Source organism: Methylomicrobium lacus LW14 (genome assembly GCF_000527095.1).
GTDB classification, from domain to species: Bacteria; Pseudomonadota; Gammaproteobacteria; order Methylococcales; family Methylomonadaceae; genus Methylomicrobium; species Methylomicrobium lacus.
The window spans coordinates 517,851-575,521 of the sequence record NZ_AZUN01000001.1 but is presented as its reverse complement, the minus strand read 5'-3'; the positions used below and the strand labels follow the sequence as shown (position 1 = coordinate 575,521).

Below are 57,671 nucleotides of genomic sequence, written 5' to 3'. Positions count from 1 at the left end.
GCCTGGGCAAGCCAGTTTGCGCCTGCCGCATGCGCCAGTCTTGTTAACAGGTTCAAGGAGTAGTCGCCGTGTTGGCTAACGCGCCTCTCCTAGCAACTTCTCCTCGAGTGCTGCTCCGGCCGGCGACCGCTAACCCCTCCGTCAAGGGGACGTCTTGCGGCAAGCCGCAATAAACACCTTATTAATAACGCTAAAAAGCTCCATGGCATACACACTTCACATTGAACGAAACCCACAGGGCATAACCCTTGATGAGTGGTTCGAGGTAGTCAGAAAGCAAGATGGCGTCAAGCTTGCTGATGGTGGCGTAGAAACCACGAACCCAAAAACGGGAGAAACCATCTCAATTCAAGGCAATCCTGGCGATGTCGCCGTTCTATTCCAGACGAAGGGCCGTAGGATGGGTAGAGGCATGGACGCCGAAACCCATCATACTGGGGTATGATGGGTTTCTCTGCGCTCTACCTACCTTACGGGACTTGACGCGTTATCGATCAAAAAAGAAGACGGAGTCGGTAAGTTCAGTAAGAAATCGAGGGAACAAATCTTTCGAATCCGCTATTACGCGCCACGGTATCGAGGCGACGGAATACCACGAATCCTCACTTGATAAGATTTTTCGGGTTAAAATAGGCCATTCCGTTTTAGCCTTCAATCCATCATCATGCCGATCACCCGCCCCGTCGTCCTCTGCTTTTCCGGCCATGACCCGAGCGGCGGGGCCGGCGTGCAGGCCGATATCGAAACCCTGGTCAGCCACCGCTGCCATGCCGCCAGCGTGATCACCGCGCTGACCGAGCAGGACACCCGCAATGTCAAAAAACTGCTGCCGCAGCGTCCCGAAGACATCATCAGCCAGGCGAACACGGTGCTGGCGGACCTGGACGTCAAGGCCTTCAAGATCGGCCTGATCGGCCATCATGAAACCGCCGCGGCGATTCATGCGATACTGCTGGAGCACCCGCAGATTCCGGTCGTGCTCGATCCGGTGCTCGCGGCCGGCGGCGGCGCGGCGATGTCGGACAGGCAATTGCTCGCTACGATCGTCGATCTCTTGCTGCCCCGCACGACCGTCTTGACGCCGAACAGCCAGGAAGCCCGCAAGCTGGCCGGGCTCGACGATCTGGACCGGTGCGGCCTGGCCCTGCTCGACAAGGGCTGCCGCTATGTGCTGATCACCGGCGCGCACGAAACCACGCCGACGGTCAGTAACCGGCTCTATCATGACCGGCGCTGTCTGGAAACCTACCACTGGGACCGTCTGCCCGCAAGCTACCACGGCTCCGGCTGCACGCTGGCGGCCAGCATCGCAGGCCTTCTGGCGCAGGGCCTGACGCCGGTGCAGGCGGTTGCCGAAGCGCAGGAATATACCTGGAACGCGCTGCATAATGGCTATCTGGCCGGCAAGGGCCAGCACAATCCGGACCGCCTGTTCTGGATGGAGGCCGGCGTATGAAATTCCCAACACGCGGACTGTACGCGATCACCCAAACCGATCATAAAGCGCCGGATACGGTGATCGCGGAAGTCGAAGCCGCGATCCGGGGCGGTGCCGCGGTCGTGCAATACCGCGACAAAAATCCCGCCGATGCGCTGGCTCTGGCCCGCGAACTGGTCAAGGTCTGCCACCGCCATCGAGTCCCGCTGCTGGTCAATGACGATCTCGACCTGTCCATAGAGGCCGGCGCCGACGGCGTGCATCTCGGCAAGGACGACGGCCATATCCGCGAGGCCAGAGAGAAGCTCGGCGCGGCCGCGATCATCGGCATCTCCTGCTACAACTCGCTCGAACGGGCCCAAGAAGCTCAGGCGCACGGCGCGACCTATGCGGCCTTCGGGCGTTTTTTCCCATCGAACTCGAAACCCTTGGCCGCCCCCGCCCAACTCGAGACGCTTCGGCAGGCCAAACAGACGCTTTCGATTCCGATCGTCGCGATTGGCGGCATATTGCCGGAAAACGGCGCCGAATTGCTCGCCGCCGGGGCTGATTTACTGGCCGTGATCGGCGGTATTTTCGACCGCGAACCGGAAGCCTCGGCCCGGGCCTATCAACGCCTGTTCGACCGCCGATGAAGCTTTTTTTGCCGGTTTTGCTTGGATTACTGGCCGCCTGCGCCGCGGCTACGGAAATCTCCGAAGCACGCATCAACGCCGGCAAAAAACTGGCTTTCGACCGCAACAAAGGCAACTGCCTGGCCTGCCATGCGATCGACGACGGCGAATCGCCCGGCAATATCGGCCCGCCTTTGGCCGCACTCAAGACCCGCTTCAAGGACAAGCCACAACTTCGCGAGCAGATCTTCGATGCAACCCGCTTCAATCCCGAAACCAGCATGCCGCCGTTCGGCAAGAACAACATCCTGAGCCCTGACGAAATCGACCAGGTTGTCGACTATTTATGGAGTCTGCCATGACCGAAACCCGCCGAGCCTTCATCAAGAAAACGCTGAGTGTCAGCGCCTATTCAATTGCTTCAACCCTGGGCTGGCTAATGCCGCTGAAGGCGATGGCCCAATGGCAGGCCGAAAACTTCACGCCGGGCAAACTGGATGACTCGATAACACGTTTGTACAAGGGGCAAAAAATCGCCGACAGCAAAGACATCGAGCTGAAGATACCGACGATCGCCGAAAACGGCGCGGTCGTGCCGCTGACGGTCAGCAGCCGGCTCGGCGATGTCCGCGCGATCTCGATCTTCGTCGCGAAAAATCCGGTGCCGCTGGCCGCGCGTTTCGAGCTTTCGCCCGAACTCGATGCTTTCGTTTCGGCGCGCATCAAAATGGCCGAAACCTCCGACGTGATCGTGGTCGCGGAAACCGGCAGCGGTTTGTACAGCGCCAGGCAACTGGTCAAAGTCACGATCGGCGGCTGCGGAGGCTAAGATGTCGAGCATCAAGATCCGCAGCAAGCGCGAAAACGGCAAGACCCAGATCAGAACCTTGATCAGCCATCCGATGGAAACCGGCCGCAACAAGGACCCGAAGACGAATCAGTTGATTCCGGCGCATCACATCCAGGAACTGACAATGAGCCGTAACGGAAAAGTGATCGTGAATTGCCAGATGGGCGCCAGCATTTCGAAAGACCCTTATTTTGCGTTCATGTTGAAAGGCGGCGAACCGGGCGATCGGATCAAAATCGAATGGGTCGACAATCTCGGCAACCGGGACAGCGAAGAGCATGTCCTCAATTAAAGTTTGCGTCTGGCATCTTGCACCTTTGTTGTTCATTGCCCACCCCGTGCAGGCAAACCCGCAGCAGGACCAACAACAATTCAGGGACCATTACCGCCAACTCTTCCCGCAGCTGCAATTGAGCGACTACGCGAACGGCGCCTATGCGATCGACCCGGTCGCACGCGAGTCCTGGCGCGCGATCGAAGAATTTCCGCCTTATGAAGCGGCGATAGAACAAGGCGAAAAGTTGTTCAACACGCCGTTTCCGCAAACCGGCCGCCATTATGCCGACTGTTTTCCGGACAAAGGCATCGGCATCGCGCATCGCTATCCCGCCTGGGATAAGTCCAAAGGCGAAGTCGTCATCCTCGCCACGGCTTTGAACGATTGCCGCGCAAGCAACGGTGAACCGGCGCTGGACGCCGAAAAAGGCGAGATCACCCAACTCTTAGCCTACATGGCCTACACCTCGCGCGGCAACACGATGGCCACCGTCATCCCCGAAGACGACCCGCGCGCCCTGGCCGCCTATCGGCAAGGCAAGGATTTTTATTACACACGGCGCGGCCAGCTGAATTTCGCCTGCGCGACCTGTCATGTGCAGAATGCCGGCAAACGCATCCGTTCGGAAATCCTCAGCGCCTCGCTCGGCCACACCACTAACTGGCCGACTTATCGGCTCAAATGGGGCGAGATGGGCACGCTGCACCGGCGTTTTCGCGAATGCCTGGCCCAAATCAAGGCCGAAGCGCCGCCCGCAGACAGCGAAGTCCTCCGCAATCTCGAATATTTTTTAAGCTACCTGAGCAACGGCATCCCGATCACAGGGCCCAGCACACGCAAATGATCACGACCCAACCGACTTGCCACGACATCGACGAACCCGGCCTGATTCCGCTCGACGAAGCGCTGGCCCGCATCCTTGCCGCCGTACCGGTCGCAGGCGGCTACGAGCGCCTTGCTATCGAAAAAGCGCGCGGCCGCACGCTGGCCGAAGCCGTCACCGCCGGTTTCAATGTGCCGGCGCAGACCAATTCGGCGGTGGACGGTTACGCCGTGCATTCAAGCGATTTGCCCGCAGAAGGCACGCGGACTTTAAAAATTGCCGGCAAGGCCTATGCCGGCGAAGTCTTCAACGGTGCAATCAAGCCAGGCCAATGCCTGCGTATCATGACCGGCGCGATGATGCCGGAAGGACTCGACACGGTGATCATGCAGGAACTGGTCGAAGCCCGCGGCGATGCGATCGTGATCGACAGCCGCCATAAATCCGGCCAGAACGTGCGCCAAGCCGGCGAAGACATCCGGCAAGGCCAGACGATCCTGCACCCCGGCAAATGGCTGACGCCGCCCGACATCGGCCTGCTCGCCTCGCTCGGCATCCCGGAGGTCAACGTAAGCCGCAGGCTCAGGATCGCGATCGCCTCGACCGGCGACGAGATTTACAGCATAGGAAGCCCTCCGGGCGCCGCGGGGCTCTATGACAGCAACCGCTACAGCCTGCTGGCCGCGCTCGATCGGCCCGACATCGAAGTAATCAACCTCGGCATCGTCGAAGACAAGCCCGAGGCGCTGCGGCAGGCGTTCGAACAAGCCGGCCGATTCGCCGACGTGATCATCTCGAGCGGCGGCGTCTCGGCCGGCGAAGCCGATTACACCAAGACCGCCTTGCAGGCCTCAGGGCAAATCGGCTTCTGGAAAGTCGCGATCAAACCCGGTCGCCCCCTGGCCTTCGGCCAAATCGGCAATGCGGTATTCTTCGGCCTGCCCGGCAATCCGGTCGCGGTGCTGGTCACCTTCTATTTCGTGGTCCTGCCTGCGCTCGAAAAAATGCTCGGCATGCAGGACAAACCGATCGCTCCGGTCTTTCCGGCCCGTACTCTGGAAGACCTACGCAAAAAACCGGGCCGCACCGAAGTGCAGCGCGGCATCATCGAGCAGGATCGAAACGGTGAATGGACCGTCCGCAGCACAGGCCAACAGGGCTCGGGGATGTTAAGTTCGATGAGCAGGGCGAATGCGTTCATCATCCTGGAGCATGAGCGGGGGAACGTAAAGGCCGGGGAATGGGTTTCGGTCAAGCCCTTCGCGGGGATGTTTTAAACCGGTCGGGGCAGGCTTTATTTTTGCAACAAGCGCCTTCGTTTTCGCTTCATACATCTAAATATTAGTATATACTGATTGGCATTCTATCGAAATTTCCGATAGCCGTCAGGCACTGCTTTCCTTTTCCGGAAAATAGTCTTTCCCTGCTTTTTAATCCCTCATGAGTTCCAAAATATTCTTCATGAAAATTTCCGCCGCATTGGCTTTTTTGACTTTGTTATCCGCTCTGAATTGCAAAGCCTGGGCAACGACTTATGACTTGCCGGCGAACGGCAACGATAGCGTCATTACCGAATTCGATGACAGTTTTTCGTTAACCCGCGCCGAACACAACGAAACCTTGCTCGACGTGGCCAGGCGCTTTAATTTGGGACAAACGGAAATCGTGCGCTTGAATCCCGATACCGATCGCTGGCATATCAAAAAGGACGAAGTCATTCGTTTGGCGAACCGGCGGATACTGCCGGATACGCCCCGCGACGGCATCACCCTGAATATCGCCGAATACCGCATGTATTACTATCCGCCGGCTGAGAAAGGCAAAGCGCCTCAGGTCATTTCTTATGCGCATGGCATCGGCCGGCAGGACTGGAAAACGCCGCTCGGCAAGACCCGCATCGTCAGAAAAGTCAAAGATCCCGCCTGGCACCCGCCGGAATCGATCCGCCGCGAACACGCGGCGAACGGCGATCCTTTGCCGGCGGTGGTGCCGCCCGGACCTCACAACCCGCTCGGGGCCTACATGATGCATCTCGACATTCCCGGCGGCTATCTGATCCACGGCACCGACATCGACAAAATCTACGGCATCGGCATGCAGATTACGCATGGTTGCGTTCGCATGTACCCGGAGGATATCGAGGCGTTATACCAATCGGTGCCGGTCGGAACGCCGGTTTATATCGTCAAGCAGCCGATCAAGGTCGGATGGCTTGACGATACGCTTTACATCGAAGCGCATCCCGACCTTGAAGGCGAAACGATGACGCAAGATCAGCGCTACGCCGCGGCGTTAACGCTTATTGAAAAGGCCAATGGCCAGATGCTGCCTGCATTTGACCGGCATGCACTGGAGGCGGCATTGACGAGGCTGAACGGCGAACCCACGCCTATTTTTAAAAGGCCTTATTTGAACGAAATAACGGCGTCACAAATAACTATCAATTGAATCCTCTGTGCAAGTACGCGCACCGAGAGAAGTCGCGCCTGTGTGAGCTTTGCTGTGCATGCATCAGCTCTGTTTGTCCTACGAATTGATCAACCGCCTATGACATTCGGTTGCTAAAATCGCGGCGTTATCGCTTCGTCGACATGATTGTGACGATATTGACTTAAAAAGCCATCGATCACGGCCCAGCTATTTCCGATATTCTCCGTTAAGATGCCGTGCTTAGCGGATTTTATCGGGTGCAACTCCTTGTGCGTAGTGCCGAGTTTATTAAAAACGATTTCGGCGCTTTGCGGCGACACCACCGGATCCTGATCCGCATACATCACCAGCGTCGGCGTTGCAATACTGGGCAACAGCGATTCCAATTGATGAATCAGGCGGCGCAGTTCGTATAAAGCCCTGACCGGCATATTCCAGTAGTTGATGTCGGGATGTTCGGGCGCATGCTCGATAAAAGGCTTGACGCCTTCGAACGAGGAAACCCAGCGCACCAATGCATTGGCGTTATACAGTAGCGGCACCAGCATGAAAGCTGGATTGACGAATTTTATCGACACCGATATACAGACCAGTCCGATCATTTCGGCAGGCTTTTCCGCTGCCAGTTTCAGCGCCAGTGCCCCGCCGGTCGAAAAGCCGATCACGAACAATTTGGAACAATAAACCTTTAGGATATTAAAGCCTTTTTGCACGCTTCCGAACCACTGTTCTAAGCTGGCATCCCGAAGGGCATAGGGCGAGGTGCCGTGGCCTTTAAGCCGGATGCCCAGCACCGTATAACCCTGGTCGGCCAGATAACGGCCGTATTCCCGCAATTCGGCGGGGCTGGCCAAGAGACCGTGGATCAATAAGATACCGAAGCCGTTGGGCTCACTCGGCTGGATAAAAAATGGCGACGGATCGGCAGTGGCCGTTTCCTGATGCTTCATGTTTCCGTTACTATGATCTGCATAAGTTTGCCGTTCATAAGCCAGGCTCAACTGTTCGTCTTCGAAATGCCAGGCGGCCAAACGGTAGGGATCAATACCGCGACTTTCTGCATCGGACGCTAGCAAGGCTTCGAGCACCGTGCGTAGCGGCGCGGCTTCGTTGTTGTAGACGGCGATCGGATTTTCCAGCCTTATCCTGTCGAAATCGTAATCCTCGCAGAGTTTGGGTAAAAAGTGATAGCAGCCATCCCGTTCGGCGATCAGTTCCGCTTGCTTCGCAAAACAAATAAATTGTTCGAAACGGGTGCTGACGCCGTGCGGCAAACCGCCATAGTCGTCCGGATTCAACAGGCTGCTGTGCAAATGGATATCGGTGTTTTTTTGCAGATGCTTGATCGCCACATAGAGCACCAGATAAAACCGACATTTATCAATTTGCCGCCGTTTGGCGCCAATCAAACTCATAATCAAAGTGGAGGCCAGATGGCTGATGTTGACCGTGAGGTTGGCATAAATTTCTTTCATGTATTGATCGCGCGCGCATTGCGCGTTTTTGATGAAATAATGCTCCAGCAGCCGCTCCTTCCAGTTTTTTGCATCCGTTTTTAATTTAAATACATGGTCTAATTTTTCAATGTCGGGCGCCACTTTATTCATGATGAAATGGGTGCGCCAGTCCCAGACACAGCAGGGGTTAACTGGTTTTCCCATCCGGATATCCATATCGGTGTCTTTGAGGAGGATGTTGCTTTCGATCAGCAATTCTTCCGATTGGCGTAAGCTCAAGCCGCCCGAGATCTGTTCGACGCTTTTGAACAACAGGTTTTCCGAAGCGCGGATCGGGTAGAACGTAATGTTGGCAGGCACAATCACCGTCGGCTTGTGTGCAGCTGCCAACAGCTCATTCAGATTGTCGAATTGCAGCTGCTCCTGCCAGTGCAGCAAACGCTCAAGCCGACCTTCATCAAAAGCATGGCGTATAGCCACTTTGATGGCTTCCACACCCTGCCCCAACACCGCGGCTCCGGTATGCAGTTTGCGCCGGTGTCCGGTCATGCGCGAATAAATGTTATATTCGCCTGTCTTATCGATGACACGGTGGTCTTTGATCATCCCGCCTTCCGGGAAAATAATGACTTTGCGTCCACGCAATATCTGTCCCGCCAGCATCGCGAATAAACGCGGATGGTCGTGCGGATAAACGCCGACATGTTGCAGATAGTTCGACAGCATATTCTTTTCCTTGAAGAACTCGCCCGAGGCGATCGCGCAACTGAAAGTTCCGGTGTTTTCGTAAATCAGAAACTGCGGGATAAAGGTTTCGAAGCGAGAGAAATGATTGAATAGAAAAATATCGCCTTGCAGCACTTTCGTGTCGGCATACAGTTCTAGTTTGACGCTGAGCAAGTTTTTGACGGCGCTGAAGAGTTTGATCGAACGTAGGTAGAGTGCCTTGTCCAGATCCGGCCAGTCTTCCGGATATATGGGAGAGTTCATATCTGTTCGACCTCCTAAGAAGGACAAATGCTATATATCGATAACAGACAACTAGAAATTGACGCGATTTCGAAAACCTGACCCGTCATCCGATCTTAACGTTAAGCGCAAAGCCCATAAGATGTATTTGTACGATAGGATAGGCGACACCTCCATTGGTTCCGCCGATCCTATCAACTAAGATCACGGTGTATCACAAAAACGCGGTTCGTTCAGGCATTTTTAGGCTCATCGCCTTTGCCGCGCGCATAGCGGTAGCACAAATACAAAATCACGACGCAGATTCCGATCGTGAACAAGTTTTTTTTGAGGTTGTCAAAAGATTCGTCGCCCTCGATGCCGACCGAAAAAGGAATGTGGGTATCGACTTTTTGGTCATTCTCGATCAGGGTAACATGGGCCTGATAATCGCCGGGGCCGAATTGGTTGAAATCGACGCTGCCTTCAACCGTGCCGGTCTTGGTTGTGCTCGGCGGCCGGTAATAAACCCGCGTTCCTTCCGGTTCCTTGGTCACTTCAAACTCGATGCTGACATGACGCAGTTGTTTGCCTTCATAGTCAAAAACCAGGTTGGTCATGCCCAGCTTAGGGATCGATTTACAATAGCTTTTACTTTCGGATAGTGTCGGCGTATAAGCCGCAAAATGTATCCATTCGTTACCGATCTTGATCCTGCACAGGTCGACATCATCCAGATCCCCGCGATGCGCAAAGACCGGCTGCTGCAAGACAAAGGCCAGCATCAGCGCATACAATAGGCACGCAAACAGCTTGGCTGATCGTAAAATTAAATTAGGTCCTCCGTTAAAAAAGCTTCCTGTTTTTTGTTCGTGTTGTTTTCTTCTTTTCATTATTAAACTCCACAAAATAGGACAATTTGACTAGGGCTTTAAAACGCAATCATTTCGACTTTAACAATTCGGCTTTTGTCCTCCATCGCTTCAGAAATTTAGCTAATGTGCTGATAATACACCCTTTCTTCATCTATCCAAAAGCCTATCATTCTCTTTCATGACGGGGTAAAAAGCATTTGCAGTCGTTCACCTACATATGGCCTAATGCGACTATGCAGGACGAATCGTCGACTATTTGCGGTATTGTTGATCCAGATCAATTTTCGATTTGGAAAAGGTGTAACAATGGCTTCACCCGTTAAGGGACCCAGTTTTCTTCCGACCGTCGATGACCCCGAGAAGAAGGCCGTATTCATCCATTCCAAAGAGAAAAGTTATGAAAACTGTAAGTCAATTGTTCTTGGTCGTTTTCGCCCTCGTCACCTTGGCTGCCTGTGGCGACATGGGTAAAGGTCCAAATAAACCGGCCGGCTCAAGTTCTGCGCCGGCAATGCAAAAATAAACGTTTACCGACGAAAAATCAGATATTACCGCATCAATGCCATTGAAGCGGTAATATCAATCCGGTACCGGAATTAGCACGGAGCGGCCGAACCGGTTTCAACGATCGATCTTAGTGCATTCAGATCATTGATCAGTACGCCTCGCCGCTTAACGGTGATGACGCCATGTTTGTTTAAATCCGTGAATTGCCGACTGACCGTTTCATTCGTCAGTCCGAGAAAATTTGCGATGTCGTGGCGGCGCATGCTCAGATTAAACTCCGTAGCGGAAAACCCAAGCGCATCGTAGCGTCCTGATAAGGTCAGCAAAAAGCCGGCGATTCTGCTCCGAGCGGAACGATGTCCCAGCGCCAGAATTTTATCGTGATCGGAGGCAATTTCCTTGCCCAGGACCCGCATCATCTGAAACGGCAGGCCGGGAATTTCAGAACATAGCGAGGTCAGGCGAGATAACGGCAACTCACAGACCGAACACGTTTCCAATGCGATTAAGGAACAGGTGAAGCGGCCGTATTGCAATGAATCCAGACCCAACAACTCCCCCGGCAAATAAAAGCCAATGGTTTGTTCGACGCCTTCCGAATTTACCATGAAACTCCGAAAAGAGCCTGATTTAACGGCAAACAGGCTTTCACATTCGCCGCCCTGAAAATACAGAAATTCATCGACATGCAAGGGCCGCCTGTTATTCACAATGTTGGCAAGCTGCCTTTTTTCGTTTTGTTGCAGTCCGTGCGGCAAACAAATATTGGTTAGTCTGCAATCATGGCATGAATTGCCGGGTAAGCTTGAGTCCATAGCAGCGTTCCTTTTTTTGGGGATATTTATAACACGTATGACGGGTTGATGTTACGCATTGTTCAACCGTTGCTTTCGGATAGCGGCCACAGTTGACCGGAAAATCCAAGCACATTCCCTTCTCTTTCAGGTAATTCAGCACCTGCGTCTTATGCGCCCCGTTGCAACGGCAAGCGCTTTTTCTCAAAAATGACGGCCTCTTGATAAACCAATGGACGAATACTTCCGTGCCTCGATAAATAAGAAACGAAAAATTCTATGGTAGATTGAACTCTGCCAACAGCGTTGGTGGCAAAGTAGAGATGAGATTTCAATTTTCAATAGTCACGATGTGAAAGATTTTTACGCGAATCTAGGCCTGCTTTTTTTGTTGATCCTGCTGAACGGCATTTTCTCGTTGTCGGAAATGTCTGTCGTCTCATCGACCAGGGCACGCTTGCAAAAATTAATCGCCGAAAAACGCCTGGGCGCCAAAGCCGCGCTCAAGCTACACGAAGAACCCACCCGTTTTTTGTCCACCGTACAGGTCGGCATCACGACGGTCGGGATTTTGAGTGGCGCATTCGGCGAGGAAGTGTTACGAGCGCCGCTGTATCAGGCGATTGCGCAAATCCCTTGGCTGGCACCTTATGCGGAAACGCTGGCTCTGGTCTTGACCGTGACCTTCATCACTTATTTCTCGGTCGTGCTCGGAGAACTGATCCCTAAACGCCTAGCCCTGCAAAATCCTGAACGCATCGCCGCCCGCATCGCAAAACCGATGCAAGGGCTGGCCTTGTTGGTCAGCCCTCTGGTTTGGTTGCTGTCTGCTTCGAGTCATCTGCTGCTCAGATTATTTAGATTAAACCGAGTCAAAGAAAACAGCGTATCCGACGAAGAAATTCGCCTCCTGATCGAAATGGGTTCCGAATCCGGCATATTCCACGCCAGCGAAAGCCAATTAGTCGACAATGTGATGAAACTGGACGAAGTCCGCGTCGGCGCGATCATGGTGCCTCGTCAAGACATCTTCGTCGTCGACAGCTTGGAGGCCGCCGATACACTGCGCCGTAAAATCGAAGATTGCCCTTATACGCAAATCGTCGTCTGCCGGGGCGGATTTGAACAGGTGCTTGGCATCCTGCATTGCGGGGATCTGTTAAAAAAAACGTTGGGCAAGCCTGAATTCAACATCGAACAAGGATTAAGACCGCCACTCTACGTGCAAGAATCGATGCTGCTGATCCATCTGCTGGAGCATTTCCGGGAAGCCGGTGCGGATTTGGCGCTGATCGTGAACGAATATGGCGATATCGAGGGACTGGTCACCTTGATGGATGTATTCACCGCGATTGTCGGTAAATTCCCGCGTCTTTCTTCGAAATCCGCTTTTGAAGTGGTGCAGCGCGCCGATGGTTCGTGGCTGGTCGACGGCGGCTTGCCCATCAGCCAGCTCAAATCGGCGATCGGAATGAGCGGACAATTTCCAGGCGAATCGGCCCATGCTTACAATACCGTGGCCGGGATGATTTTACATAACTTTGAAAGGCTGCCGCAATTGGCGGATAGTTGCGAAATAGAGGATTGGAAATTTGAAATTGTTGACCTGGACGGCTCGCGCATTGACAAAATTTTAGTTTCCTTGATCCCCAAATAGAAGCGCCAGTCGGGAGCGTGAATGCCAGCCGCCACACCAGCTGCAATGGAGGGATGGCGTTTCGGTTTTCAAGCGTCAATCAAGGCTGATTGACGAAAAATTCCAGGTATAATGTTCGTCGGTTAGCGCATACCGGCGCAGTAGCTATAACTTTTTACGCCGAATAATTCCAAGCGGCTGCAAGCCCTGATGGGCTGGCATTTTTACTTCTTGCATTGATGCATAAATGAATTCACTTCTCATTCTTCTGTTTTCTCTTCTGTTACCTGGTGTTGCTCTCGGCGGCGAAGAAGCGGCAGCCGCCAGCGCGGTCCCAAAGCTCGATTTAACAGGCCATTTCATCGGCTATCTTTCGGTGCTGGTTACGGTATGCGCTTATGTGGTCGCGATGGCCGAAGACGTGATCGAATTGCGCAAATCCAAGCCGATGGTCCTGGGCTCGGCGATCGTCTGGTTTGCGATCTGCATTTACTATGCCATGCATGGCGAAGCTAAGATCGCGGCGCTGGCGTTTGAAAGCAACCTGCTCGCCTATGTCGAATTGCTGTTGTTCATCCTGGTGTCGATGACCTACCTGAATGCGATGGAGGAACGCGGCGTCTTCGACGGCCTCAGGATTTGGCTGCTGAGCCGCCAATACAGTTACCGCAAACTGTTCTGGATTACCGGCGCTCTAGCATTCTGTCTTTCGACCGTGATCAGCGGTCTGGCGGTGGGCTTGATCATGGGCGCGGTAGCCGCCGCAGTCGGCAAAAACAAACCACAATTCGTCGGTTTGGCCTGCGTGAATGTCGTCGTGGCGGCCAACGCCGGCGGATCGTTCAGCCCCCTCGGCGGCATCTCGACGCTGTTTGTCTGGCAACATAAAATCCTGCATTTCACCGAGTTTTTTTCGATCGCTCTGCCTTGTCTGGTGAATTTTCTGGTGCCCGCATCGATCATGCACTTTTTTGTTCCTAAGGAAACGCCGGCTGCCTCAATGTGTCCGATCAATCTTCTGCGCGGCAGCTGGTGGGTTATGTCTCTTTTCGTGGTGACGCTGATCATTACGGTTTGGTCCAACGTCGCGCTGGAACTTCCACCGGCCGCCGGCATGATGGCGGGTTTGGCGTTGCTGCAGTTTTACTGTTTTTTTCTGACCAAGACGGCGCAGGAAAATCCGAGCGAATTTGCTTATGTTTACAAGTTCTTTCATCTGGATGTTCCGAGAGAGAACAGCAAGCAGGATTTTGATGTCTTCAAGAATGTAGGCAACATCGAATGGGATACGCTGCTGTTTTTTTACGGCGCGATGATGATCATCGGGGCGTTGGGCTTCATCGGTTACCTCGATGCGATTGCGCATTTCCTTTATGGACAGATCAGCCCGACAATGGCTAATATTGCGATCGGCCTGTCATCTGCGTTTATCGATAACGGCACACTCATGTTTGCGGTATTGACCATGCATCCTGATATTCCGCCCGGCCAATGGCTGCTGTTGACCTTGACGCTGGGTGTCGGCGGTAGTTTGCTGGCGATCGGCTCGGCTCCCGGCGTCGGTTTGCTCGGCCAGATCAAGGAGGGTTACACCTTCGGCTACCATATGCGCTGGATGCCGGTCATTTTGCTGGGCTATTTCGCCAGCATCGCGGTGCATTATTGGATCAATGGCCGCTATTTTTGATGCCAGTACAGCAATTCCCAATTTATCCCGTTCCCTGAATTAGCAACCCTCTGGATTTTACCGCCACCCGCCTCCCAATGCCTTGTAAATGTTGACCGCAGCTAGCCGTTGCTGCTTGATCACGTCGATCAACTCGAGATTGGCTTGCAACGCGCTCTGTTGTGCAATCAATACCTCCAGATAAGTGGCCCTGGCGGTTTTATACAGTTCTTTCGAAGTTTCGACGGATTTCTTCAACACAACACTTTGCCGCTCTTTTGCAGAATGGATTTTTTGTAGATTCTCGATCATGGACAGTTGATTGACCACTTCGACATAGCCGTTCAGAATGGTTTTCTGATAGTTGTGCATGGCGGTCAGCTGGTTCGCCTTGGCGGTGTTGAACTGGGCCTTCAAGGCATTCATGTTGATCAGCGGGGCGACCAGCGTCCCCATCAGCGAATAGGCCAGCGATGCCGGCGAGGTGAATAAAAACTCGGGATTGAAGGCCTGAAACCCCAGGGCCGCCGTGATGTTGAAATTCGGGAAGAAGGCCGCTTTCGCCGCTTCCAGGTCGAACTTGCTGGCCTCGATCTGGTATTCGGCTTCACGCACGTCGGGACGGTTAGCCAGCAATTGCGAAGGCAGACCCGATGAAATTTGCTGCGGAATTGCGCTGAACAAAATTTCCTTCTTCCTTTCTATCGGCTGCGGATAGCGCCCCAAGAGAAAATTGATTTTGTTTTCCGTTTCGCTGATCTGCTGCAGCACATTTTTTTCCAATGTCTGCGACTCCAGCAACTGTGCCTTGAATTGCTGCACGGCCAGTTCATTTGCCCTGCCCGCTTCTTTCTGGATCTTGATGACATCCAGGGCTTCCTGCTGTTTTTGAAGGGTCGCCCGAATGATCTCCAATGTATTGTCCAACGCCAGCAATTCGCTATAGTGAATCGCAACATCGGCCACCAGATTCGAAATCACAAAATGTGTGCCTTCCATCGTCGCCAGATATTGCGAGAGCGCCACCTTGCGCTGGTTGCGCAGCTTGCCCCAGACATCGACCTCCCACGATGCCTGCAGCCCCACATAGATGTCGGTCAAATTTTCCGGAACGATTCGGCCCGGCGTGATTTCGGTAGACGCATTCCCTGCGCCGTCCATCGTATAGAGGCCGAATTTTTGCACGCCGCCGCCCACAGCCAAGCCGACCTTCGGCAGCAGGGCGCCGTTTGCCAGCTTGACGCTGGAACGCGACATCTCGATGCGCTGCAAGGCCACCTGCAAATCGATGTTGTTTTTGATCGCGGCATCGATCAGCTGCACCAGAACGGGGTCGGCGAAATACTGTCGCCAATTGACGTTTGCGACGGATGCCGCGTTTTTTTGCTTGGGGAAACTTGCCGGTATCTCCTTTTCCGGAATCGACAGGTGGGTATTCAATGACCCGCAACCGCTGGTAGCCAGGACCAGAAAAGGAATCAGGCGGTAAAAAAATCTTCGTTTCAATTTCATGTCAGAGGGTTTCAGTGTAAGCAATTTCTTCTTTTTTGCCGTCGCGATGATACTTGTCAGCGAGCGTTGCAAACACCACATACAACCCCGGAATCACGATGACCCCGAAAAGGGTTCCGAAAAGCATCCCTCCCGCGGCCGCCGAGCCGATGGTATTGTTGCCTATCTTTCCCGCCCCGGAAGCGAACATCAACGGGATCAGGCCGGCAATGAAGGCAAACGAAGTCATCAAAATCGGCCGCAACCTGAGCGCGGCGCCTTCGATGGCGGCTTCGAGCGGCGTTTTTCCGAGCCGGTGCTGCATGGTCGCGAACTCGATGATCAGGATCGCATTCTTGCCCAAAATCCCGATCAGCATGATCATCGCGATTTGCGCATAGATATTGTTTTCCAGCCCCATCACCATCAGCAGAAACAAGGCTCCGAAAATGCCTATCGGGAGCGACAGGATCACCGGCAGCGGCAACAGGAAGCTCTCGTATTGCGCGGCGAGAAGCAGGTAAACGAACAACAGACAAATCAGAAAGATAAAGATCGCCTGGTTGCCTGCCTGCGCCTGGTCGCGGGATGATCCGGCCCAATCGTAGCCAAACCCCTTCGGCAATTTTTGGGCGGCCACTTCCTTGATCGCGGCGATCGCCTGCCCGCTGCTGTAGCCGGGCGCCGGCTGGCCGTTGATCATCGCCGAGGTGTACATGTTGTAGCGCGTCACCTGCTCCGGCCCGTACACTTTCTCAACGTGAAGAAAGGATGAAAAGGGCACCATTTTGCCGGCAGCGTTCTTGATGTACAGCTTCATCAGATCGTCGGGCTGGGCGCGGTATTCGGGCAGGGTCTGCACCATCACTTTGTACAACTGGCCGAAGCGGATAAAGTTGGTCGCATATTCGCTGCCGATCAGGGTTTGCAGGGTGCTCATCGCGTTCTCGGCGGTAATGCCTTTTTGCGCGGCCTTGTCGCCGTCGATATGCAAAAGGAACTGCGGAAAACCGGCGTTGAACGTGGTAAACGCACTCACGATCTCGGGCCGCTTGTTGAGCTCGTTTGCTAAGGCATCCGCCACCGACTGCAACTGCTGAAGGTCGCCCGAACCGGTTTTGTCCAGCAAACGCATTTCGAAGCCGCTGGAGTTGCCGTAACCCGGTACCGGCGGCGGCGTGAAAAACTCGATACTGGCATCCTTGATATGCCGGGTTTTTTCTTCGAGCACGTGGATGATGTCCTTATCGGAAGCCGTCCGTTGATCCCAGTTTTTCAGGCTGATCAGATTCATGCCATAAACCGCTCCGGTTCCCTCAGAAAGCAGGCTGAAGCCGGCCAGACTGGAAACTGAATTGACAGCATCCAGCCCCGAGGCAACGCGCTGAACTTCATCCGATATTTTTTCTGTACGCTCAAGCGTCGCTCCCGTCGGCGTGGTGATATTGGCGTAGATGGTGCCCTGATCTTCCTCGGGAATGAAACCGGCTGGAACCCACGCCCCAATCAAACCGGCGCCGACGGAGAATCCTAGCAAGAGTCCGAAAGTGACGAGCCGTCTGTTCGCGATCGCATTAATTAGCCTTTTGTAATTATCGGACAACCCGTTATACCAGTGGTTAAACCCCGCAAATAACCGCTGCAGTCCCGATTTTTTATGATTTTCGGCATGATCGATATTCTTAAGGAACAGCGCGCAAAGCGCCGGCGTCAGGGTCAAGGCGGTCACCCCCGAGAGAATGATCGAAAAGGCCATCGTCAGCGAAAACTGCCGAAAGAAAATCCCCTCCGGGCCTTCCATGAAGGCGACCGGAAAAAACACGGCCGACATGACCAGCGTAATCGCAATGATCGCGCCGCTGATCTCGCGCATCGCTTGTTCGGTCGCTCTTCGGGGACCGAGGGCCCTATGCTCCATTTTGGCGTGCACGGCTTCGATGACCACGATCGCGTTATCCACGACGATACCGATTGCAAGCACCAACGCAAACAGCGTGATCAGGTTCAGCGAAAAGCCCATGATCTGCATGAAGAAAAAGGTGCCGACCAGGGATACCGGCACGGCAATGATCGGTATCAGGGTCGAGCGCACGTCCTGTAAAAAGACGAACACCACCAACGCGACCAATACGAAGGCTTCGGCCAGGGTTTTGAGAACTTCATGAATGGAAGCATCCAGAAATTCGGAGACGTCATAACTGAGGGTATAGTCCATGCCGGGAGGAAAGGACGTCGCTTTAATCTCCGCCATGGTCTTCTTGATATTTTCAATCACCTCCTTGGCATTGCTGCCCGGACGCTGCTTTAACAAAATGGCAGCGGACGGACGGCCGTTTTCCTTGGAAAGCACGTTATAGTCCTGCGAATCGAATTCGACTTCGGCTATGTCTTTGACGCGCAGCATTTCGCCATCCTCCCTGCTTTTCAGGACGAGGTTTTCGTACGCTTTTCGGGTGTTGTGCTTGCCCGTGTACTTCAGGACATACTGAAGTGCCTGAGCTTTCTTGCCGGAGCTCTCGCCGACTTTTCCCGGTGCGGCTTCCACGTTTTGCGCTTTCAACGCGTCAATGACTTCAGCCGCCGAAATGTTGTACATTAGCATCTTGTCCGGTTTCAGCCAGATGCGCATTGCATATTCCCTGGACCCCAGGATTTCGGCAAATCCGACCCCATCGATCCGTTTGAGTTCTTTCAGAACATTGATGTCGGTGAAGTTATAAAGAAATTTTTCATCCAGCGATGGATCCGAGCTCAGGACGTTGATATACAGAAGCATCGCGTTTTGCACTTTCTCGACAATCACCCCTGCCTTGATCGCTTCCGCAGGTAATTCGTCGAGCACGGATGACACTCTGTTCTGGACATTGACGGCGGCAACTTCCGGGTCCGTTCCGGCCTTGAAAATAATCTGAATTTCGCCTGATCCGTCATTGCCGGAGACCGATGACATATAGGCCATGCCGGGCACGCCATTGATCGCCCTCTCCAGAGGGGTTATCACTGCCTTGACTACAACCTCCGCATTGGCGCCAGTATATTTTGTCGTCACATTGACCTCGGGCGGAGCAATATCCGGAAACTGAGTCACCGGAAGCCGCGTTAGGGACAGCAGCCCTATAAAAGTGACGAGAATAGAGATGACAATCGACAGAACCGGTCGATGAATAAACTTGGATGTCATTTTTAACCTTAGGGTTAGTTTTTACTGGCTAACGGCATGACTTTTAGTAAATCGACCGGCTCGGGATGAATTTTGTTGCCGTCTCTCTCGTTCTCGGCGCCTTCGAACAGGAGGTTTTCGTCTTTGGACAAACCGGATTCCACGACATAAAAATCTTCAAAGCGCATTTTGGCAATGATGTTCCTTTGCTTCAGCACACCCTCTGGACTCACCACGAACACATAGAGCTTGTCCTGAATTTCGAACGTTGATTTTTGCGGAACAAGCAATGCATTTTTCAGTTGTTTCTTGACGACGATCTTGCCGTTCGAGCCATGCTTTAAAATCGCGTCAGGATTGGGAAACCGGGCCCGGAACGCAATGTTGCCCGTCGAGCGGTCGAATTCGCTTTCGATCGTTTCTATTTTTCCTTCGTGGCCATAGAGCATGTTATTGGCAAGCTTTAGGCCAACCGTCTTGATCTCCTTGTTTTCACCGGTGATGTAATTGAGATAATCGATTTCCGACAGATTGAAATAGGCAAAGACCTCCCGGTTGTCGGAAATCGAGGTCAACATGTCGTCTTCCTGAATCAGGCTGCCGACCTTGTTCGGCAGGCGATTGATCACCCCGTCGAAGGGCGCTTTGATGTAGGCGAAGGCAATATGCAACGCGGCTTTTTCCTTGTTGGCGCTGGCCTCTTCCACATCGGCTCTTGCGGCCTCGACCTTGGCTTGGGTGACATGAAGCTCGGCTTTGGAGACGATGTCTTTCTCCACCAACAACTTCACGTTGGCTAATTCCACTTCGGCCGCCTTCAAATCGGCAACTGCATTTTTATATAAGGCAGCGGCTTTCTGTAGTTCCTTTTCGAACTCCAAAGTGCTCAGCTCAAACAACAATTGGCCCTTTTTTACCGTCTGGCCTTCGTCCACATAATTTTTTTCGATAAAGCCCTTGACCTTGCTTCTAAGCTCGACATTTTTTACCGAATGAATTTCGGCGACATATTCGCTGCTGTAAGCAACGTCTTGTACGACAGGCGTTACGACGCGATGGGTATCGACAGAATCCGTTTCTTTTTTTGAATCACAGGATGCCGTCATTAAACACAAGGCAAGGAACAGAATTTGGCTATTTTTCATTGATGGATTGATACGGTTTTAGTTTTCACCTTTCAATTTTTAAAGCAAAATACATGCCATAGCTTGCAAAGAGAGAATATCGTTATCTTTCCTATCGTTTGCCCGATACAAGATGCGTGATCCGCCAAGGACTGTTGCATTTTGCGACGCATAGCCGCAAAATACATCATCATGTCGGTCATCTATAAGTTAACTTTCTCCTTATTTGCCTTGTCATTGCTGGTGTTCGGCATCTATGGAACCTACCAGCTGCGCACCGAAGCGGAAAACCTGCGCGACGATGTCGAACAGGAAACCCGGTTATTAGCGCACAGCCTGCTCGTTTCAATCGAAAACGCCCTGCGCGATCAACAGCCGGAAGACGTGCAAGAGCTATTGCAGCAGATCGAACGCCTCAGACCCTCGGTCGACGTCCGCGTCTACCTTCCCGACGATATGATCCGCTCTGGTGCGGAAAGCCTGAACTGGCCGCAGGAAGTCGAGCAGTCCCTCTCCCGGGCCGCCCGGGAAAGGGCAATAACAGAGTTTTATTTTCCTGCGGATGAGCCCGATTTTCTGGTGCTGTCACTGCCGTTTAACGAGGCATCAACCGCCCTGCCGGGCAATCTGGCGGTGGTGCGTTCATTGCAAAAGATGAAAGCGGATTTGAACAAAACCAAAACGTCCATTCTGTTGTCTTTTTTCTCCTTCATTTTGTTTACTTCCTTGCTCTGCTTCGTTCTGGGCCATGTCTATATTTCCCGCCCCCTGCGAGAGCTCCGCCAGGCCATGCTGGCATTCAGGAAGAGCACGGAACCTCCCGCCCCCTTGCCGGTGACCGGCGCCGACGAACTGGCCTCGGCGCGGCAGGAATTCAACCGCATGACCGCCGAGCTGTTTTCGGCTTACCGCCGGCTGGATGCCGAAACGCAACAACGGCGGCAACTGCAGCGGGCGCTACAGAATGCCGACAAAATGATCACGATCGGCCAGTTATCGGCGGGGCTGGCCCACGAAATCGGTTCGCCCTTGCAGGTCCTTAACGGCCGAGCAAGGGCGCTCGCGAAGAATGGAGAGGATCCCGAAGAAGTGCGCCGGATCGCCAGTATCCTGGTCGATCAGACCGACCGTATCACCCGGATCGTGCAACGCCTGCTCGAGTTTGCGCCTCGCCACTCCGCCGAGGCGGCGCCCTGTAACGTGATCCAGGCGGTGGCGGAAGTCATCGACATGCTCGGCTTTGAAGCGCGCCGTCAAGGGGTGAGCATGACCTATGCGCACCCAGACACCTTGCCGCTGCTGTTGATCAACAAAGACGGCATCCAGCAGATCGTGCTCAACTTGCTGTCCAATGCGCTGGCCGCGATCATTGACGGGGGCTCGATCGCGATCGACCTATCCCAGGGTTCAATCGTTTATGCCGATAACGAAATAGCGGCGCTGCGACTTACCGTCAGCGATACCGGAACAGGCATCGCAGCGGAGCACCTGCCCCATCTTTTTGAGCCTTACTTTACCACGCGCGGTAAACAAGGCGGCACCGGCCTCGGCCTCGCCGTGGTCAAAACCTTGGTGACCGAAATGGGCGGCAGCGTTGTTGCCGAAACGGAATATGGCAGAGGCAGCCGATTCATCATTCATTTGCCGTGGAAGCCCCCGTCATGACTTTAGAAAATAACCGCCTCCTGGTCATCGATGATGACCCCGGCGTCGTCGATTACCTGCTCGACATGCTGCGGCAGCAGGGATATACGGTCACCGGCTTCACCCAGACCGAGGAAGCGCTCAAGGCCATCGATAGGGAGCCATTCGCTCTCGTGATATCCGACGTGGCGATGCCCGGCATGCGCGGCCTCGAACTGATGGCCGCCATTCACCACAAAAGGCCGGAACAATTGGTCTTGCTGATCACGGCCTTCGGCAGCATCGATCTGGCGATGCAAAGCATGCGCGCCGGCGCTTGCGATTTTTTGACCAAACCGTTCCGTATCGAAGAGCTTTACGCCGCGGTCGGTCGGGCCCTGGAAGACCGTGAAATGCGGCGGACCGCGGTCAAGATCGGTTTTGCCGACCATGCCAGTTACGGCAAGAGCGTTTTCGTCACCCGAAGCCCCAGCATGCGGCGGCTGATGAGCATGGCTGCGCGGGCGGCCGCGGTCAACTCGACGGTACTCCTGAGCGGTGAAAGCGGCACCGGCAAGAGCGCGGTGGCCCGCTGGATTCATGACAACAGCCCCAAGAGCGCGGGACCTTTCATCGCGGTCAATTGCGCGACGCTGCCTCACAGCCTGGTCGAAAGCGAATTATTCGGGGTGCGCAAGGGCGCTTTCACCGATGCCCGCAAAGATCGGCCGGGACTTTTTTTACAGGCCGACTTAGGCACGCTGTTTCTCGATGAGATTGCAGAGCTCCCGCTGGAAATACAACCCAAGCTGCTGCAGGCGCTGGAAAGCGGAAAAGTGCGCGCGCTCGGCGATACGCAGGAAACCCCGGTCAATGTCCGCCTGATTGCCGCAACTCATCAACCGCTCGCGCAATATGTGAACGATAGACTGTTTCGCGCCGATCTCTACCACCGCCTGAATGTGATCAATCTGGAAGTGCCGCCTCTCCGCGAGCGCAAGGACGACATTGACGAATTGGTCAAAGCGTTGATCCACGGCATCTGCCTGAAGGTCGGCAAACAAGGGACGGTCAATATCTCGGTGGAAGTGCTGCGCTGGATTCGCGCCTATCATTGGCCGGGCAATGTCCGCGAACTGGCCAACACGCTCGAAAGAGCGATCGTGCTGGGGGACCATGATACGCTGTTGTTGGAGGATTTGGCGCAGGCCTCGAAAATTCCGCTGAACAACGGCAACTTTCTGGATTTCGCCGTGACTCAGGGATGGACGCTCGCCGACATCGAACAGGCTTATATCCGCCATGTTTTGGAGATGACCGGCGGAAATAAAATTCAGGCGGCCAAGATACTCGGCCTGGACCGCAGCACCCTGTATCGCAAACTCGGCTAATGCAGGCCGATTCCTCAATCCAATCCTTACCGACGTGAAAGAAGACCTTTACACGAACCTTGGGCCGATTTTTCTGTTGATTCTGCTCAACGGCCTTTTCTCGCTCTCGGAAATGGCCGTCGTCTCGTCAACCCGGGCGCGCCTGCAAAAACTGATCGCGGAAAAACGCCTGGGAGCCAAAGCCGCGCTCAAGCTCCACGAAAACCCGAACCGCTTCTTATCCACCGTGCAGATCGGCATCACCGCGGTCGGTGTTTTTAAGCGGCGCATTCGGCGAGGAAGTGCTGCGAGCCCCGCTGCATGAAGCGATTTCGCAAATGCCCGCACTGGCTCCCCATGCGGATACGCTGGCCCTGATCATGACCGTGGCCTTGATCACCTATTTCTCGGTCGTACTGCGCGAACTGATCCCCAAACAACTGGCGGTATTGGTGAGCCCGCTGGTGTGGATTCTATCTGTTTCGAGCCATCTGCTGCTGCACTTATGCCGATTAAACCGGATCAAAGCAAGCACCGTCTCGGATGAGGAAATTCGCATCCTGATGGAAATGGGCGCCGAATCCGGCGTATTCCATGCCCGTGAAAGTCAATTGGTCGATGATGTGATGAGGCTGGATGACATGCGTGTCGGCGCGATCATGGTGCCGCGTCAGGAAATCTTCGTGATCGACCGCCTGGATGAGCCGGAAACGCAGCGCCGGAAAATCGAAGCCTGTCCTTATACGCAGATCGTCGTCTGCCGGGACGGCTTCGATCACGTGCTTGGCATCCTGCACTGCGGCGATTTGTTGAAAAAGACCCTGCGCGATGATTCCGCTTTCGAAATAGAACAGGGCTTGAGGCTTGAGGCTTGAGGCTTGAGGCTTGAGGCTTGAGGCTTGAGGCTCCCGCTCTATGTGCAGGAGTTGATGATACTGACCGATCTCCTGGAGCATTTCCGCAAGGCCGACTCGGCATTGGCGCTGATCGTGAACGAATATGGCGACATCGAGGGGCTGGTCACCCTGATGGATGTACTGACCGCGATCGCCGGTGAATTTCCGAGCATTTCTGCGAAACCTGCCTTCGAAGTGGTCCGCCGCGCCGACGGTTCGTGGCTGATCGACGGCGGCCTCCCGATCAGCCAGCTCAAGTCGGTGATAGGAATGAGCGGTAACTACAAAAAGCGTAAAAACCGCCCTCAGCAGCAACGTACGCGCCCAATAACTTCTGGCGACTGCCGCGCGGTCCAGAAGCTCGATTATGTAATCAATGGCAGCTATTTTTGATCCCGTGGTTCTTTGTGATTTAACGCAGCCCGATTGAGGCCTTGCCGGTTGAAGACCTGCCAGGTTTCAAAAACCTGGAAGGTCTGTGGCGAACCCTTAGGACGCTTGTTCCAGCTTGCTGTGATGCCTGGAATAAGCAAAATAAACGATCAATCCCAGCACCAGCCAGACAATGAAACGCAGCCAGGTCAGCGCCGGCAAAAACGCCATCAGCGCGCCGCAGGAGATCATGCCGAGAATCGGAAACAAGGGGCTGAAAGGCGTGCTGAAGGGGCGTTTGATATCCGGCTGCGTGATGCGCAGCACGATCACGCCCAGACAGACGAGCACAAATGCCGCCAGCGTGCCGATATTGACGAGTTCGGCCAGGTCGCCGAGCGGCATGAAGCCGGCGATCAGCGCCATCACCACGCCGCAGATCACGATCACCCGCACCGGCGTTTGCGTCGTCGAATTGACCGCGTTAAAAAACGGGGACAGCAAACCGTCCCGCGACATCGCAAAAATGATCCGCGTAAGCCCGTAATACAGCACCAGCATCACCGTGGTCAGGCCTGCAATCACGCCGGTCGAAATCAGCGCGGACGCCCAGTTGATGCCCAGCAGTTTGAGCGCGTAGGCCACCGGTGAAGACACATTCAACTGGGTATAAGACACCACGCCGGTCAACAGCGCCGAGACAATGATGTAGATGATTGTGCAAAACGCCAGGGATGAGACGATGCCGAACGGCAAATCGCGCTGCGGGTTTTGGGCCTCTTCGGCCGCGGTCGATACCGCGTCGAAACCGACATAGGCAAAGAAGACGATCGACGCCCCGGCCAGGACGCCGGTGGTCTTGCCGTCAGGCAGGGTTTCAAACCAGCCGAAAGGCATGAAAGGATGCCAATTGTCCGGGTTCACATTAAACAGCGCGACCGCGATAAAAACCGTGATCGTGACCAGTTTGACGAAAACCATCGCATTATTCGCTTTTGCGCTCTGTTTGACGCCGATGATCAGCAAGAACATCAAGATCAGAATGATCAGAAAGGCCGGCAGGTTGATCAGGCCGCCCAGTTTCGGCGCCTTGGTCAGCGCTTCCGGCAGCGCAAAACCGATCGCTTCCAGCGCGTTATTGAAATAACCCGCCCAACCGTTCGCGACGGCCGCAACCGAAATGCCGTATTCTAAAAGCAAGTCCCAGCCGATGATCCAGGCGATCAATTCGCCGAATGCCGCATAGCTGTAGCCGTATGCGCTGCCGCAGCCGCCGACGGCGGCCGCCAATTCCGCATAAGACAGCGCGGCGAAGGTGCAGGCAAAACCCGCGATGATGAACGATAATACGACCGCAGGCCCTGATTGCGTCGCGGCGGCGATACCGGTGAGTACGAATATCCCCGTACCGATGATCGCGCCGATACCGAGAAAAGCCAAATCCCATGCCGTTAAACAGCGCTTCAGTCCCAAATCGGTTTCCCGATCGGTCTCGATCCGTTTAGTCCGGAATATTTGCAGTGCCATGCACAGTCTCCATTTGCGATAGTGTTAGAAAAAGATGAAAAACTTTATCACAAAGAATACTATGCGGCGAATTCATGCGAACAAATTGAGGACGAGTTCCGCGTCGCGCATCTGCGGCGCGCGATCAATTGCCGAGGCCGCCCGGCTCAGCGGCCCCCGCGAGGTTTCTGATCTTATTGATCAAGGCGTCAAAACCCTGAGTTTCCGGCGCTTTCCCGCCGATCAATACCGCCAGCAATTCATCGTCTTCCCAGGTCAACAAGCCGGCAAATTGGGCCTGTTCATCCTCATTCGCCTGCAAATAGCCGTTTTCCAGAAAATGCAGCAGCAAAATGTCCAGTTCGACGACGCCGCGCCGGCATCGCCACCTGAGCTTCTCGAACGAACGCATCAACCTTCTTGCCGTTGTACCAGCAATTTTTTGATTTCGGCGATCGCCTTGGCCGGATTCAAGCCTTTCGGGCAGGTATCGGTGCAGTTCATGATCGTGTGGCAGCGGTACAGCTTGAACGGGTCTTCGAGTGCATCGAGGCGTTCGCCGGTGTTCTCGTCACGACTGTCGGCGATCCAGCGATAGGCTTGCAGCAAGACTGCCGGGCCGAGATAGCGTTCGCTGTTCCACCAGTAGCTCGGGCAGCTCGTCGAGCAGCAGGCGCACAGCACGCAATCGTACAGGCCGTCCAGCTTGGCGCGGTCTTCGTGGCTTTGCAGGCGTTCGCTGTCGGCCGGCGGCGGGGTTTGGGTTTCGATCCAGGGTTTGATCGAGGCATATTGCGCGAAAAAATGGGTCAGATCGGGCACCAGGTCTTTGACCACCTGGGTATGCGGCAGCGGATAAATCCGTATCGTGTCCGGATAGGAATCGATCGCCTTCGTGCAGGCCAGCGTGTTTTTGCCGTTCACGTTCATCGCGCAGGAACCGCAGACGCCTTCACGGCAGGAGCGGCGGAAGGTCAGCGTGCTGTCGATCTCGTTCTTGATCTTGATGATCGCGTCCAAAACCATCGTGCCACAGTGTTCCTTGTCGAGTTCATACACGTCGACACGCGGATTCTCACCGTTGTCCGGATCCCAGCGGTAAATCTCGAAACGGCGGATTTCTTGCGTGCCTTGCGGCGCCGGATAGGTTTTTCCCTGAATAACGCGCGAGTTTTTCGGCAGGGTGAATTCAGCCATCAATAGATCCTCTCTTTAGGTGGAAAAACCTCGACTTCGTCGGTCAGGGTGAATAGATGCACCGGACGGTAATCGATCTTGACCTGATTGCCTTCGGTCCAGGTCAGCGTGTGCTTCAGCCAGTTCGGATCGTCGCGGCCCGGATAATCCTCGCGGGCGTGACCGCCGCGGCTCTCCTTGCGGTTGCCGGCCGCAGTGATCGTGACCTGGGCCTGGCTCAATAAATTGTCCAGTTCCAGCGTTTCGACCAGATCGGTATTCCAGATCAGCGAGCGGTCTTTCAGGCTGACATCCGAAAATGAGGCGCGAATCTCGGTCATCGCCTTGATGCCTTCGTCGAGCGTCGACTGGGTCCTGAATACCGCCGCCTTGGTTTGCATGGTTTTCTGCATGTCCAGACGAATCTCGGCGGTCGCACGGCTGCCCTGCGCGTGGCGGATCTTGTCGAAACGCGCCAGCGCCTGATCGGCCGCATCCCTCCTCAGCGGTTTATGCGCGTCACCCGGCTTGATCAACTGAGCGCAGCGGATCGCGGCGGAGCGACCGAACACGATGATGTCGAGCAAGGAATTCGAGCCGAGCCGGTTCGCTCCGTGCACCGACACGCAGGCCGCCTCGCCGATCGCCATCAGGCCCGGCACCACATGATCGGGATTGCCGTCCTTCAAGGTCACCACTTCGGTCCGGTAGTTGGTCGGAATGCCGCCCATGTTGTAATGCACGGTCGGCAGAATCGGGATCGGCTCCTTGGTCACATCGACGCCGGCGAAAATGCGCGAAGTTTCTGCGATGCCGGGCAGCCGTTCGTGAATGATCGCGGGATCGAGATGTTCGAGATGTAGATAGGCGTGATCCTTCAGCCTGCCGACGCCGCGGCCTTCGTTGATCTCGATCGTGATCGCGCGGCTGACGATGTCGCGGGAGGCCAGATCGCGCGCGGACGGCGCATAGCGCTCCATGAAACGCTCGCCTTCCGAGTTGGTCAGATAACCGCCCTCGCCTCTGACCCCTTCGGTAATCAGACAGCCGGCACCATAAATGCCGGTCGGATGAAACTGCACGAATTCCATGTCCTGCAACGGCAGGCCAGCGCGCAGCACCATCGCGTTGCCGTCGCCGGTGACCGTGTGCGCGGAAGTGCAGGAAAAATAGCTGCGGCCGTAGCCGCCGGTCGCGAGCACGGTCGAATGCGCCTTGAACAGATGCAGCGAACCGTCGTCCAGACACCAGGCCAGTACGCCCCGGCAGACGCCGTCTTCCATGATCAAATCGAGCGCGATGTATTCGACGAAGAATTCGGCATTGTGCTTCAAGGCCTGCTGATACAGCGTGTGCAGGATCGCATGGCCGGTCTTGTCGGCCGCGGCACAGGTGCGGAGAGCCCGGCCCTTGCCGTAATGGGTGGTCATGCCGCCGAACGCGCGCTGATAAATTTTTCCTTCCGGCGTCCTGGAAAACGGCACGCCGTAATGTTCGAGTTCGATCACCGCCGGCATCGCTTCCCGGCACATGTATTCGATCGCATCCTGATCGCCGAGCCAGTCGGAACCCTTCACCGTGTCATACATGTGAAAGCGCCAGTCATCCTCGCCGGCGTTGCCGAGCGCGGCGCTGATGCCGCCCTGCGCCGCGACCGTGTGGCTGCGGGTCGGAAACACCTTCGTAATACAGGCCGTTTTCAGGTTTTTTTCGGCCATGCCGAAAGTCGCCCTAAGGCCCGCGCCGCCTGCGCCGACCACCACCACGTCATAGGCGTGTTCAATAATCTTGTAAGAAGCCGTCATGAATCATCCAACTTGAATAGTGCGAAATACGGCTGACAGCGCCGTCAACGTGAGCAAAGCAAAGATCAGATTGACCAGCCAGATCGATACGATCTTGCAACCTTCGCGGCCGACATAGTCTTCGATTACGACGCGAAGTCCCAATCCCGCATGATAAAAAGCCGCCGCGATAAAGGCCAGCACGCCGACCGTATTCAAGGGCGCGGCCAGCCAGGCCTGGGTTTCCGCATAAGGCGCGCTCGCACCCAGATCGATCAGCTTGATCAGCCAATAGGATAACGGAATCAGCGCCGCCGCGGTCACCCGCTGCGCCCACCAGTGCGTCGTCCCGGATTTTGCCGAACCCAATCCGCGAGCCTTCGTTAAAGGCGTTCGATATTTCATAAGCTAATCCGCACTCAAAAGAACAAAAGAAACCAGCGTCAACACGAGCGACGCCGCCAGTTCGATCCAGGCATAGCGGTTCAGCGTTTCGAGTTCGAAACCCTGGCCCGCATCCCAGATCAAATGCCTGACGCCATGGCACAAATGAAAAAACAGCGCATAGATGAACCCCCAACTGAGCAAGCGCATCCACCAGGAAGCGGCAAACGCCTGCACCGAAGCATAAGCCTCCGGCCCCGAAGCCAGCGCCGACAACAGATAGACGATATAGAGCAGGCCGAGCGACAGCAGCACGCCGGTAATCCGGTGAGTAATCGATAGGATGCCGGTCAACGGCAGCTTATAGACTTGCAAGTGGGGCGAAAGAGGTCTTTGCTGTTGCGCGCTCATGGGCTTGTTTCCGGTAGGGAGGATGGATTAAAAATCGATGCAGCGGCCGTTTTTTTCCCAATCACCATAACGGGTCGGCTCGGGACCTGCAAAACCGCCGATTTCTGCGTTGGGTGATGGTGGCGAAGGGGATGCGGGCTGTTGGGAGCCGGTCCGTTCCGCTTGCTCAGGCTGTTCTGTGCTGGATGTCGAGTGTTGCGTCATCATCGCTGGGGAGCTATCTGAGTGATAAGGAGTCCATGCGGCAAGGCACGGAGAGCGAAGGCGGATGAGCGGACTGCAAGTTTTCCACGCGGCTAAAACCGATTTGCGTTAGCCGCAAAAACGATGACACGGAAAAAATCAGGAGTTCGACGGGTTAGCCTGTCGCAAAGCTTGCTCGTATTATATAGAGCAATGGGGCTTGGGAACAAGGACTAGAAGCAGATTGAACGCAAGAAATGGTGCCCAGGGACAGAATCGAACTGTCGACACAAGGATTTTCAATCCTTTGCTCTACCGACTGAGCTACCTAGGCAATGGCTGATCGTACAACCAGGGGGGATAAATCTAAAGAAATTTTCTGCGGCATGGTGCCCAGGGACAGAATCGAACTGTCGACACAAGGATTTTCAATCCTTTGCTCTACCGACTGAGCTACCTAGGCATGCCTGCAAAAAAGCATATTTAACCCGATAATCGAGATCCCGTCAACAAAAAATTATCAATTTATTCATAGTAAATAAAATATCCTTATAAATCAGCGCAGGATGAAAACCTCGATTGCCCCCCTGATCTTGTCATTTATCGTTTCAGCCTCCAGCCCCAACCGGATCCTCTTCCCAAGCCCTCAGACGGGCATAGGAGTCATGAGCACAGTGCCGCCGAATCTGGCAGGCTTAGCCGTTCTGTCAAGACGGAGAGGGCATGAGGTCTTGCGAAAATAGCGTAACTCCGTCGATATCTTTTAATGACACCGTCATCACCCGGCTGTCGCCGTCGATATCGATCTGGCCGAAGGACTGTAAGCCGAACAAGGGCGACAGGTTAGGCGCGGGCGCGGCTTTTTGAAAGATCACTTGCGGACCGAAGGTATCGTCGAGCTCATGCGGCCCGAAGCTGCCCGCATTCAACGGGCCGGCGACAAACTCCCAGAACGGCTCGAAATCCTTGAAACGCGCCTTGGCCGGATCGTAAAAATGCGCGGCCGCGTAATGCACGTCGGCGGTCAGCCAGACTATATTGCGGACCGCTTCCTGTTTGATGAACGCCAGCAGCTCGGCCAGTTCAAACTCGCGCCCGAACACAGGGCCGTCGCCGTTCGCAAAACTTTCAAATTGCGTCCGGCTCAGCGGATCGACGCCGTCGCGCGATTGCAATCCGAGCGGCATGTCCGCCGCGATGACCTTCCAGACCGCCGCCGAATTTTTCAGACCGGCTTTCAGCCAATGCAATTGCTCGCGGCCCAGATAGGCGGTATCCGCGTCCGGCCGGGCCTGGCGATTGTGATTGTTGCCGCTGCGGTACGAACGCATATCCAGCACGAACACGTCGAGCAAGGGCCCGTAAGACAGTTTACGGTAGATGCGCCGCGCCGAATCGGCGGACGCTAAACGCATCGGCGCATATTCGAGCGCGGCTTTTCTGCCGCGCTCGACCAGCGTGGCGATCGCCTTTTCGCTGTAGCGCGGATCGCCGTTCAGATCTTTCGCCGGCGACCAGTTATTGGTGATTTCATGATCGTCCCACAGCCAGACGGTCGGCACTTCCGCGTTGAACCGGCGCAGATTGTGATCGAGCAGGTTGTATTTATAGCGGCCGCGGAACTCGTCCAGGGTTTCGGCGACCTTCGCGACTTCCGGAATCACCAGGTTGCGCCAGATTTCGCCGGTCTGCGGCACGACCTGAGACGCCTGAATCGGGCTGTCCGCATAGATGCTGTCGCCGCAATGGATGAAAAAATCCGGCTCGGTCTGCCGCATCGTTTCAAAAATCCGCATGCCGCCGATGTCCGGATTGATGCCCCAACCCTGCCCGCAGGTGTCCCCGGACCAAAGAAAACGGAGGGGCCGCACCGCATCGGGCGCCGTCCGAAAATAGCCGTAACTGGGCTGGCTCAGGACTTTGCGCTCATCGATGTCCTGAAACCATACTCTGACATACACATCCCGCCCGGCCGGCAACCCGGTCAAATCGATACGGGCCGTGTAGTCAGACCCGACCAGCACCAGCGGTCCAGGCAGCAATGTGGCTTCGGTAAAATCGGAATGGAAACTGTATTCGACGAGCATTCGGCTCGGACGGTCGGAGCGGCTCCAGACAATCGCACGATCCTGCAGCACATCGCCGATTTGAATCCCCTGCGCCGACTGCGGTTGACCGACCCACTCGGACGAATCCCCCGACGCCGCAATACTGCTGCGCCCTCTCATGGTCGGCACAAAACCCGCACCCAAGGCCAGAGTCGACGTTTTGATGAAATGGCGGCGGGACTTTTGAAAATCATTCCACATAACATAAGCACCGAATCTTAAATACTGGCCTGTATTATTGGAACAAGTGATGACAGGTTCGTGACGGGATAATGAACGCTTGAAGACAAGGCTCAGGCCGAGGAAAAAGCCATCCAGGCACCCCGCACGAAAACCCTGGAATTGACTACACTTGACGATTACATCAAAGTAGCCTCTATTTAGTGTGTTGAGATCAATCAGGAGAAAAAAATGAAACTGGAATTACCGCGCTCTTTGCGAAAAGATACGCATCTGCAAGGACTGATTTTTCTGAACGGAGAAGAGCGGGACATCATCGTGAAAAATCTGTCGATTACCGGCCTGCTCGCTGAAATGGATCAGCAAAAAGGCGCCGAAAAAGACATCAAGGATATTTTTAATGCGCTGCGCTCTTCAACCCTGGTCGATATTTTCATTCCGTCGATGCGTCTGGCCGGCGAGGTTGAAGTGATCCGGGCCGAGCCCGAAAAAGACAAGATATTGATCGCACTCGAATTTAAATCGGTTGCCTACGACGCCGATGATTTCATTTATCGCAGGAATGCGTACCGCCAAAGGATGCCGGGGACCGGCCGCATCCTATTGCATGGCGCCTATCATCCCTTCACGGCGCAAAATGTTTCGGTCGAAGGCCTGATGATTCATTTGAACGCGGAAGTTACAGTCGAACCGCTTGGCACGAAGGCCGCCTTCGAATTCGAGCCCCTCGAAATGTCCGGGGAGGCGCGCATCATCTGGTTAGAACATCCGCACCCCAACGAAACCTTGATGGGCCTGTGCTATGTGCATCTGAAATACGCCGAACCGAAGGGCCTTCCGCGTTTTGCGAACCGATGACCGGAACGGACGGCTGCAAAACCTGTAGCCGAGTTGTCCCTTGCCTGTGCCCACTTTCTGCCGATCGACTTGTGGATCGGCGTTTTTTACGGCTTCGCCTTGCACTTCACCGGAAAACCGGCGCCCCGTCCTGCCGGTTTTATCTTGCCGAACTTTTCACCCTGGCATCCATCCTTTATAATTCCTGGATTTTATTGATGTCGTACTTGCCGTCAAGGAAGACTTCGACGTTCTAATTTGTTAGAATCAGTAAGGAAATTAATGCTTGCTCCCAACGGGACAAGCGTTTTATTCGTGTCGTTTTCCGAGGTAAATTATGCAAAAAAAGCTTCTTGCCATTCTTTGTGGCGCCCCCCTGCTCCTTGCGCCCACCTGGAGCCAGGCCGCCAACGATCTGCCGCCCAACGGAAAAACCGAACTGGGCGAGGTGGAAGAAGTCTGTTCGAACTTCACCGATCCCGAGTGGCGCAAGGCCCAGACGATTGACGGCGTCGACATCCAGGAGTCGCTGCTCTGCAACCCGGACAATCCGGCCGAAATCGCCGCGTTTGTAAAGGGCACCAACGGCATTTCGATGGATACCCTGATGCAGACCCAGCTCGCGGCCGACGCGATCACGGTATCCGACGACATGGACGGCGACGGCGACCCGGACAAATACATCATCAAGCTCGAAGTCGCCGAACTGAACGGCCATTCGCCGGACATGAAGGACCCGACGACCACGTTCGACATCGCGCCGGGCATTCAACCGACCTTCTGGGTGTTCGCGCCGAAAACCCGCGACATGTCGACGCTGAGCCTCTATGAACCGATCGCGAACCCCTTGCTGCGTTCGCCGTCGCCGGTGATCCGCGTCGAACAGGACGACATCATCTGGCTGGTGCTCGAAAACACCCATTATCTGCCGCATTCGATCCACCTGCACGGCATCGACCATCCCTACATGGATCACATGGGCAGCGGCAACGACGGCGTCGGCCAAACCAGCTCGATGGACGTGATGCCCGGCGGCAAGAAAACCTATGTGATCAAGCCGCGCCAAGCCGGCACGATGTATTACCATTGCCACGTACAGCCGCATGTGCATATTCCGATGGGGCTGCAAGGCATGTTCGTGATCGAGGAGAACCGGCCGAACAACTGGCCGCAAGTCTTCAACGTCGGCGCGGGACAAGTTCGCCACCCTTCGGTCGGTGTCCTCGAAAAATATAACTCGGAATATGACCTCCATTATCAATCCGCGGACAAGGAACTGCATCAACTCGCCCGGTCGGTCAATGACCCGCGTCTGATTGCGAAACGTTTGAATCTCGATTACGACGTGACCGATGCGAAGGACGATTATTACATGCTGAACGGCCGTTCTTTCCCTTATACCTTAAGAGAATCGCTGGTCGTTTTGGAAAAGGACCAGAAGGTCAAACTGCGCGTCTATAACGGCACCCAGGAAACGATCGCTGTGCATATCCATGGACACAAACCGACCTCGACGCACTACGACGGCGTCGACAACGGCCCGAACTCCTTTATCACCCGCGACGTGCACGGTTTGACGCCGGCGCAGCGTCTCGATCTGGAGCTTTCCGGCGTCGATGACGGCTTGCACAGCTTTGGCGAGGGTGTCTGGATGTTCCACGACCATGTCGAAAAAGCCTTTACGACCGACGGTGTCGGCGAAGGCGGCGATATCAGCCTGGTCGTCTATAAAAGCTTCCTGAACGAAAAAGGCATTCCGTCGCTGCACGGCATGAGTCTCGCGCCTTATTTCACGAAAGAATTCTGGCAAAGAAAATACCCGATCTGGCAGGACATGGATGAATGGCACAGCCTCGGCTTTCCTGACGTGAAAACCGGCTATCAGCCGGCCAAGAAAGCCGTGCAGATCGTACAGCCAAGCTCGGTCGATACCCCGGCAAACGCGCCAGGCGCTTCGGCGCAGGCGCCCGGCGCCGCCGCCTCGGAAGAATCCTCCGTATTCGGCAAGCTGTTCTTCGGCCTACTGCTCGGATTGTTCAGCTATTGGGGGATCATCAAACGGGAATGGCTGCTCGGATTGTTCAGAAAACTGGTCAAGAACAATATCGGAAACTGACAGAAACTTGCTGAATGACGGCGCAGGGAGGCGCCGGTTGTCGGCAATACATTATCCTAGAAAAATCAGTTGATCCACAAAACACACCAAAATCACGAAAAAACTCAGAAAGTTATTGCGTAGAAAAGCGACACCCTCCGGGTGATCGAATCACGAGATCTACCACCTTGATTTATTTCGTGTCTTTCGTGCTTTTCGTGGACTAACTGCGGTTTTAAGGATTATTGCTGAACTACAGCCTGAGCCTAAAGCGGCTCAGGCCATCGAGAAAACGGCACGGCTTTTAGGCCGCACTCTCGTTCAGATACAACTGCAGGACGGTTTTAGTGCGGATATTGTTCTGGCGCAGATGCCGCACCAAATTCATGAATATTTCGCGCAACACAAAGTAGCCTTTTTCCGGATTCTGATCCATAAAGCGGATCAGGCTCGGTCCGTCGATCCTGACAATCTCGCAATCGGTCAGCGCGACCACTTCCGCGCTGCGCCGCTCACCGTCAAACATCGCCAACTCGCCGAAAAAATCATTTTCTCCGAGACGCGCCAGACCCGCGGACAGCTTATCGCCGCCTATAACCCTTGATCTGACTTGCACTTCGCCTTGCAAAATAAAATAAACATCCTGTCCTTCGTCGCCTTCTTCCAAGACGATGTCCTGCTTGCGGTACACCGATTTTTCAAACGGCACGATTTTTGAAAAAAGTGGATCATCCAGTAAAGTCAATATATTCATCGCTGCCCTGCTCCTGCCAAGGTAAATAATTTGCCTGGATTGTAATACTAGCAGAATATCCATTTAATTCTTGCGGATAATAAAATTATCGGCGTCTTAATAGGGCTGGATCGCGGCGGCTTCGGGAAACTATCCATTATTTCGTTCGAAATCAATCGATTCGCCGGCGCAGCAAGACTTTTCTGAGCTCCAATACCGCCAACGGGATGAATCCCAAGCCCAGCCAGGCCACAGCATGTTTCAAGGAAAGCGGCTCAAGCGAAAATAGGGACCGGAGCGCCGGCACATGATGAATCAGCCATTGTAAAAAAAAGCTCACCGAAACGGTCAGGAACAGCCAAAAATTCGACAACAGACCGACTTCAAAAATGGTCCTGCCGTTGCTGCGTGCGCTAAAGGCCCATAGCAGTTGCGCCATCGCCAAGGCGGTGAAGGTGGCGTCTCGCGCGTGTTCCAAGCCGTCGCCATCCAGATAAAATTCGTAAGCAAAGGCAGACAGAGAGACGGTTGCAATCAAAAAGCCCGCCAAGAGGGTCAGGCGAATAAAGCCGCCGTCCAGCAATTGCGCCTCCGGCGGGCGCGGCGGGCGTTTCAGCACATCGGAGGCGATCGGATCGACCGCCAGCGCCAGTGCCGGCAGACCGTCGGTGACCAGATTGATCCACAACAGATGCAGGGGCAGCAAGGGCAAAGGCCAGCCCAACAGGGCAGCAACCAGCATCACCGTCAACTCGGCGGCATTGCCGGCAAGCAGATAAACCAGGGTTTTCGCGATGTTATCGTAGATGCCGCGCCCCTCTTCGACCGCCGCGACGATAGACGAAAAGTTGTCGTCGGTAATGATCAGATCGGCGGCCTCCTTGGTCACTTCGGTGCCGGTTCGCCCCATCGCGATGCCGATCGCGGCTTCCTTCAACGCCGGGGCGTCGTTGACTCCGTCGCCGGTCATCGCCACCACCTTGTTGCCTACCTTCCAGGCGCGCACGATACGGAGTTTGTCTTCGGCGGTCACCCGCGCATAGACCGAAATGCGTTTTACCGCTTCGGCCAGTTCTTCATCCGACATCTTCTCCAGATCGCGGCCGGTAACCACCTTGTCGCCCTCGGCCAGGATGCCCAATTCATGCGCGATGGCGGCCGCAGTGTCGGGATGATCGCCGGTAATCATCACCACCTTGATGCCGGCACTCCTGCAGCGCGCGACCGCGCTCTTCGCCTCGGCCCTCGGCGGGTCCTGCAGACCGAACAGGCCGAGAAAAATCAATTCCCCTTCGATTTGCTCGGCTGCGCCACGGCTATCGGGCAAAGGCCTCCGGGCGACAGCCAGCACGCGTAACGCATCATGCGCCATCCATCCCGCAGATTGGTTTATCACCGCCCGGTCTTCGTCAGTCAGCGGCCGTATCGTGCCGGCGTCTTGAATATAAGCGCAACGCGCCAACACGACTTCCGGCGCCCCCTTGGTAAAAGCAAGGGCCGTATTTCCCTGCCGGCGCATCACGGTCATGCGCTTACGGTCGGAATCGAAAGGCAGCACAGTGAGCCGAGGCGCGCTCATTTCGATATCGCCTCGGCTGATGCCGCCTTTGGCCGCGGCGACCAGCAAGGCGCCTTCGGTCGGATCGCCGATGATGCCGTCGCCGATAATCTCGGCATCGTTGCAGGCGGCAGCGGCATACAATAACGCATGGAGATCCGGATCATCCGCCGGCTTGCGCTCCTTGTGTTCGGATAGAAACACGCCATCAACGCTATAGCCTTCGCCGGTCACGGTGTACAAACGCCGGCCGCCGACCAGCCTCCGTGCGGTCATCTCGCCGACTGTCAAGGTGCCGGTCTTATCGGTGCAGATCACTTCCGCGCAGCCCAAGGTTTCGACCGATTGCAGGCGGCGCACCAGGGCGTTGCGGCGAATCATGCGCTGCACGCCCAACGCCAGAGCCACCGTCACGACGGCCGGCAAGCCTTCGGGAATGGCGGCCACGGCCAGACTGATCGCGGAAAGGAATATTTCGAAAGGCGCAATCGAGCGCAGCAACCCCAACACCGAGACCAACGCCACGATGCCGAGGCAGGCCCACAAAAGATAGCGCGTGGTTTTATCGAGCCGCTGTTGCAGCGGAGTGGCGCCGCTTTCGGCGGTGTCCAGCAATTGCGCGATATGTCCCAACTCGGTGCGCATGCCGGTAGCAATCACCAAGGCCTGTGCGACGCCACCGACAATACTGGTGCCGAGAAACACCATATTGCTGCGATCCGCCAAAGGCGTTGTGTGCGACAAAATGCCGATCGTCTTGTCCACCGACAGGGATTCGCCGGTCAAAGACGCTTCGTTGGCGCGCAGCGCGGAGGCGCTAATCAGGCGCGCGTCCGCCGCCACCAGATCGCCGGCTTCGAGCTGCAACAGGTCGCCGGCCACGACCTCGGAGGCGGCGCAAACCAGCGCATGGCCGTCCCGCATCACCCTGGCTTTGGGCGCGGCCAAGCGCGCCAAAGCGACCGCGGCTTTTTCGGCGCGAAACTCCTGAATGAAACCGATCAACGCATTCAGCCCGACAATCGCAATGATCGCGATGCCGTCGGCCTTTTCGCCGAGATAGACCGATATCGCCGCCGCGCCGATCAGTACCCAGATGACCAGACTGGCAAACTGCCTCAAGAAAATAGCCAGCGGGGATACGGCCTTGCCTTTACGCAGTTCGTTGCGGCCGTCCTGCTGCAAACGCCGCAGGACTTCTGCCGAATTCAAGCCTTGGGTAAGATCGACGGCTAACTCGTCCGCAACGATTTTCAGCTCACGGTCATGCCACGACCGGCGCACGATGCTTCGAGGAGAATGGGAAGGGATTTTCCGCCGGAGACGGAAAATATCGACAATGACCAGCAAGCCCGTCAATACGAAAACCGCCGACAGGCCCCAGACTACACAAAATGACTCTTTGAACATCATAGATGCCACCCTGACATGAATTACCGCGATCAAGACAATTACACATCAATACGGAAGTTAATGCACAAAAAAAGCGCAAAAACGCCCCGGCCTTCTGCGTTCAGAGGCATTGTCCACGAAAAACACGAAAGCCACGAAAAATTTCATAGCCCAATCCGTTCAACCTTTGCTTTCAGCTTGTTTTCGTGTCTTTCGTGGATATTAACCGTGCGGGATATCCGCTTATAATTTGGCCTTCACGATTTGATAGATTTCCTCGGCCGCCGCTTCTGCGCCGTGCAATAACGCTTCCAACTCGGCCAGTTTGGCTTCCGCGAAATCGCGGTCTTTCAGGCTGCCGGCGTTGATATAGACATTCAGCGCCGCGCTTTTCAGCGCCCCGTAGCCGGCCATCGCCGCGACGCCCGCGTCGCTGATCACGCCGAGGTTGCCCTTGTCGGCGGCGATCCGGCTCAGGTCGATCGCTTCGCGGCAGGCCCCCGCGCAGGCCAAAGGCACCTCGGTCGCTTCTCTCAAGGCCTCCTGGATCGCCGCAGAGCGCTCGGCCTTTTGTTCGTCGGTGTCTTTCGGCAAGCCGTAGGTCGCCATCAGTCGGTTGAATACATCGACATCGGCCTTGATCATGTCGGTCAGACTTGCGCGCAAGGCTTCGGATTTTTCGAGCAAGGCTTGCATATCGGCTTCGACTTCGGCGTATTTGGGCTTGCCGATCGTCAGGTTGCAGACCATGCTGGTCAAGGCGGCGGACTGCGCTCCCATCACCGCCGCCGCGCCGCCGCCGCCCGGTGTCGGCGCCTTGCTGGCCAAGTTGTCGAAAAAAGTTTTTAGAGATTGATCTTTGATTTCGGTCATGTGAGGGAGAAGATGTGTAGGGTGGATAAGCGCAGCGCATCCACCTAATGAGACTCCTTTGGTGGATGCGCTGCGCTTATCCACCCTACCTGCGAAAAGTCGGAAATACTTTATAATCGGAATCAACGGCTCAGCCGCGCCGCCAACTGGTCGTGCCGTTCGGCGCATCTTCGAGGATGACGCCCTGTTGCTTCAGATCGTCGCGGATTTGATCGGCCAGCGCCCAGCTCTTGGCTTTTTTGGCGTCCAGGCGGGCCTGGATCTGCTGATTGATCGCTTCTTCGGAAAGGCCGCCCTCCGCGGCATGAGCGGCCGACGCTGCTGCCGCATCGCCTTTCAGCCACGCCTCAGGCTCGGCCTGCAACAGGCCCAGCAAAGCGCCCAGTTGCTTTAGGCTCGCCGCCAGTTGCCCGGCCCGCTCGTGATCACCGTCCTTGCTCTTGTTCAACTCGCGCGCGAGATCGAACAACACCGAGACCGCAACCGGCGTATTGAAGTCGTCATCCATCGCCTGCGCGAAACGGCTTTGATAGTCGGCCAGCACCGGCAAATCCGGAACGGCGATCCCGCGCAGGGCGGTGTAAAGCCGGTTCAGCGCGGTCGCCGTCTCGTTCAGTTGCTCGTCCGAATAATTGAGCGGGCTGCGGTAATGGCTCGACAGGATGAAGAAGCGGATGATTTCGGGCCGGTATTGCTTGAGCACTTCGCGCACGGTGAAGAAATTGCCGAGCGACTTGGACATCTTTTCTTCGTTGACTCGCACGAAGCCGTTGTGCATCCACAGGTTCACGAACTTCTCGCCGGTCGCGCCCTCGGACTGGGCGATCTCGTTTTCGTGGTGCGGAAACTGCAAGTCCATGCCGCCGCCGTGAATGTCGAAATGATTGCCGAGGCAGCAGGTCGACATCGCCGAGCATTCGATGTGCCAGCCGGGGCGGCCTTCGCCCCAGGGGGACGGCCAGGACGGCTCGTTCGCCTTGGCCATCTTCCAGAGCACGAAATCGAACGGGTTCTGCTTGGCCGCATCGACATCGACCCGCTCGCCGGCCTGCAAGTCTTCGAGCTTCTTGCCGGACAGGCTGCCGTAATTGCTGAATTTTTCGACCGCATAGAACACGTCGCCGTTGCCTCCGACATAGGCATAGCCCTTCGCGAGCAAGGTTTCTATCATCGCGACGATGGATTCGATCGACTGCGTCGCGCGCGGCTCGATGTCCGGCGGCAGCACCGCCAGCGCGCGCTCGTCTTCGTGCATCGCGTCGATGAAGCGCGCGGTCAGTTGATTGAAGTCCTCGCCGTTGTCGTTCGCGCGCTGGATGATCTTGTCGTCGATGTCGGTGATATTGCGCACATAGGTCAGGTCATAGCCCAGATGGCGAAAATAGCGCGCGACCGTATCGAACACGACCATCACCCGCGCATGGCCGATGTGACAATAGTCGTAAACGGTCATGCCGCAGACATACATGCCGACCTTGCCTTCGCTGCGCGGCTTGAAGGTTTCTTTTTGACGCGTCAGGGTGTTGTAGATTTTCAACATGAACCGAGGATTCCGTTATTATGAGCGCAAAATTGAGCCGCTCGTCTGCAAAACGGTACAATTTACCAAGCGCCCGCTTCTCTTTCAAGGCGAAAACACATAAACTTATCCGCTTTGTATCTTAGCCAAGGAAAAAATTATGCGCATCGCCTTTCTGAGTCTGATACTCGTTTTACATTCAACACTTTCATTCGCAACGGAAAACAAAATGACTGAATCTTCAAAAGTCAAACTGACCACTTCACTTGGCGCCATCGTGATCCAGCTGGATCCGGTCAAAGCCCCGGTTTCATCGCAAAACTTCCTCGCTTATGTGAACAAGGGCTTTTACAACGGCACGATCTTTCATCGCGTGATCAAGGGCTTCATGGCGCAAGGCGGCGGCTTTGACAGCCAATTCCAGCAAAAAGCGACCGACGCGCCGATCAAGAACGAAGCGGACAACGGCCTGCCGAACAAACGCGGCAGCATCGCGATGGCGCGCACCAACGATCCGAATTCCGCGACCGCGCAATTCTTCATCAACTATGCGGACAATGCATTCCTGAACCACACCAGCCCGACGCCCAGCGGCTGGGGTTATGCGGTATTCGGCGAAGTCGTCGAAGGCATGGACGTGGTCGACAAGATGGCCGAGCAAGCGACCGGCAACCGCGGCCCGCATCAAAACGTGCCGAAAACCGACATCGTGATCGAGAAAGCCGAAGTCGTGAAATAAATTAAGGCGCACGGTGAACAGCAAAGGGCGAAAAATGAGCGCCCTTTGCTTTTTCGCCATCGATCTTCGCCTGATTGCCCGCCTTAATTTATGATTCTCTTCATTTCCGATCTCCATCTCTCGCTCGAAAAACCCGAAATCCCCCGCCGTTTTCTGAATTTCCTGGAAAACCGCGCGGCGGGCGCCGAGGCGCTGTATATTCTCGGCGACCTGTTCGATGCCTGGATCGGCGACGACGACCCGACGCCGCCGAACGGCAAAATCAGACGCCAGCTCAAACAACTGACCGATTCAGGCACCAAGGTGTACCTGCAGCCGGGCAATCGCGATTTTCTGCTCGGCGAACGCTTCTGCCGGGACACCGGCGTGACGCTGCTCGGCGATTATCAAGTGATCGATTTGTACGGCATCCCCACCCTACTCACGCACGGCGACCTCTTATGCACCGATGACCTGCCTTATCAGGCCTTTCGCGCGAAGTCGCATACGCCGGAGTGGATGCGGTCGGTCTTGAGCAAACCCTTGCTGTTGCGCCTTTTAGCCGCGCGCTGGTATCGCCTGCGCAGCTTTTGGCACAAGCGTAAAAAAAGCCAGGAGATCATGGATGTGAATCAACAAACGGTGATCCGGGTGATGCAGGAACACGCCTGCAAACGCCTGATCCACGGCCATACGCACCGGCCGGCTGTGCATGAATTCCGGATCGCTGGCGATGCCGCCCGCCGTTTCGTACTCGCCGCCTGGAGCAAGGAGGCCGGACAAGTGTTATGCTGGACGCCGCAAGAGTATCGGATCGAAACTATTTAAGCGGTAGTGAACGCGGCCAGTCCGATCAAATCAAGAAAAAATAAGACTGTCACAAAATCGCAACAGTATAATTTTTTTGTGCTTTCGCCTTTAATGATGCGCCTTTTAGCCTTTTTGATATTGACTTTTTGGGCAAAATCCTTGAATCTACGCATCTGGAGTGAGCCTGTTTTTGACCCTCAGAAAAACAATAATTCACCCAAAAACTAATATTAGTCAAAAATAAATAATCAGTATTTTGCGGCACAGCAAAATACCAGGAGAGAAAAATATGAAGAAGCCTTTTAAAAGTTGGCTGTTAGCTTCCAGTGTGGCTGCAATTCTGGCCGCACCTGCAATTGCTACAGCGAACAGCGATCTTGAAAAACTTTCGCAAAACCCTGCTAACTGGTCTATGTGGGGCGGCAACTACGCAGGCACACGTTACAGCGAACTGGATCAAATCACCTCCAGCAATGTAAAGAACCTGCAACCTGCCTGGTCTTTTTCTACCGGCGTTCTGCGTGGTCATGAAGGCGGCCCTTTGGTCGTAAACGACACGCTTTACATCCATACTCCATTCCCTAACACCGTTTACGCGATCGATCAAAAAACCCAATCGATTATTTGGGAATACACCCCGACTCAAGACGCGGACGTGACCGTTCCTGTGATGTGCTGCGACACCGTTAACCGCGGCTTGGCCTACGGCGACGGTAAAATCTTCCTGCAACAATCCGACACCGTGTTGACCGCGTTGGACGCTAAAACCGGTAAACGCGTATGGAGCGTACAAAACGGCGACCCGAAACTGGGTATGACCAACACGGCTTCTCCATTGGTTGTTAAAGACAAGGTTCTGACCGGTATTTCCGGCGGCGAATTCGGTGTTCGCGGCTTCCTGGCGGCTTACGACATCAAGACCGGCCAGTTGGCATGGAAAGGCTACAGCATGGGCCCTGACGCCGACACCCTGATCGATGCCAAGAAAACCACTACCTGGAAAGACGGCAAAGTGGCTCCCGTTGGCGAAAACTCCAGCCTGAGCACTTGGGAAGGCGACCAATGGAAAATCGGCGGCGGCACCACCTGGGGCTGGACCAGCTACGATCCGAAATTGAATCTGATTTATTACGGATCAGGCAACCCATCCACCTGGAACCCTAAACAACGTCCTGGCGACAACAAATGGTCGATGTCATTGTGGGCGCGTGACGCGGACACCGGAGCGGTCAAATGGGTTTACCAAATGACTCCACACGACGAATGGGACTTCGACGGCATCAACGAAACCGTCCTGGTTGACCAAGAAGTCAAAGGCAAGATGCACAAAACCATCGTGCATTTCGACCGTAACGGCTTCGGCTACACCCTGGACCGCGAAACCGGCGAACTGTTGGTTGCTGAAAAATTCGACAAGTCGGTCAACTGGGCGACTCATGTCGACATGAACACCGGCCGTCCGCAAGTCGTGTCGAAGTACAGCACCGAACAAAACGGTGAAGACGTCAACACACAAGGCGTTTGCCCTGCGGCACTGGGTTCCAAGAACCAACAACCGGTGTCTTACTCTCCGCAAACCGGCCTGTTCTACATTTCCGGCAACCACCTGTGCATGGACTACGAACCATTCGAAGTTTCTTACACCGCAGGCCAACCGTATGTCGGCGCGACTTTGTCCATGATGCCAGCCGCCGCGGACGTCATCACCGGCCAACCGGACGGTTCCACCAACCTGGGTCAGTTCACCGCTTTTGACGCGAAAACCGGCAAGATCATATGGTCAAACAAAGAACAATTCTCTGTTTGGTCGGGTTCTGTCGCAACCGCCGGCGGCGTCGTATTCTACGGCACCCTGGAAGGCTACCTGAAAGCGGTCGATGCGAAGACCGGTCAAGAATTGTACAAATTCAAGACGCCTTCCGGCATCATCGGTAACGTCAACACCTGGAGCTACAACGGCAAACAATATGTCGGCGTACTGTCTGGTATCGGCGGCTGGGCGGGTATCGGTATCGCTGCTGGCCTCGACAGCGGCGAAGCGGGTTCCAACTCCGAAGGTTTGGGTGCGGTCGGCGCTTACAGAAGCCTGAGCTCGTTCACCAAGCTGGGCGGCACCTTGACCGTGTTTGCATTGCCTAATTAATTTCAGCGTTTTTTTAGGTTGAACAAAAAGCCCTGGCTGATTTATCAGTCAGGGCTTTTTTATTCGCAGCGTTTCGTATTTTATCCCCCCTATCAACCCTTTCATTGGAGGAAACTATTCATGCAGGCAAAGCCCACTCTTCACCGATTGCTGATCAGCGCCGTGTTGGCCGCAACCGCCACGACACTCCAGGCGAAAGAAAAATTCAAGGTCTGCGCCGACCCGTTGAATCCGCCCTACTCGACGCAAAAACAAGACGGCTTCGAGAACAAGATTGCCGAATTGTTTGCGAAAAAACTCGGGCAGGAAATCGAATACACCTGGTTTCCGCAGCGCATCGGCTTCATCCGCAATACCTTGAATGCGCCGGTCGATGAAAAAGCCGTGGACAGCAAAGAATTCAAATGCGACGTGGTGATGAGCGTCCCTGCCGATTCCGATATGGCCTTGGCCACCGAACCTTATTATCAATCGACCTATGTGCTGCTGATCGCGAAAGGCCGCGGCTTTGACGACATCAAGGAGGCACGGCAACTGGCCGATCTGCCCGTGGAAAGACAAGACGCGCTGAAGATCGCGATGTTCGACCGCGGCCCCGGCACCGCCTGGATGCAAAAATTCGGCCTACTGGACATGGGCATCCCGTACCAGTCGATGTCCGGCGATGAAGATAACAATATCGCGATGCAGCTCGACCAGGATTTGAAAGCGAAAAAGATCAACATGGTGATCGTCTGGGGACCGATTGCGGGTTACCTCGTTTCGCAAGGACCGAAGAACGGCTACACGATGATTCCGATGCAATCGACGCCGGGCATCCCGTTTGAATTCGCGATGGCGATGGGCGTCAGAAACGGCGATAAGGAACGTCAGCAAACGCTAAACAAATTGATCGCCGAGAATAAGGATCAAATCAGACGGATTATTGAAAGCTACCATATCCCGTTGACCGAGATTAAAAAGTCGGCCAAGCCGAAGGATGATGATTGATCATCTCAAAGCTGCCAGGCTTTAAAAACCTGGCAGCTCTATGACAGGGGAATCCTAACCCGTGCGTTTTCGATCGAACAACTCGACCATGTGCGCCAATCTTCCGGCTCTTTCGTCGGTCAACTGATCCCACTGAAAACGCCATTTCCAGTTGCCGACCGTGGTGCCTGGGGTATTCATCCGATGCTCGGCATCCAGTTCCAGAATGTCCTGCATCGGAATCACCGCGAGATTCGCGACCGAGCTCAACGCCGCCTGCATCAACGCCCAGTGCAGCGGAACTGAGGGAAAACCGAGATAGTCGTAAACATAATGCTTTTGCTGATGGCTCAGGTTATGCACCCAGCCGACCGTCGTATCATTATCGTGCGTGCCGGTATAAGCAACGCAGTTTTGGGTGAAGTGAATCGGCAGATAAGGATTGTCGGCATTGCCGCCAAACGCAAAATGCAGGATCTTCATGCCGGGCAGCTCGAACTGATCCCGAAGTTCCTCGACTTCGCGGGTGATCACGCCCAAATCTTCGGCCACCAGCGCTATCTCGCCGAAGTGGTCGTTGATCGCCTGCAAGAGTTCCTTGCCGGGCGCCTCTGCCCAAGCACCGTTGATCGCCGTGTCTTCACCCGCCGGAATTTCCCAGGCCGCCTCGAAGCCACGGAAGTGGTCGATGCGCAGGATATCGAACTGTTCCAGTTGCGAGGACATGCGTTTGATCCACCAATCAAAACCGTTTTTTTGCAGCGCCTCCCAATCGTAATGCGGATTGCCCCAACGCTGTCCGTTCGCGGAGAAATAATCCGGCGGGACGCCTGCAACCACCAGCATCTCGCCTGAATCACTCAGCTTGAACACATCGCGGTTGGCCCAGACGTCTGCGCTGTCATACGCGACGAAGATCGGCACATCGCCGAACAACAAGACGCCTTTCTGATTCGCATAGCCCTTCAGGCGCATCCATTGCCGATAAAACACGAATTGCTCGAATTTAATGCAGTCGATTTCGCGTTTCAGGCGCCGGCGCACTTCCTTCAACGCTTTCGGCTCCCGTTCCTTGTAACGTTCGGACCAACGATTCCAGCCTTGGCCGCCGAATTCATTTCTGAGCACGATGAACAACGCAAAATCATCCAGCCAGAACGCCTTGTCTTCGCAAAATTGCGCAAATTCTTTCTGTTCGGCGGCGCTGGCGCGATCCAGAAAGCCGTAATACGCTTGCGCGATCAGATCACTCTTGTTGAATTCGCGCGATTCGCGGATCGCGGGACCATGATCCGAAAAATTCAGCCAGCCCGACTCCACCAATTGATCGAGGCTGATCAGATCGGGATTGCCGGCATGAGCGGAAAGGCACTGATAGGGCGAGCCATCGGCATGCGTCATGCCGAGCGGCAAGGTTTGCCACACCGAGACGCCGCAATTTTGTAGAAAATCGACAAAATAATATGCATTTTGACCCAAATCGCCCTGGCGGTCGTGACCCGGCAGGGAAGTAATATGCAGGAGCACGCCTGCACGCCGTTGGTTCAGTACATTATTCAAGCAGCAATCTCAATCAAGTAGGTTCAAAAATCTGAATGGGGCTTTGCCGATCGCAGGATCGATCAACCGGTTGTACAAAGCGGGAGTTGTATAATGCAGAAACACCGCCCCCGAAAATCGGCGAACATCGAATCGCTTTGCCGCAGGCAGGTGAAAGTCTGTTTGACAGTCGAAGTCGAAGTGCCGTGATCCATTTGTCGCGGTGCAATAAACTGAACGTGATTGGGTATTCCAAGCGGAAAGGACGCCATCATGGGCCTGCTTCTGCCGCCTGCTGAAACGATCGCAACGATCGTTTAAAAGAGCGCGCGAATCGTTTTTACGAAGCCGCGATTAAAGAGCCCTGACGCAGCCTTTGGAAGGAAGCGTCATTTTTGGGCTGCTTTACTTGTAGAGCTAGATTAGACAATAATTCAGTAACGATTTCAAGGGATTTTGCTCGCCCGATACGGGGCTGGTAACGATTCGCTATTAACTGTTTGACTTTACTAGGGAGTAGATTTCAGAAAAGGCGTCGTTTGACGGCAACACTGCCGTCAAAGCCGCAGGACGCGCGCGGATTTGACGGCGTAGGAGCTCGGCTATCTAACAAAATGCAGCTTCTGACCGAGCATGTCCGGGGTGACCAGCACGATGCCGCCGGGGCTGACATGGTACTTCTTCGCGTCTTCGGCCAGATTTTCTCCGATCACGGTGCCTTCCGGAATCTCGCAGCCCTTTTCGATGATCGCTCGCTTGATCCGGCAGTTGCGGCCGATATTCGCTTGCGGCAGCACGATGCAGTTTTCGAGCGTGGTGAACGAATTGACGCGCACATTCGAGAACAGCAAGGAATGCCGCACCGAGGCGCCGGAAATGATGCAGCCGCCGGACACCATCGAATCGACCGCGGAGCCGCGCCGGTTGTCATCGTCGAAAACGAATTTGGCCGGCGGCGTTTGTTCCTGGTAGGTCCAGATCGGCCAGGACTGATCGTACAGGTTCAAATCAGGTTTGACTCCGATCAGTTCCATGTTCGCTTCGAAATAGGCGTCGATCGTCCCGACATCGCGCCAATAGCTTTGCAGGCCGCTTTGCATGTCCAGGAACGGATAGGCATTGACCAGATATTTGTCGATCACCGCAGGAATGATGTCCTTGCCGAAATCGTGGCTGGTACCCGGGGTGTCCGCATCCTTGATCAACTGTTCAAACAGAAAGCGCGCATTGAACACATAGATGCCCATCGACGCGAGCGCGGTGTCGGTCCGGCCCGGCATCACCGGCGGATTTTCCGGTTTTTCGACGAAGGCGCGCACCCTGCGGTTTTCATCGACCCCCATCACGCCGAACGCGGTCGCTTCTTGCAGCGAAACCTCGATACAGCCGATCGTCAGATCGGCGTTGCGCGCGACATGGTCCGCGATCATCGCGGCATAATCCATCTTGTAAATATGATCGCCGGCCAGAACCAGAACGTAATCGGGATTGCGCGCGCGCAGAATGTCGATATTCTGGAACACCGCATCTGCGGTCCCCTTGTACCAGGAGTCTTCGCTATGGCGTTGCTGGGCCGGCATGATATGCACGTATTCGCCGAATTCGCCGGTCAGGAAGCCCCAGCCCAATTGCAAATGCCGGATCAGTGAGTCGGCCTTGTATTGCGTCAGAATTCCGATCTTGCGGATACCTGAATTGACGCAATTGGATAACGGGAAATCGATGATTCTAAACTTGCCGCCGAAAGGCACCGCCGGTTTCGCACGCCAGTCCGTCATGTTCATCAATCGTGAACCCCGACCCCCCGCCAAAATCAAAGCGATTGTATTACGTGTTAAATGACTCACTAAATGGTCTGGCATTACATTCTCCTCGAGAGATATAGATTCACATCTATTGTCGTGTTTGGTAACATTCACTGCAAATTTATTTTACTATGACCGAGGCGAAATCCAGTGACAAAACGTTCGAAAACACCGCAAGACACTGATGCACTGAAGACTCTGACCCACCCAGCCGTCGATTCGGCGCCATCGAGCGCAGAGCCCAAGCCAAGTAAAACCTTAGAAAAACAGGAGGTTATTCAAACCACAGCGGTGACGCCTCAGGCAACGGTTTCCACGCCTAAGTCCCCTGCGCCCGCCCCCCAGCCTGTCGCCGCCACGCAAGCCAAAACGGAGGCCTATTCGGCGCTCGATGACGAACACCTGAAGATTGCCAACGCCCGTCATCACGACCCCTTCTCGCTTCTGGGGCGCCACCCCAAGAACGGCGGCGTCGAAGTCAAGGTGTTCATGCCGTATGCCGAATCGGTCCAGTTCAGCCATAACGGCAAAGCGCTCGAACGCATTGCCGGTTCCGATTTCTTCGTTTATCACGCCAAGGAAGACGACCTGCCCGCGCATTACCGTCTGACCTGGAAAGACAAGAACGGCTACAGCCACGAAAATTTCGATGCCTATGATTTCGGCACGCAAACGCCCGAATTCGACTTGCATTTGTTCGGCGAAGGCAAACACTGGCATGTCTATCAAAAGCTCGGCGCTCACCTGCATCAGGTCGACGGCGTCAGCGGCGTGCAATTTGCGGTATGGGCGCCGAATGCGGGACGCGTCAGCGTAGTCGGCGATTTCAACCGCTGGGACGGCCGCTGCCATCCGATGCGCAGCCTCGGCGGCAGCGGGGTTTGGGAGATTTTCATCCCGGACCTGAAAGCCGGCAGCCTGTACAAGTTTGAAATCCTGAACCGCAACAGCAACGAAATCCTGGTCAAATCCGATCCTTACGGCCAATATTTCGAATTCCGCCCGAATACCTCCTCGATCGTGATCAAGGAAAAGTCCTATCAATGGAAGGACCATCAATGGATGATGCAGCGCGCGAATCATAACTGGCTGCATGAACCGATGGCCATTTACGAGGTGCATCTGGGTTCCTGGCGCCGCGACAATCAGGGCAATTTCCTGAGCTACCGGCAGTTGGCGGTGCAACTGGTCGATTATGTGAAGCAGCTGGGCTTCACGCACATCGAGCTGTTGCCTATCACCGAACACCCGCTCGACCTGTCCTGGGGCTATCAGACCACCGGTTATTTCGCGCCGACCAGCCGGCACGGTTCGCCGGACGATTTTCGTTTCTTCGTCGACACCTGCCATCAGAACGACATCGGCATAATCCTGGACTGGGTACCCGCGCACTTTCCGAAAGACAGTTTCGCCCTGGCCCGTTTCGATGGCAGCGCGCTGTACGAACATGAAGATCCGCGCAAGGGCGAGCACCGCGACTGGGGAACGCTGATCTACAACTACGGCCGCAACGAGGTTAAAAACTTCCTGCTCGCGAGCGCGATCTACTGGCTGGAGGAATTCCATCTGGACGGCTTGCGCGTCGATGCGGTCGCCTCGATGCTGTATCTGGATTATTCGCGCGAACAGAACGACTGGATCCCGAACATGTACGGCGGCAACGAGAATCTGGAGGCGATCGATTTTCTGCGCGAATTGAATGCGGTGACGCATCAACAGCATCCCGGCACGGTGATCATGGCCGAAGAGTCGACCGCGTGGCCGCAGGTGACGCGTCCGACCTGGGCCGGCGGCCTCGGTTTCTCGATGAAATGGAACATGGGCTGGATGCACGACATCCTTTCCTATATGAGCAAGGACCCGATTCACAGGATGCATCACCACGATCAATTGACCTTCGGCCTGCTCTACGCGTTTACCGAAAACTTCGTGCTGCCTTTCTCGCATGACGAGGTCGTACACGGCAAGGGCGCGCTGGTCAACAAGATGCCCGGCGACGAATGGCAGCGCTTCGCGAACTTGCGTTTGCTGTTCACCTTCATGTTCACCTATCCGGGCAAGAAGCTCTTGTTCATGGGCTGCGAATTCGGCCAGGGCACCGAATGGAGCGTCAGCCGGGCGCTGGACTGGTACGTGCTCGACTATGCGCATCACCGCGGCTTGCAAACCTTGGTCAAGGATTTGAACCATCTGTACAAGACGCATCCGGCGCTGTTCAAGCACGATTTCGAACACCATGGCTTCGAGTGGATCGACTGCCACGACATTCAGCAATCGATCATCAGCTATCGCCGTAAGAGCGAGATGGAAGACCTGATCATCGTGCTGAACTTTACGCCGATGCCGCGCGAACATTACCGGATCGGCGTGCCGACCGAAGGCCTTTACAGCGAAATCTTCAATTCCGATTCGCACTATTACGACGGCAGCAACAAGGGCAATGCCGCGGTCGCGTCGGAACCGATTCCGTGGATGAATCTGCCGCACTCGGTCACTTTAACCCTACCTCCGTTAGGCGCACTGATTCTGAAGCAATAATCGCCCCATGAAAAAAATCTTATTTGTGACCAGCGAAGCCCATCCGTTGATTAAAACGGGCGGGCTCGCGGATGTATCGGGCAGCTTGCCCAAAGCCTTGGCGGAATTGTCGCAGGACATCCGCATCCTGATCCCTTATTATCAGGCGCTCAAGACCTTCGGCAACGTACGCTTCGTCTGCTCCTTGCGCATCGATAACCGCAATGTGAACATTCTCGAAACCCGGATGCCGGAAAGCAATATTCTGGTCTGGCTGGTCGATTATCCGACCTTTTTCAATTACCCCGGCAATCCTTACGTCGATGAGCAAGGCAATGCCTGGCCGAACAATGCCGAACGTTTCGCCTTGTTCTGCCGGGTCGCGGTCGAGATTGCGATGGACCGGATTCATCAGGACTGGAAGCCCGATGTGGTGCATTGCAACGACTGGCAAAGCGCGCTGGTGCCGGCGTTTTTGTCGCTCGAAGAATATCGACCGAAGACCGTGTTCACGATCCACAACCTGGCTTACCAGGGACTGTTTCCGGCCGACACCGCAACGACGCTGAATCTGCCGGGCCAGTTGCTGCACCCGGAAGGTCTCGAGTTCCACAGCCTGTTGTCTTTCATCAAAGGCGGCCTGGTCTATAGCGACTGGATCACCACGGTCAGTCCGACCTATGCGCTCGAAATCCAGACGCCCGACTTCGGCTACGGACTCGAAGGGCTGTTGACGCACCGGAATCATGTGCTGAGCGGCATCATTAACGGCATCGACATGGAACAATGGAATCCGGAAGCCGATGCCTTGATCGCGCGCAGCTACAGCGCGGAAACGCTGACCGCAAAGAAGACGAACAAAACCGAATTGCAGAAACGCTTCTCGCTGCCGGTCACCGATCAGATTCCGTTGTTCGGCCTGATCGGACGCCTGGTCGAACAAAAAGGCATCGACATGATCCTGGACTCGCTGCCCGAGATACTGGAGATGCCGTTGCAGATCGTGCTGCTCGGCAGCGGCGAAAAAAGCATGGAAAGGAAGCTGACGAATTACGCGCAGTTGCATCCCGAGAAGATCGCGGTCACGATCGGCTACGACGAAGCGCTAGCGCATCTCATCGAAGCCGGCTCGGATGTATTTTTGATGCCGTCGCGCTTCGAGCCCTGCGGTTTGAATCAGATGTACAGCCAGCGTTACGGCACCCTGCCCCTGGTCAGACGGACCGGCGGCCTGGCCGATACGGTCGTCGATGCGTTGCCGCAGACGCTCGCCGACAACTCCGCGACCGGCTTCGTCTTCAACGATGCGTCGGCGGGGTCGCTGCTCGAAGCGGTCAAGCGCGCCGCGATCTTGTACGGCAACAGCAAAGCCTGGAAACAGATGCAGATCAACGGCATGAACAAGGATTTTTCCTGGGAGCAAAGCGCCAAACAATATCTGGATTTGTATCAAAATCTGTAACGGAATGACGGCGTTCCCGCCTGCCGTGCCACTGCCATTAAGTTAAGCCGTTCGCTGAGCGAAGCGCCGTCCTGAGCCCGTCGAAGGGTCGAAGCGATTTGTTGGCTTCGGCTCCGCTCAGCCAACGATAAGTTATGCGAGGAAAACCTTAACTCAATGGCAGTGGCCTGCTGTGCGGGAACGCCGTCCGCAATGTTCCGGCCAATGTCGGCAAGGTGCATAGCGCGCCCTACGACATATCCGCCCTCCTGTCATCGGCATCCCAACCCGGCCACATCACATGAATGAAATTCAACTGCAATACGTCGAAAACGTGATCACGCGCAAAAAACGCGGCGTACAGCAGCATCTGACGTTTTTGCTGGCCGTCGATAACCTGAGCTATCACAAGCAGGTCGACGTGCTCTGGGCGGGCGAGGACGGCGTCTGGCATACCCTGCCCGCCCGCTTCCACGGCAAGCTCGTGCCGAATAGGGAATACTGGCAGGCCCATATCCAGTTTCAGCTGACCGCCCTGCAATCGCTGCCGGGCAATGTGACCTTCTGTTTGCGCTACCGCGCCGAGGAAGTCGAATACTGGGACAACAATCAAGGCCGGAATTATAGCAGCCAGGCCGACTCCGGCATCGACGTGCCGAGCCGCCAGCCGGTGCAGGTCGTCGGCTTCAGCGGCGCGATGCCGGAAAGCCGCAAATATACGCCGGTCACGGTCGCGGTCGATCAGGCGCTGGCCGCCGAAAAAGTCACCGTGCACTGGACGACCGACAATTGGCGCCATACCCATCAAACCGCCTGCCATTTCAAACGCACCTATTGGGACAAGGAGTTGCAGAGCAATGCCCGCAACCCGAATCAATACGGTTCGCAGCTATGGAAAGGCTGGCTGAAGACCGGCGACGCATTCCGTCTGCAATATACCGTCGCCGCCGAAAGCCAGGGGCGGACGTTCTGGGACACCAACCACGGCAACAATTATGCGGCGAGCCGCAAGCCGCTGAAGGTTTTGATCCTGAATCTGCACTGCTACCAGGAAGACGACCAGGATGCGAAATTTACCCGCATCGCCGAGGCGATCGACGAACTCGACATCGACATCGTGTGTTTTCAGGAAGTCGCGGAACTGTGGAACGACGGCCGCGGCGACTGGCCGAGCAACTCCGCAAACATCATCAACGGCCGCCTCAAAAAACCCTATCATTTAACTACCGACTGGTCGCATCTGGGTTTTAACAAATACCGCGAAGGCGTCGCGATCCTGAGCCGTTTTCCGCTGCTGCATCAGGAAGCGCGCTATGTGTCGGACAGCCAAGACCGTTATAACATCCACGCCCGCAAAGTCGTGATGGCGCAAATCGAGGCGCCGCACATCGGGCGGCTGAACGTTTTCTCCGCGCATTTGAGCTGGTGGGAAGACGGCTTTCAAAATCAATTCAACCGGCTGCGCGAATGGGCCGGCAGTCAGCAGAGCAAAGCCGTCATCGGCACCCTGCTTTGCGGCGATTTCAATATTGCCGCAGGCTCCAAGGGCTACCGCCATGTGATCGACACGAAGGAATACGAAGACCAGTTTCTGGCCGCGAATGCGCACGGCGCGTTCGAAAAAATATTCCGGGTCAACGATCCTTACTGGAGCAACTACCTGGCCGACGACTACCGGATCGATTATATCTTCATGAACAAAGACAGCGGCTTGTTTATCACCTCCGGCCGCGTGCTGTTCACACCCGAGGATTACGGCCAGGTTTCCGACCATTGCGGCTATCTGATGACTTTCGAACCCCACTAAGGCAACTTTCCCGAGCACTGAAAAAACCTATGCCAAACCACAGCATTCACCGGCTTGATAGATTGATGGAGAACCTTGATGCATATCGCTGAGCATTACGCCATGCCTGTCCATGGCGATCTGGGCGGCTTTTTTGCGCGCGTGAACGACTTCGGCGACAAGTTTTTCATTCGCTGGGGCAAGATCGAATTCGATGTGCATTACGGCGTGCAGGCGAATGTCAAGGTGATCCTGAAGGTCTATCGCGAGCACAACGTCCGCGAGACCTACATCGTCGATACCGATCCTTACGATATTCACTGGGACCGGCACAAACGGCGGACGCGCGATTTTTACATCCATCCGCAATCGAGCAATTTCGGCCCGATCAGCTGCGTCAAGTTCTCCTTCATCGTGCATCTGGACGAGCACTCGATCGCCTCGCAGAACGATTACATCTTCATGGACGGCCATCAAATGCAGGACGAACAGCCGAAATACCGGCGCATCACCTCGGAATGGGCGACCCCGAATACCTACCGCACTTACGAGCTGAACGCGGGCGAATTGCAGAGCGACGTCGACTGGTACAATCACCATTTCGACTCGCTCAGGCTGACGCCGAAGTTCACCAAGGGCCTGCTCTATCATCCTTATCACCCGAAGCGCTTCATCCACGATCATATCGACAAGGTGATCCGCGGCCGCTACGAGAACCCGAACCGCCTGAGCACGATCAAGGTCAGCGTCGACTGCATCGACGACAGCGACTTCGTGACCCATCTGATCCATGCGCATCAGCAGGGCGTCTGCGTGCAATGCATCGTGGACTGGCGCAAGATGACCTTGACCAACAGCCAGAACTACGCCCGGCTGAAGCGTTCCGGCATCGAACTGGTCGGCGTGTTCTGCACGACCCAGCATCACCTGATCGAAGTCGAGCCGGACATGCATACCAAATTCGTGATCTTCAACGACGAGGACTGCATACTCGGCTCGTTCAACATCACCTTCGACCGCTGGTGGGCGAACTGGGAATCGGGCATGACCTTCCATTCGCGCGGCGTCTGCCGATTGCTAGACAACGTATTCCAGAGCCAGCGCGGCGGCGTGATTCAACGTTACGGCATCGATCCCCTCAGCCCGTTCAACCTGCTCTACACCTTCGGCCGCCACACGATGCTGAACGGCCGCTATTACAAGCCGCATCATGCGATCCTGGCCGAAATCAACCGCGCCCGCCATTCGATCAAATGCAGCCTGTTCCTGATCGGCGACCTGGTGGGCGACCATCACGACAGCGTGGTCGATGCGCTGATCAACGCGCAGCACCGCGGCGTCTATGTGCATATCCTGTTCAACGGCCATCTGGCGCGCGAGGGCCGCATCGGCGTCGAACGCAGCATGGCCGAGGAACTCAGCCGGCCGCTGTTGCCGTCGGTGCAGCGCCTGAAGAACGCCGGCATTCCGGTCGGACTGGTTTACGGCCAGGACGATCACAAGGTCCCCTACTCGCCGATCCATTCGAAATATTGCGTGATCGACGATGCAATCGTGATCGAAGGCAGTTTCAACTGGTACAACACCTCGGTGTTCTCACACGATCTGGTCGTGATCGCGAATAACCGCGAGGTGGCCGGGCCGTATTTGTACGAATTCGATGAAATACAGCGGTCGTTCCGGGTGTTTTATTAAAAGCCAGGGGCGCATCGCGCCCCTTTTCGATGCCGAAACAGCTGAAACCCTTGGTTAACGACAGAGCCCTTAATCCAGGCTAAATGCGTCTACTCTGTTTGATTGTTAAAATGCGCCAATGGTAATGGACGCGAATCTGGTCGCGGGCTTGATCAAGACGTTTTGGCGGTGTGTTTTTCGTTAGCATAAAGCGGTCGCTATCCATGATTAAATAGCGTAGCGCTTAGTTTGGCAGGTTGTCAGAGTGGCGTTATGCACCGATGACAGAAATTTGATATACACCTGGATAGGTGTCTACTTAACGTTAGGCAGCCCGCAAAACAAACTTACCATAAAAAGGAGGTGATGTTATTGACCAAACTTTTGAATTAGCCCCAATCATTCATGCCTGCGTCTCGGCCAATTTGCTTGGGGCAGGCCCAATACCCGCGACCACTATGTGTAATCAAGTAGAGCCGACTTTCCGCTGAAAGAGGAAAAGTATCTAATACTGTCAATTTTCTTCAGTCCTGGGATTCTATTGGGCCGCTTCTTTTCCAACTAATTGCTTTAAATAAGAGGAAGCCAATATATTCGTTTTTACCCGCGTCTGCCTAGTTTTGGATGTCGTTTTTCTAGCCTAATAAAACGGTCAAAGATACCGTCTTAAAAGTCAAGCTTTAACGCCATAGTCAGATCGGTAAGGCTCTCTGGTCTTAAGAACGCCAAAGCACAAATGCACCAGTTTTCGCATTACCGCACATAGAGCGGACATTTTCGATTTACCCCGTTCCTGTAGCCGTTGATAAAGTGCTTTAAGGTGGAGGTTATAACGGGTTGCTACGATAGCTGCCATATAAAGGATAGCCCGCATCTGTGCAGGGCCCGCTTTAGACAAGCGAGGTCGACCTAAAACAGATGAGCCAGATTGCCTCTCCACCGGCACTAGCCCGAGATAAGCTGCCAATTGCTCAGCCGATTGGAAGTGGTGGGTATGAATAATGGACAGCAAGTGATTACTGACTTGCGGCCCGACTGCTGGAATGCTGAGCAACAGATCACGGTCGGCTTTTAAGTTGGGATGCCTGTCAATGTGGTTGTCTATGTCTTGTTGGAGCTTGCTGAGTTGTTGCTCCAGAAAGGCAACAGAATCGACAATGGACTGATGGACGCGGGATG

47 protein-coding genes and 2 tRNA genes (2 of these 49 cut by a window edge) are annotated in these 57,671 nt (G+C 55.1%); 26 read left to right on the top strand and 23 right to left on the bottom strand.

Annotation, left to right across the window (positions count from 1 at the left end; translation table 11 throughout):
• The 9 genes from METLA_RS0102530 to METLA_RS0102485 all read left to right on the top strand — a co-directional run.
• Positions 1 to 63: the 3' portion of a DUF2489 domain-containing protein gene (locus METLA_RS0102530; RefSeq protein ID WP_024297059.1), read on the top strand. The gene continues 282 nt to the left of window position 1, outside the view; 63 of the gene's 345 nt are visible here — the last part of the coding sequence; its start codon lies off the left edge, out of view; its stop codon occupies positions 61 to 63.
• Between the two features lie 601 nt (positions 64 to 664).
• The gene (gene thiD / locus METLA_RS0102520; RefSeq protein ID WP_024297057.1) at positions 665 to 1,456 is read left to right on the top strand and encodes a bifunctional hydroxymethylpyrimidine kinase/phosphomethylpyrimidine kinase; all 792 of its coding nucleotides are present in this window, start codon (positions 665 to 667) and stop codon (positions 1,454 to 1,456) included.
• The gene (thiE, locus tag METLA_RS0102515) at positions 1,453 to 2,073 is read left to right on the top strand and encodes a thiamine phosphate synthase (protein WP_024297056.1); all 621 of its coding nucleotides are present in this window, start codon (positions 1,453 to 1,455) and stop codon (positions 2,071 to 2,073) included. The genes thiD and thiE overlap by 4 nt, the downstream gene beginning before the upstream one ends.
• A complete protein-coding gene (soxX, locus tag METLA_RS0102510; RefSeq protein ID WP_024297055.1) occupies positions 2,070 to 2,414 on the top strand; it encodes a sulfur oxidation c-type cytochrome SoxX in 345 nt (114 codons plus the stop codon). Before thiE ends, soxX begins: the two co-directional genes overlap by 4 nt.
• A complete protein-coding gene (gene soxY / locus METLA_RS0102505) occupies positions 2,411 to 2,881 on the top strand; it encodes a thiosulfate oxidation carrier protein SoxY (protein WP_024297054.1) in 471 nt (156 codons plus the stop codon). Before soxX ends, soxY begins: the two co-directional genes overlap by 4 nt.
• Before the next feature lies 1 nt (position 2,882).
• Complete coding sequence (gene soxZ, locus METLA_RS0102500; protein ID WP_024297053.1) at positions 2,883 to 3,194, top strand: thiosulfate oxidation carrier complex protein SoxZ; 312 nt, start codon at positions 2,883 to 2,885, stop codon at positions 3,192 to 3,194.
• Entirely contained in the window at positions 3,181 to 4,023 is an 843-nt protein-coding gene (soxA, locus tag METLA_RS0102495) for a sulfur oxidation c-type cytochrome SoxA (protein WP_024297052.1), read from the top strand. The genes soxZ and soxA overlap by 14 nt, the downstream gene beginning before the upstream one ends.
• Positions 4,020 to 5,279: a molybdopterin molybdotransferase MoeA gene (gene moeA / locus METLA_RS0102490; protein ID WP_024297051.1), complete on the top strand. Its 1,260-nt coding sequence runs from the start codon at positions 4,020 to 4,022 to the stop codon at positions 5,277 to 5,279. The genes soxA and moeA overlap by 4 nt, the downstream gene beginning before the upstream one ends.
• A 163-nt stretch (positions 5,280 to 5,442) precedes the next feature.
• On the top strand, positions 5,443 to 6,450 hold the full coding sequence (locus METLA_RS0102485; protein WP_425411734.1) for a L,D-transpeptidase family protein: 1,008 nt from the start codon (positions 5,443 to 5,445) through the stop codon (positions 6,448 to 6,450).
• Positions 6,451 to 6,563: 113 nt separating this feature from the next.
• Here the strand turns inward: METLA_RS0102485 and METLA_RS0102480 are convergent, their stop codons facing one another.
• The 3 genes from METLA_RS0102480 to METLA_RS0102470 all read right to left on the bottom strand — a co-directional run bounded on the left by METLA_RS0102480 (position 6,564) and on the right by METLA_RS0102470 (position 10,929).
• Positions 6,564 to 8,879: an alpha/beta fold hydrolase gene (locus METLA_RS0102480; protein ID WP_024297049.1), complete on the bottom strand. Its 2,316-nt coding sequence runs from the start codon at positions 8,877 to 8,879 to the stop codon at positions 6,564 to 6,566.
• Positions 8,880 to 9,091: 212 nt separating this feature from the next.
• Entirely contained in the window at positions 9,092 to 9,730 is a 639-nt protein-coding gene (locus METLA_RS0102475; RefSeq protein ID WP_029646338.1) for a hypothetical protein, read from the bottom strand.
• Positions 9,731 to 10,308: 578 nt separating this feature from the next.
• The gene (locus METLA_RS0102470; RefSeq protein WP_245598716.1) at positions 10,309 to 10,929 is read right to left on the bottom strand and encodes a helix-turn-helix domain-containing protein; all 621 of its coding nucleotides are present in this window, start codon (positions 10,927 to 10,929) and stop codon (positions 10,309 to 10,311) included.
• A 436-nt stretch (positions 10,930 to 11,365) separates the two neighbouring features.
• Between METLA_RS0102470 and METLA_RS0102465 the strand changes: the two genes are divergently transcribed.
• Positions 11,366 to 12,670 carry a hemolysin family protein gene (locus METLA_RS0102465; protein WP_024297046.1) on the top strand — a complete coding sequence of 435 codons (1,305 nt, stop codon included), beginning with the start codon at positions 11,366 to 11,368 and terminating at the stop codon, positions 12,668 to 12,670.
• 226 nt (positions 12,671 to 12,896) lie between these two features.
• A complete protein-coding gene (gene nhaD, locus METLA_RS0102460) occupies positions 12,897 to 14,336 on the top strand; it encodes a sodium:proton antiporter NhaD (protein WP_024297045.1) in 1,440 nt (479 codons plus the stop codon).
• Positions 14,337 to 14,393: 57 nt separating this feature from the next.
• Here nhaD and METLA_RS0102455 read toward each other — a convergent pair whose 3' ends face one another.
• The 3 genes from METLA_RS0102455 to METLA_RS0102445 are packed head-to-tail and all read right to left on the bottom strand — an operon-like array spanning position 14,394 to position 20,111.
• Entirely contained in the window at positions 14,394 to 15,827 is a 1,434-nt protein-coding gene (locus METLA_RS0102455; RefSeq protein ID WP_024297044.1) for an efflux transporter outer membrane subunit, read from the bottom strand.
• A 1-nt stretch (position 15,828) separates the two neighbouring features.
• Complete coding sequence (locus METLA_RS0102450) at positions 15,829 to 18,987, bottom strand: efflux RND transporter permease subunit (RefSeq protein ID WP_024297043.1); 3,159 nt, start codon at positions 18,985 to 18,987, stop codon at positions 15,829 to 15,831.
• 14 nt (positions 18,988 to 19,001) lie between these two features.
• Positions 19,002 to 20,111, bottom strand: coding sequence for an efflux RND transporter periplasmic adaptor subunit (locus METLA_RS0102445; RefSeq protein WP_024297042.1), 1,110 nt, complete (start codon positions 20,109 to 20,111; stop codon positions 19,002 to 19,004).
• 171 nt (positions 20,112 to 20,282) lie between these two features.
• Here METLA_RS0102445 and METLA_RS0102440 point away from each other — a divergent pair, with 171 nt between their 5' ends.
• From METLA_RS0102440 to METLA_RS21220, 5 genes are read left to right on the top strand one after another with little or no spacing between them, the layout of a single operon-like run.
• A complete protein-coding gene (locus METLA_RS0102440) occupies positions 20,283 to 21,755 on the top strand; it encodes an ATP-binding protein (RefSeq protein WP_051459730.1) in 1,473 nt (490 codons plus the stop codon).
• Positions 21,752 to 23,104: a sigma-54-dependent transcriptional regulator gene (locus METLA_RS0102435; RefSeq protein ID WP_024297040.1), complete on the top strand. Its 1,353-nt coding sequence runs from the start codon at positions 21,752 to 21,754 to the stop codon at positions 23,102 to 23,104. The genes METLA_RS0102440 and METLA_RS0102435 overlap by 4 nt, the downstream gene beginning before the upstream one ends.
• 34 nt (positions 23,105 to 23,138) lie before the next feature.
• Entirely contained in the window at positions 23,139 to 23,408 is a 270-nt protein-coding gene (locus METLA_RS21230) for a CNNM domain-containing protein (protein ID WP_051459729.1), read from the top strand.
• Positions 23,386 to 23,958: a CNNM domain-containing protein gene (locus METLA_RS21225; protein WP_051459728.1), complete on the top strand. Its 573-nt coding sequence runs from the start codon at positions 23,386 to 23,388 to the stop codon at positions 23,956 to 23,958. The genes METLA_RS21230 and METLA_RS21225 overlap by 23 nt, the downstream gene beginning before the upstream one ends.
• A 42-nt stretch (positions 23,959 to 24,000) precedes the next feature.
• Positions 24,001 to 24,372: a CBS domain-containing protein gene (locus METLA_RS21220; protein WP_281171968.1), complete on the top strand. Its 372-nt coding sequence runs from the start codon at positions 24,001 to 24,003 to the stop codon at positions 24,370 to 24,372.
• A 96-nt stretch (positions 24,373 to 24,468) separates the two neighbouring features.
• Here METLA_RS21220 and METLA_RS0102425 read toward each other — a convergent pair whose 3' ends face one another.
• The 10 genes from METLA_RS0102425 to METLA_RS0102385 all read right to left on the bottom strand — a co-directional run bounded on the left by METLA_RS0102425 (position 24,469) and on the right by METLA_RS0102385 (position 32,104).
• Complete coding sequence (locus tag METLA_RS0102425) at positions 24,469 to 25,878, bottom strand: amino acid permease (protein ID WP_024297039.1); 1,410 nt, start codon at positions 25,876 to 25,878, stop codon at positions 24,469 to 24,471.
• 124 nt (positions 25,879 to 26,002) lie between these two features.
• Positions 26,003 to 26,269 carry an FAD assembly factor SdhE gene (locus METLA_RS0102420; RefSeq protein WP_024297038.1) on the bottom strand — a complete coding sequence of 89 codons (267 nt, stop codon included), beginning with the start codon at positions 26,267 to 26,269 and terminating at the stop codon, positions 26,003 to 26,005.
• Positions 26,269 to 27,054, bottom strand: coding sequence for a succinate dehydrogenase iron-sulfur subunit (locus tag METLA_RS0102415; protein ID WP_024297037.1), 786 nt, complete (start codon positions 27,052 to 27,054; stop codon positions 26,269 to 26,271). The genes METLA_RS0102420 and METLA_RS0102415 overlap by 1 nt, the downstream gene beginning before the upstream one ends.
• Positions 27,054 to 28,838, bottom strand: coding sequence for a succinate dehydrogenase flavoprotein subunit (sdhA, locus tag METLA_RS0102410; protein ID WP_024297036.1), 1,785 nt, complete (start codon positions 28,836 to 28,838; stop codon positions 27,054 to 27,056). The genes METLA_RS0102415 and sdhA overlap by 1 nt, the downstream gene beginning before the upstream one ends.
• 3 nt (positions 28,839 to 28,841) lie before the next feature.
• The gene (gene sdhD, locus METLA_RS0102405; protein WP_024297035.1) at positions 28,842 to 29,222 is read right to left on the bottom strand and encodes a succinate dehydrogenase, hydrophobic membrane anchor protein; all 381 of its coding nucleotides are present in this window, start codon (positions 29,220 to 29,222) and stop codon (positions 28,842 to 28,844) included.
• 3 nt (positions 29,223 to 29,225) lie between these two features.
• Positions 29,226 to 29,612 (bottom strand): succinate dehydrogenase, cytochrome b556 subunit, encoded by a 387-nt coding sequence (gene sdhC / locus METLA_RS0102400; RefSeq protein WP_024297034.1) that lies wholly within the window; start codon positions 29,610 to 29,612, stop codon positions 29,226 to 29,228.
• A gap of 27 nt (positions 29,613 to 29,639) precedes the next feature.
• Positions 29,640 to 29,816: a DUF1674 domain-containing protein gene (locus METLA_RS21700; RefSeq protein ID WP_245598841.1), complete on the bottom strand. Its 177-nt coding sequence runs from the start codon at positions 29,814 to 29,816 to the stop codon at positions 29,640 to 29,642.
• Between the two features lie 237 nt (positions 29,817 to 30,053).
• Positions 30,054 to 30,129, bottom strand: a tRNA-Phe gene (locus tag METLA_RS0102395).
• 53 nt (positions 30,130 to 30,182) lie between these two features.
• A tRNA-Phe gene (locus METLA_RS0102390) sits at positions 30,183 to 30,258 on the bottom strand.
• 244 nt (positions 30,259 to 30,502) lie between these two features.
• Complete coding sequence (locus tag METLA_RS0102385; RefSeq protein ID WP_024297033.1) at positions 30,503 to 32,104, bottom strand: alkaline phosphatase D family protein; 1,602 nt, start codon at positions 32,102 to 32,104, stop codon at positions 30,503 to 30,505.
• A 210-nt stretch (positions 32,105 to 32,314) separates the two neighbouring features.
• Here METLA_RS0102385 and METLA_RS0102380 point away from each other — a divergent pair, with 210 nt between their 5' ends.
• Together METLA_RS0102380 and METLA_RS0102375 are read left to right on the top strand one after the other, a co-directional pair.
• Positions 32,315 to 32,941: a hypothetical protein gene (locus METLA_RS0102380; protein ID WP_024297032.1), complete on the top strand. Its 627-nt coding sequence runs from the start codon at positions 32,315 to 32,317 to the stop codon at positions 32,939 to 32,941.
• A 316-nt stretch (positions 32,942 to 33,257) separates the two neighbouring features.
• Positions 33,258 to 35,036, top strand: coding sequence for a multicopper oxidase domain-containing protein (locus tag METLA_RS0102375; protein ID WP_024297031.1), 1,779 nt, complete (start codon positions 33,258 to 33,260; stop codon positions 35,034 to 35,036).
• Between the two features lie 283 nt (positions 35,037 to 35,319).
• Here METLA_RS0102375 and METLA_RS0102370 read toward each other — a convergent pair whose 3' ends face one another.
• The 4 genes from METLA_RS0102370 to cysS form a co-directional block, all read right to left on the bottom strand.
• Positions 35,320 to 35,769 (bottom strand): cyclic nucleotide-binding domain-containing protein, encoded by a 450-nt coding sequence (locus tag METLA_RS0102370; RefSeq protein ID WP_024297030.1) that lies wholly within the window; start codon positions 35,767 to 35,769, stop codon positions 35,320 to 35,322.
• Positions 35,770 to 35,920: 151 nt separating this feature from the next.
• Positions 35,921 to 38,716 (bottom strand): cation-translocating P-type ATPase, encoded by a 2,796-nt coding sequence (locus METLA_RS0102365; RefSeq protein ID WP_152539511.1) that lies wholly within the window; start codon positions 38,714 to 38,716, stop codon positions 35,921 to 35,923.
• Between the two features lie 225 nt (positions 38,717 to 38,941).
• A complete protein-coding gene (gene fchA, locus METLA_RS0102360; RefSeq protein WP_024297028.1) occupies positions 38,942 to 39,571 on the bottom strand; it encodes a methenyltetrahydrofolate cyclohydrolase in 630 nt (209 codons plus the stop codon).
• A gap of 130 nt (positions 39,572 to 39,701) precedes the next feature.
• Entirely contained in the window at positions 39,702 to 41,111 is a 1,410-nt protein-coding gene (gene cysS, locus METLA_RS0102355) for a cysteine--tRNA ligase (RefSeq protein WP_024297027.1), read from the bottom strand.
• Between the two features lie 139 nt (positions 41,112 to 41,250).
• Between cysS and METLA_RS0102350 the strand changes: the two genes are divergently transcribed.
• From METLA_RS0102350 to METLA_RS0102330, 4 genes are all read left to right on the top strand, one after another.
• Entirely contained in the window at positions 41,251 to 41,829 is a 579-nt protein-coding gene (locus tag METLA_RS0102350) for a peptidylprolyl isomerase (RefSeq protein WP_024297026.1), read from the top strand.
• A 90-nt stretch (positions 41,830 to 41,919) separates the two neighbouring features.
• On the top strand, positions 41,920 to 42,636 hold the full coding sequence (gene lpxH / locus METLA_RS0102345; RefSeq protein WP_024297025.1) for a UDP-2,3-diacylglucosamine diphosphatase: 717 nt from the start codon (positions 41,920 to 41,922) through the stop codon (positions 42,634 to 42,636).
• A gap of 271 nt (positions 42,637 to 42,907) precedes the next feature.
• Positions 42,908 to 44,761: a methanol/ethanol family PQQ-dependent dehydrogenase gene (locus METLA_RS0102335; RefSeq protein WP_024297024.1), complete on the top strand. Its 1,854-nt coding sequence runs from the start codon at positions 42,908 to 42,910 to the stop codon at positions 44,759 to 44,761.
• 120 nt (positions 44,762 to 44,881) lie between these two features.
• Positions 44,882 to 45,751, top strand: coding sequence for a quinoprotein dehydrogenase-associated putative ABC transporter substrate-binding protein (locus METLA_RS0102330; RefSeq protein ID WP_024297023.1), 870 nt, complete (start codon positions 44,882 to 44,884; stop codon positions 45,749 to 45,751).
• Between the two features lie 54 nt (positions 45,752 to 45,805).
• On the opposite strand, the gene malQ is transcribed toward METLA_RS0102330, so the two are convergent.
• Together malQ and glgC are read right to left on the bottom strand one after the other, a co-directional pair.
• On the bottom strand, positions 45,806 to 47,290 hold the full coding sequence (gene malQ / locus METLA_RS0102325; RefSeq protein WP_024297022.1) for a 4-alpha-glucanotransferase: 1,485 nt from the start codon (positions 47,288 to 47,290) through the stop codon (positions 45,806 to 45,808).
• A 581-nt stretch (positions 47,291 to 47,871) separates the two neighbouring features.
• Positions 47,872 to 49,131 carry a glucose-1-phosphate adenylyltransferase gene (gene glgC, locus METLA_RS0102320; protein WP_024297021.1) on the bottom strand — a complete coding sequence of 420 codons (1,260 nt, stop codon included), beginning with the start codon at positions 49,129 to 49,131 and terminating at the stop codon, positions 47,872 to 47,874.
• A 93-nt stretch (positions 49,132 to 49,224) separates the two neighbouring features.
• Here glgC and glgB point away from each other — a divergent pair, with 93 nt between their 5' ends.
• From glgB to METLA_RS0102300, 4 genes are all read left to right on the top strand, one after another.
• A complete protein-coding gene (gene glgB / locus METLA_RS0102315; protein ID WP_029646335.1) occupies positions 49,225 to 51,612 on the top strand; it encodes a 1,4-alpha-glucan branching protein GlgB in 2,388 nt (795 codons plus the stop codon).
• Between the two features lie 7 nt (positions 51,613 to 51,619).
• On the top strand, positions 51,620 to 53,053 hold the full coding sequence (gene glgA / locus METLA_RS0102310) for a glycogen synthase GlgA (protein WP_024297019.1): 1,434 nt from the start codon (positions 51,620 to 51,622) through the stop codon (positions 53,051 to 53,053).
• A 280-nt stretch (positions 53,054 to 53,333) separates the two neighbouring features.
• A complete protein-coding gene (locus METLA_RS0102305; protein ID WP_024297018.1) occupies positions 53,334 to 54,839 on the top strand; it encodes an endonuclease/exonuclease/phosphatase family protein in 1,506 nt (501 codons plus the stop codon).
• Positions 54,840 to 54,917: 78 nt separating this feature from the next.
• Positions 54,918 to 56,513 (top strand): phospholipase D-like domain-containing protein, encoded by a 1,596-nt coding sequence (locus METLA_RS0102300; RefSeq protein WP_024297017.1) that lies wholly within the window; start codon positions 54,918 to 54,920, stop codon positions 56,511 to 56,513.
• Between the two features lie 652 nt (positions 56,514 to 57,165).
• Here METLA_RS0102300 and METLA_RS0102295 read toward each other — a convergent pair.
• On the bottom strand, positions 57,166 to 57,671 hold the 3' portion of the coding sequence (locus tag METLA_RS0102295; RefSeq protein WP_024296689.1) for an IS110 family RNA-guided transposase. The gene runs 481 nt beyond the window's last position; 506 of the gene's 987 nt are visible here — the last part of the coding sequence; its start codon lies beyond the right edge, outside the window; it ends in the stop codon at positions 57,166 to 57,168.

What these genes read in the sequence shown, in the direction of transcription:
- thiD (WP_024297057.1), top strand. Translation starts at nt 665, where the DNA reads ATGCCGATCACCCGCCCCGTCGTCCTCTGCTTTTCCGGCCATGACCCG.
- sdhA (WP_024297036.1), bottom strand. Translation starts at nt 28,838, where the DNA reads ATGACGGCTTCTTACAAGATTATTGAACACGCCTATGACGTGGTGGTG.
- sdhC (WP_024297034.1), bottom strand. Translation starts at nt 29,612, where the DNA reads ATGAGCGCGCAACAGCAAAGACCTCTTTCGCCCCACTTGCAAGTCTAT.
- METLA_RS0102435 (WP_024297040.1), top strand. Translation starts at nt 21,752, where the DNA reads ATGACTTTAGAAAATAACCGCCTCCTGGTCATCGATGATGACCCCGGC.
- METLA_RS0102475 (WP_029646338.1), bottom strand. Translation starts at nt 9,730, where the DNA reads ATGAAAAGAAGAAAACAACACGAACAAAAAACAGGAAGCTTTTTTAAC.
- soxZ (WP_024297053.1), top strand. Translation starts at nt 2,883, where the DNA reads ATGTCGAGCATCAAGATCCGCAGCAAGCGCGAAAACGGCAAGACCCAG.
- METLA_RS0102335 (WP_024297024.1), top strand. Translation starts at nt 42,908, where the DNA reads ATGAAGAAGCCTTTTAAAAGTTGGCTGTTAGCTTCCAGTGTGGCTGCA.
- METLA_RS0102300 (WP_024297017.1), top strand. Translation starts at nt 54,918, where the DNA reads ATGCATATCGCTGAGCATTACGCCATGCCTGTCCATGGCGATCTGGGC.
- METLA_RS0102370 (WP_024297030.1), bottom strand. Translation starts at nt 35,769, where the DNA reads ATGAATATATTGACTTTACTGGATGATCCACTTTTTTCAAAAATCGTG.
- soxA (WP_024297052.1), top strand. Translation starts at nt 3,181, where the DNA reads ATGTCCTCAATTAAAGTTTGCGTCTGGCATCTTGCACCTTTGTTGTTC.
- METLA_RS0102365 (WP_152539511.1), bottom strand. Translation starts at nt 38,716, where the DNA reads ATGTTCAAAGAGTCATTTTGTGTAGTCTGGGGCCTGTCGGCGGTTTTC.
- lpxH (WP_024297025.1), top strand. Translation starts at nt 41,920, where the DNA reads ATGATTCTCTTCATTTCCGATCTCCATCTCTCGCTCGAAAAACCCGAA.
- METLA_RS21700 (WP_245598841.1), bottom strand. Translation starts at nt 29,816, where the DNA reads ATGACGCAACACTCGACATCCAGCACAGAACAGCCTGAGCAAGCGGAA.
- METLA_RS0102480 (WP_024297049.1), bottom strand. Translation starts at nt 8,879, where the DNA reads ATGAACTCTCCCATATATCCGGAAGACTGGCCGGATCTGGACAAGGCA.
- METLA_RS0102440 (WP_051459730.1), top strand. Translation starts at nt 20,283, where the DNA reads ATGTCGGTCATCTATAAGTTAACTTTCTCCTTATTTGCCTTGTCATTG.
- METLA_RS0102485 (WP_425411734.1), top strand. Translation starts at nt 5,443, where the DNA reads ATGAGTTCCAAAATATTCTTCATGAAAATTTCCGCCGCATTGGCTTTT.
- METLA_RS0102445 (WP_024297042.1), bottom strand. Translation starts at nt 20,111, where the DNA reads ATGAAAAATAGCCAAATTCTGTTCCTTGCCTTGTGTTTAATGACGGCA.
- METLA_RS0102350 (WP_024297026.1), top strand. Translation starts at nt 41,251, where the DNA reads ATGCGCATCGCCTTTCTGAGTCTGATACTCGTTTTACATTCAACACTT.
- METLA_RS0102420 (WP_024297038.1), bottom strand. Translation starts at nt 26,269, where the DNA reads ATGCGTTCGTTCGAGAAGCTCAGGTGGCGATGCCGGCGCGGCGTCGTC.
- METLA_RS0102450 (WP_024297043.1), bottom strand. Translation starts at nt 18,987, where the DNA reads ATGACATCCAAGTTTATTCATCGACCGGTTCTGTCGATTGTCATCTCT.
- soxX (WP_024297055.1), top strand. Translation starts at nt 2,070, where the DNA reads ATGAAGCTTTTTTTGCCGGTTTTGCTTGGATTACTGGCCGCCTGCGCC.
- thiE (WP_024297056.1), top strand. Translation starts at nt 1,453, where the DNA reads ATGAAATTCCCAACACGCGGACTGTACGCGATCACCCAAACCGATCAT.
- METLA_RS0102375 (WP_024297031.1), top strand. Translation starts at nt 33,258, where the DNA reads ATGCAAAAAAAGCTTCTTGCCATTCTTTGTGGCGCCCCCCTGCTCCTT.
- nhaD (WP_024297045.1), top strand. Translation starts at nt 12,897, where the DNA reads ATGAATTCACTTCTCATTCTTCTGTTTTCTCTTCTGTTACCTGGTGTT.
- soxY (WP_024297054.1), top strand. Translation starts at nt 2,411, where the DNA reads ATGACCGAAACCCGCCGAGCCTTCATCAAGAAAACGCTGAGTGTCAGC.
- METLA_RS0102385 (WP_024297033.1), bottom strand. Translation starts at nt 32,104, where the DNA reads ATGTGGAATGATTTTCAAAAGTCCCGCCGCCATTTCATCAAAACGTCG.
- sdhD (WP_024297035.1), bottom strand. Translation starts at nt 29,222, where the DNA reads ATGAAATATCGAACGCCTTTAACGAAGGCTCGCGGATTGGGTTCGGCA.
- METLA_RS0102455 (WP_024297044.1), bottom strand. Translation starts at nt 15,827, where the DNA reads ATGAAATTGAAACGAAGATTTTTTTACCGCCTGATTCCTTTTCTGGTC.
- METLA_RS0102425 (WP_024297039.1), bottom strand. Translation starts at nt 25,878, where the DNA reads ATGGCACTGCAAATATTCCGGACTAAACGGATCGAGACCGATCGGGAA.
- fchA (WP_024297028.1), bottom strand. Translation starts at nt 39,571, where the DNA reads ATGACCGAAATCAAAGATCAATCTCTAAAAACTTTTTTCGACAACTTG.
- METLA_RS0102305 (WP_024297018.1), top strand. Translation starts at nt 53,334, where the DNA reads ATGAATGAAATTCAACTGCAATACGTCGAAAACGTGATCACGCGCAAA.
- cysS (WP_024297027.1), bottom strand. Translation starts at nt 41,111, where the DNA reads ATGTTGAAAATCTACAACACCCTGACGCGTCAAAAAGAAACCTTCAAG.
- METLA_RS0102330 (WP_024297023.1), top strand. Translation starts at nt 44,882, where the DNA reads ATGCAGGCAAAGCCCACTCTTCACCGATTGCTGATCAGCGCCGTGTTG.
- METLA_RS0102415 (WP_024297037.1), bottom strand. Translation starts at nt 27,054, where the DNA reads ATGGCTGAATTCACCCTGCCGAAAAACTCGCGCGTTATTCAGGGAAAA.
- METLA_RS0102380 (WP_024297032.1), top strand. Translation starts at nt 32,315, where the DNA reads ATGAAACTGGAATTACCGCGCTCTTTGCGAAAAGATACGCATCTGCAA.
- glgA (WP_024297019.1), top strand. Translation starts at nt 51,620, where the DNA reads ATGAAAAAAATCTTATTTGTGACCAGCGAAGCCCATCCGTTGATTAAA.
- glgC (WP_024297021.1), bottom strand. Translation starts at nt 49,131, where the DNA reads ATGCCAGACCATTTAGTGAGTCATTTAACACGTAATACAATCGCTTTG.
- moeA (WP_024297051.1), top strand. Translation starts at nt 4,020, where the DNA reads ATGATCACGACCCAACCGACTTGCCACGACATCGACGAACCCGGCCTG.